This window comes from Enorma shizhengliae, assembly GCF_009676995.1.
In the GTDB taxonomy this organism is placed as follows: Bacteria; Actinomycetota; Coriobacteriia; order Coriobacteriales; family Coriobacteriaceae; genus Enorma; species Enorma massiliensis.
This window is the reverse complement of sequence record NZ_VTFZ01000002.1, coordinates 173,015-230,685: the sequence shown is the minus strand read 5'-3', so window position 1 is coordinate 230,685 and position 57,671 is coordinate 173,015. Positions and strand designations below refer to the sequence as shown.

The window sequence follows — 57,671 nt, the reverse complement described above, 5'->3', positions numbered from 1 at the left end:
TCGCAGCTCACGCCCGGGATGGAAAGGCATCCTTCCGAGAAGGGCACAAGGTGGTCAGACTGCTCGACGATGACGGGATTGATGAGGACGATCGGGTCGTAATCGTCGGCCGACTCGTAGTCCGTGTCGATGACCACCATCTGCACGAGCTCGCCAATTTGCGGGGCGGCAAGGCCGACTCCGGCATTTTCGAACATCTCGCGCTTCATACGCTCGGCGAGCGCCTCGATTTCGGGCGTTATCTCTTCGATGGGCTTGCACTCCTGCCGCAAGCGCGGGTCGGGAGAAAGCACGATTCCGTTCACTTCCATGGCAACCTTCCCTATGTCGGCGCGCCGCCTGCGCGCGGTACTCTCAAACGCTAACCACTGTACCCCCACGCGCCGCGCGCGAACCCGCCGCCCGCAGCGCTTCACGATAAAACCCGCAGGCACGGGGTAAGACAATGAACTTGTCTCTTTGTCTCACATAAGGTCGTAGGGATCGACGTCGACGGAGATGCTGATGCCGCGCTCCTCGCCCACGCGGGCAAGCGCCTCGGCGATAGCAGACGAGACATCGTAGTCGAGCGGAGCCTTGACGAGGAAATGGAAGCGATACCGGTCCTTCGCCCGCTCGATGACACAGCTCGCGGGTCCGAGCACTACGGGAAGACCGCTCACCGCCAAACCGCTGCCCCTGCCCGCAGATGCCGGCGCCCCGAGCTTGAGCACGCGCCGCACCTCCGTGGCAAAGCGATCGGCAAAGGAACGCGTGCGCTCCTCCGAGCGGCCGCGGCACACGACGTTCACCAGACGCACGTAGGGCGGGTACTGGGCATCGAGGCGCATGGCAAGGTCGTGGCTGAAGAAGACTGAGCGGTCATGCGACGCCACGGCACGGATGACGGGGTCGTGCGGCAGATAGGTCTGGATGATGACCTCGCCCGGACGCTCACCGCGCCCCGCTCGACCGGCCACCTGCTCGAGAAGGTCGTAGGCGCGCTCGCTCGCACGGAAATCGGGCATCTTGAGCGCGTAGTCGGCATTGATGACGCCCACGAGTGTGACCTCGGGGAAATCGAGGCCCTTCGCGATCATCTGCGTTCCCAGCAGCACGGCGCATTCAGCCGCGTCGAATTCCTCGAGGAGCCGGGCGTGGCCATCCTTGCCGCGCGTGGAGTCGGCATCCATGCGAATCACGGCAACATCGCTCGGGAGCAGTTGCCTGAGGGCATCTTCTACCTGCTGCGTCCCTAGCCCCATCTTAGCGAGGTACGGGCTTCCGCACTTCGGGCAGCGCGAGCCTGGCGCCGGATACGGCCGCACGCGATAGACCGACCCGCACGTATGGCATTCAAGGGTATGCGTGCGCTCATGGTAGGTGAGCGCCGTCGAGCAATGCTTGCACGTGGGAACGCATCCGCATTCCCGGCACATGAGGAACGGAGCGAAGCCGCGACGGTTATGGAGGAGCACCGCCTTCTCACGGCGCTCGACGATTCCCATGAGCGCATCGTGAAGCGGGCGGGAGAATATCGATCGGCTTCCGCCGGAGAACTCGCGCCTCAAATCTGCCACGACGATGCGCGGAAGCACCGCCCCGCCGGGACGCTCAGGCATCTCGACTCGAGTCCACGCCTGGCCGCGATGAGCCCCCCGGCGGCAACGCTCGAGCGCCTCAGACGAAGGCGTGGCGGATCCCAAGACGAGCGGGCAGCCATAGCGCCGCGCCATCTCGGCCGCAACATCGCGCGCATGGTAGCGCGGGCTCGAGCCCTGCTTATAGCTCTGCTCGTGCTCCTCATCGATGATGATGATGCCGAGCTCCCGGTACGGGCAGAACAACGCCGAGCGTGCGCCCACAACAACGCGCGCCGCCCCGCTTCGGACCATATCCCATTGGTCGAGCCGCTCCCCGTCAGAAAGGCGCGAGTGGAACACGGCCACCGCATCCCCGAAGCGCGACCTGAAACGGCCGACCGTCTGCGCGGTGAGTGAGATCTCGGGCACGAGCACGCACGCGGACTTTCCCGCCGCGAGAACGGGCTCGATGGCGGAGAGGTAGACCTCCGTCTTGCCCGAACCAGTCACCCCGTCGATGACCACCACATCGCCGGCCTCGGCCTTCCGCGCGCGCTCGATGGCGGCAAGCGCGGCGCGCTGGCCTTCCGTCAAGCTTTCCGGAACCTGCGCGCGCGCAGACGAGAGACGGTGCTGCTCAGACGGCACGCCGCGCCAGGCACGACGCTCCTCGATGGCAACGATGCCCTTCTTCTCAAGCGTTCTTATCGTCGCCGACATGCTGGAATAGAGGAAGTTGAGCTCGCGCGTGGTCACCGGCCCGCAGGACAGGGCCTCCATGAGCTGGCGCTGGCGATGCGCGTTGACGGCGGGCCTATAGCCGCGGCCTTCGTCGGTAAGGGTCACCCACCGCTCGTGCACCTCCTTCGTCTTGGGTCGCTCCACCTCGTAGCTGCCGTCCTCGAGCTTGCGCACGCGCGGCGTTGCCTTGGGAGGCAAGAAAAGACGGAGGCATTCAGCGACCGAGGCAACGTATTCGCGCGACATCCAGAAGGCGAGCTGAGCAGATACCGGCCCGAAGGCGCGCTCGGCGAGCACGGAGCGCACAGGCAGCACGCGCTCGGGCGCAAGGCCGGCCGCTCCCGGCAGCTCAGCCAGCTCGGAGGCGCGCATAACGACGTAGCCGGCAACCATGCGGCGATGGAACGAGACGAGCACGATGGCGCCCGGCACCGCTTCCTCATCAAACGATGCGGGAACCGCATAGGCGAAGGGATCAGACAGCGCACGCGAGGGAACGTCGACCACCACGGAGACGTAGCCGCACACGGGCTCCGAACCCTGTGCAAGCCGGCGCTCGCCCGAAGCCGTCACGGTATCGGGAACGAGGCCGGCCGCGGCGCGCGTTCGGTCTGCGCCCCGGGAGGACCCGGTGCCATCCGGCGCTACAGCCCCCTTCGAAGAGGCATCCGGGGTAGCGTCAGCCGGGCGAAGCGGCTCCATGCCATCAGAAGAGCACGCTCCCCCGTCGCCCTCTTCCCCTACCAAATCCCACAGCGAAAGCTGCTCAGCCATGCACATCAAATCCCGCGAATGGATGATCGTTGTCTAGAGGCCGCACGCGGCGCGCAGCTCGTCCACGCGGTCCGTATGTTCCCACGTAAAGTCCTCGTCGTCACGACCGAAGTGCCCATAGGCCGCCGTCTTCTCGTAAATGGGACGGCGCAGATCGAGGTCGCGGATGATGGCGCCGGGGCGAAGGTCGAACACCTCTCCCACGGCGCGCTCGATCGCATCCTCGGCGACGACAGACGTCCCGAACGTGTCGACCATGATGGAGAGCGGGCGCGCCACGCCGATGGCGTAGGCAAGCTGAACCTCGCAACGGCGGGCAAGGCCGGCGGCGACCACGTTCTTGGCCACCCAGCGCGCGGCGTAGGCGGCGGAACGGTCGACCTTCGTGCAGTCCTTGCCCGAGAAGGCGCCACCGCCGTGGCGACCCGTGCCGCCATAGGTGTCGACGATGATCTTGCGGCCGGTAAGGCCGGTGTCGCCCATGGGACCGCCCACCACGAAGCGGCCGGTGGGGTTCACATAGACGCGGGCGCCGTCCCAAGGGATGCCCGCCCCATCGAGCACAGGCGCGATGACGTGCTTCAGCATATCCTCTTTGATGACGCCCATGTCCTCGATCTCGGGGGCATGCTGCGTAGAGATCACGACCGTCTCCACCGAGACGGGACGGTCGTCCTCATAGCGCACGGTCACCTGGGTCTTGCCGTCAGGGCGCAGGTACGGAAGCGTGCCGTCGTGGCGAACCGCCGCCAGGCGCTCTGCCAAGCGGCTCGCCAGATAATGCGGCATGGGCATGAAGGCAGAGGTCTCGTCGGTGGCGTACCCGAACATCATGCCCTGGTCGCCGGCGCCGATAAGGTCGAGCGGGTCAGTTGTGGTACCGGCCTGCACATCAAAGCTCTCGTCCACACCCTGCGCGATGTCCGAGCTTTGGCCGTGGATCATGTTGATGACGCCGCATGCATGGCCGTCGAAGCCGTACTCCGCCCGGTCGTAACCGATGCGGCAGATGACGTCACGCGCGATCTGCTGCACGTCGACGTAGGCCTGGGTGCGAATCTCGCCCGAGATGACGACCATGCCGGTGGTGAGAAGCGTCTCGGCGGCGCATCGCACGTTTTCGAGCTTGGCGGGAACGCCGTCCGTATCCACGTAGCCCATGGCTTCGAGGCGCGCCTCCTTGTCGAGGATGGCGTCGAGCACCGCATCCGAGATTTGGTCGGCAATCTTATCGGGATGGCCCTCCGTCACGGACTCAGAGGTAAAGAGGTAGCTGCGCGGCGTGGATTCGCACGCCGAGGCGCAGGTGGGTGAGGTGGAACGAATCTGATCTGGCATATGAGCCCCTTTCGTATGACGTCCGGGGACCGTTACCATTCCCCCGGGCTATTCGGCTACGTGATTGTACCGCGCCGCGCGGACACGCATGCGCCCGCGCACAAGCGCCACATCTATTATTGCCGCCATCGCCGCTGCGGGCTTCAATGAGACAACGGTGCCGGGTTAATCTGTCTCACATGAGACAATCGTGCCGGGTGAAACTGTCTCATCCCTTGTCTCATCGACCGTGCCTCAGCCAGCGAACACACGCTCGGGACGAATATGCGTGCGCGCCCGCGCAGCAGCGACAGTTGCCGCAAGGCCGATGACGAGCCAAACCGTAAGCACCACGCAGGCACCGCCCGCGCCGGTCGCAGGGCTCGCCATGGCTCCGCGCAGGCCCTCGGCAAACTGCGGCACGGGCAGCACCGTCCCGAGAGCCTCAAAGGCCCCGCCCGCGAGGGACGCGGGCAGCACGCTCCCCGCGCACACAAGCTGAAGCGCCAGCAGGAGCACGAGCACGGGGGCCGCCGCGCGTCCGCAGAGAGCCCGCGCGCCCTGACCAATCGCCGCGAACGACAGCGCCGCCAGAACCACGATGGCGCAGAACGCGGGCATATTCGCAGGGGCGCTCCCCGTGGCGAAGATAACGGCAAGCGCCACGGCAATCGCCTGAACGAGCGCCACGCCCGCCGAAACGACAAAGCCCGAGAGCACCGCCGGCAGCGCGCGGCCCGCCAAGACGACGCGCCCATCGAGCGGAGGCATCACGACAGCCGCCAGCAGCGCGCCGAGCCAGAGGGCCACCGCGAGCGCGATCGGCGCGACCTGCATGGGCTCCGAGACGCGGTTGCGCGCTTCCGTGGTAAAGGAAACGGGCGCCGCTGCGGCCTCAGCCCGCTCCTCCGCCTGGGACGAGGCAGCGCCCAGGCTCTCTCCGGCAGACGACAGCGTATCGTTGATCGTTTCCTGCCCCTCGCGAAGCTGACCGACGCCCGACGCAAGCTGCCCTTCTGCCGAGGCCATCACCGAGATGCCCTCGCCCAGGCCAGATATGCCCGCGCCCACGGCATCAAGCGCCTGCCCGAGCGCGACGTTGCCCTGCCCGAGCGCCGCGGTTGCCGTAGAGAACGTATCGAGCACCTGCGGCAAAGCGGCGGTACCCGCAGCCACGCCCTGCACCCCCAGCCCAAGCATGCCATCGGGCGCAAGCGATGCGCCGGTCTGGGTGATGAGGCCGCCGGTCTCGATCAACGCCGGTGCAGAGGCGTCGAGGGTCGCCTTCGCAACCTGCGCGTTCACCGCAACCCTCAAAGCTGGCTCCACGAATTGACCGGCAAGAGAGGCAATGTCGTTCGCGGCGCCCGTAGCCGTCTGCTCAGCTTGGCTGTATTCTTCCGCAGCACTCGCGAGCGCCTGGCGCTGTCCCTCCAAGCCGTCGAGAGAGGTGGCAGCCGAATCAACCTTGCCCGCAAGGGACTGCGCGTTTGCAGCAGCCTGCTCGAGCTCGCTACGAAGACTCTCGCGCTCTAGCTCGAGCTCTTCGATGCGTGCCGACACCTCTTCGAGCGTGTCAAGACCATCGGTTACCCCCGAGGGATCGAAGGTGCCATTCGCTATCGCAGTAAGGCGATGGACGAGCTCCTCGTATTCAGCATCGAGCGCTTCCATGCGTTGTACGATACCCTCCTGGCCCTCATCGCCTTGCTCCGAAGACAAGGTGTGCGCGAGCGCCTGCGCGTCCGTCTGCGCCTCCCCCACAGCAGCCTGCGCATCGCCGACCGCCCCTACAAGCGCCTCGGCGCCCGCTTGGACCGAGGACGAGGCATCGGACATGCTCCCCAGCGCATCGGACAGCGTCTGCGCATGCTCGGAGAATTGCGGCGCGAGCGATCTCAGCTCGGCGAGGTCGGAAATGCTCTGATCGAGCTCGGACGAAGCCTTGAGAAGGCCCTCGCCCGTACGTGTGACCGCGGAGCCGAGCGTTTCAATGCCCTCCCCTGCCGCGGCAACGCCAGCCACCGTGGCTTCGGCACCGGCGGCAAGCGGAGCAATGACCTGGTCGTTCGTTGCATCCATGCCGGCTGCGAGCGACTCCGCTCCCGCGCCCGCCGCCGTCACGCCGCTCGCGATCGCACCAACGCCCTCTGCAAGCGCGCCGGTGCCGGACGCCGTCTGCTCAAGGCCCTCCGCCATGGCACTCGTCCCCTGCTCAAGGGCATCGTAGGCGCTATCCAGCATGACCGCCCCATCTGCGGTGAGCGTCAGCGTGGATGCTTGGCTGCGCACATTATTAAGCACGTTCAGAAGATAATTCTCACCAAGATCGGAACGAAGGCGGGCCTGGACCTGCCTGAGTACCGCAGAGCCCTCTTTTGTGGCAAGCACATTCTGCGCGCCATCGGAAATGATGCGAAGCTGCGCCTGCTCGGGATTCGAACCCGTGAGGCTCGACACCTTCTCCGAATAATCTGCCGGAACCTCGAGGATGAGCGCGTATGTACCGTTGGCAAGACCTTGCTCGGCCTCGGATGCGCCCACCTCGCTCCATGCGAGCTCATCCGAATCGAGGAGCGAATCGACGAGGTCCGAGCCGGCTTGCACGTTCCTGCCATCTGCATCGACTGCGCCCTCGTCGAGATTCACCACCGCCACGGGAATCCGGCTTGAGGCATCGAGAGCGGGAACGAGCGCCGGCACGAGAACCGCTGCCGTAAGCGCCGGCACGAGCACGGCAGCCACGAGGATGGAAGTACGGCCGCGACCAAGGCGGGCGGCCAGAGAGCGAACGATATCCATGAAGGCGCTCATTACGCCATCACCTCCAGCTTGGGCGCAAGGGAATCAGGGGCGGCACCGCCTCCGCGCGCGAAGTCTCTGGGGGAGTCAGGCGCGACACCAGCTCCGGGCATCGAGGCCGCGGGGACGGGCTCACTGGGACGGCCGCTTGCACGCATCGCATCGAGAGCCTCTGCCGCGGGAATATCGAGCGCGCACGCGGAACAGCCGAAAGCCTCGGCCGCGCAGGCGCACGCCGGCTCGCTCGTTGCAACGAGAACCGCCGTGCCCATTCGCGCGGCAACGGAGCGCGCATCTTCGACAAGCATCGAGGCATCGGCGGCAGAAAGACCCGTAACGAATGGGTCGGTCAAATCGATCACGGCGACGCGCGGCGCGCCCGCCAGCGCGAGCGCGGCAGAGAAGCGCGCACGCTGCGCGGGATTAAGCCGGTCTATCTCCTGCTCAGATGCCGTAGCAAGGCCAAGCGCGGCAAGAAACGGGAGGACATCGGACGCGCGAGACCCCGCGCCAAAGGGGCTCTGCTTGGCGTCGTGCTTTCCCGCCGCGTCGGCAGCGGGCTCGCATTCTGGGCTGAACGCGGCAGCATGCTCCGCAGCGCCCTCGGCAACGCCCGCCGCGAGATCCGCGGCATCGCACGCACGTGATGAGCCGTTCGCGTCCGCTGCACCGCGCATGCTCGCCGAGTCACCGCGGTGCGCTCGCAACCGGGCTTCACGAGCGACCGCTTCCTCGACCGTCCACGCGCCCGATACCTCGGCCACTCGCTCAAACACACCAAGGCCCACCTGCGCCCGAGGCAGCCGCTCGCGCGAAGCAAAAGCTCGCCGCAGAGCAGCAAGACCGCTGGCTGGCGCGCCGCCGGCCAACTCCACCCCGCACACTACAAGCGAGCCCGATGTAGGTTTAACGAGCCCTGTCACGGCAAGCAGCACGTCGCGCGCCGGCGCATGATCGGTCGAGAGCAGCATGCACACCTCACCTGGAGAAACTTCAAACGAGGAGAATTCGAACGAACGATACGCTCCGCTGCGGTAAGAAACGTCGTGAGCTACGATTGCCGGTGCTTCCACCATGGACACCCTTTCCGACGCGATACGGCATACATGCCTTGGTTCATACCCATTTGCAAGCACGACAGCCATTCGTTGCCATTTCAGATCGACCGACGATTTAGAACCCGTGCATTCTACATGCTCAAGTCTGCAACTTTGTTAACATATTTGTATATAATCTTGCTATGGGCAAACGTGGAAACATATCAGTACTGTACGATCTCGCTGCGTCGCAGTGGGGACTCGTCACCTCGGCCCAAGCGGTCGCGCTCGGCATTAGTCGAACCCAGCTTGCCCGCATGGCAAATGACGGTAGGCTTGAATCAATTTGCTACGGCGTATACCGAACGACCTCGGGAGCAGAGACTGCACATATGGCGATAAAGGCTGCCTGGCTATCGCTTTATCCACAAGAAACCGCATATGAACGACTCGGGAAAAGACCTCCTGACTCCGTTGCAACCGGACGAACAGCCGCCTCTCTATACGCCTTCGGTAACCTTCATGCGACACCCTACTGCTTTGCGGTGTCCGTCTCAAAGCGAACAGCGCGCCCCGATCTCGAGCTTGTGAACGCCGATGTTGACGAACAGGACGTCACGCACTCGTTCGATATCCCCGTTGCCACGCTAGAGCGGGCTATCACGGACATGATTCGCACTCATGATGACCCAAGCCTGATTGACGACGTTATTGCAGACGCAGCAAAGAAAGGCCATATCTTTGACATGGATAGGATGTCCGATCTGCTCTCTCCCCTTTCAAAAACCCATGGGTTCGCATCTGGCACCGAATTCGCACATGACCTCATCAAGAGGAACGCGGTGCACGCGATTACCAAGCGTGCCGCCAAAGAACTCTACCAAGCTTTGAGCTCTTCCGAGCTGCTCCCTATCCTCCAAGAATCAAGGGCCACTATCGATGCCGAGGGACTCAAATCAGCCCTTGCATCATTAACTCGCGCACTCGGACAAACGGACTGGGGAAACGAATAAGAACGACAGGGAAACACCTTGGTTGATGGATAGAAGGTAAAGCATGCCAACGCGTTACTCAACCCCAAGAGCTCTTGAACAGGCCGTACGGGAAGCTGCGCGAAAATCACCACGCAACACGAATAAGGCCATCGAGAGCTTCTATCTCGATCGATTCTTGTGCCGCATATTCTCAGAACAGCAGCCGGCATTCGTTCTCAAGGGAGGTCAGAGCCAACTTGCCCGACGAGTCGATGCTCGAGAAAGCCGCGACATCGACCTCGTGGGCACCACGGCAAGCATTGAGGAAGCGCTGAACCGACTGAAAAAACTCGCCTCAATTGATCTTGATGATTACCTCGAGTTTACATTCTTTGATGCCCAGCCGATTCCAGTTTCTCAGGAGTATCGCACGGGCTACCAAGTAGAATTTATCCCTATATTAGGAAGGACCAAGAGACTTAACCCGATACACATTGACCTTGTCGTTGACCAGACGCCACCGGAAGATTGGACCATCACCACTCCTGTCAGCAGGCTTACGGTGCCAGGGCTTCCTACCAGCAATTACGCAATTCAAACGATTGAGGAAAGAATCGCAGACAAGGCGTGCGCCATCATGCAACGATATAACGGCAGGCCGTCATCACGCGTTAAGGATCTTGTTGATCTAGCTGTGGTAATGTGCACGTGCGCGGTGGATGCCGACATCCTCGCAAGAAAGCTCAGGCGGGAATCAGCCCTGCGCGGTATGGAACCCATAGAGCATTTTGAAGTACCAAACAGCTGGTTTGGACCCTATGAAAAGGCTTATACAAAAGAAGCTAGAACTTGCTCCGATCATAGAATGCCATTAAGCATAGAGCAAGCCTCTCAAAAGGTTGACGAATGGCTTGCTCCAGCGCTCAGCGGAGAAGCTCGAGGAAAGACTTGGGATCCTGAAGAACAGGAATGGTTGTAATCCGATGATACGTTCGCGCAAATCTAGACAGGAAACCTCGAGAATCGCGCATACCCTCACAGCAGCAGGTCAGTCTCAAGCATCGCGCGATTCAAAAGGACGAACGAGGGTGTAAAGGCAAATGATCGATTTAAGAAAGTACTATCTCGACAACATTACAGAAGATGACTATTACTATCGTTTCTTCTCGCTAATCGAAGGTGTGAACAGGACTTACAACATCTTCTATGGAGAGGAGGAGACGCAGGAGTTCGAGTTCCTGGTTCACGACGAAATGGAGGCGATAGAGAAGTTCCGGCTGCTATGTCAGCCCGGCAACGAGCCGGAACGCAATGAGGACAGGTGCTGGTTCTATGTCGTCGCCTACTATCTAAACGCGTGCAACTATGTTATTGAGCAATTCCCCGATGTGCTACGCAGACCTCCGAAAGAACCCTCCAGTTTTACCTACAGGGCAATCAGAGACATGGCCTTATCGCTTGGCCTTGACGACAACGGCACGGTGCGCTGGGCAACCCGCCGCGCGATTGTTGCCGACATGCATTTCGTGCGTAAGGCGTCTTCGGTGGCGATCGGCGAGACCCTAGATCAACGAATCCGGCTTATCTCCGCAGGCAATTCACGATTCGACGAGATGGAGAATAACGAGAAGCTCAGAGAGATCGCAAACCTGATTGAGAACCTGTTAAAAGTAAACGGGAAGTTCACCCAGCCTGACTACTCGAAGGTGACATTTGGACTCATAGATGACAATACTGTGAGAAGGCTGAGAAGACAGCTTCAGTGCTTCAGACACTCGAATAAGGAATCATTGGATGAACGGGCAGAGTATAGCAGTGAGCAGAAACAGTTCCTGATCGATTTCGGAGTGACTGCTTGCAAAGCAATTTACAATCTCGTCGAATAGCGCCCATTAGCCTCGGCCCAAGCTCCGCTCAATGAAGTCAGCGAACCTGCTGAGCATATTGACGCGAAGCCCCTCGAGTTCTTCCTCCATGGTACGCGAAGGTCGCTTCTTTACTGCGACGAGCGACCTCACCGCTGCCACAGCCCCTTCGGGGTTGGTAGTAGCAACTTCCATGAGGAAGTCGTCGGGACGCAGGACGCGCAGACCCAACAGCGCTAGATCCATCTCGGGAAAATCTCTTATGTTGTACGTTTTGAGCCATCCCACTCATGAGCAAATAGCTCATCAAGCATCTCGATCTCGGTCGCATCGAAATAGAAATCCCACTCCATCGCGTAACGAGCTCATCCTAGAAATCGTGTACACGAGCGTCACAAATCGTCGATTTTGCGATTGTTTTTGACGCTCGTGTACATGTTTTGACGGAGCCTGGCCATATTCCGACCGCCTAAAAGCCCTATTCCGGCAGAGCCCGCACACCGCACCCGAGCTCGCTGCCCCGAGCATTCCTGCATACCGCCTCCCCTGCCCCAACCCCTGCGCTCGCGCTGCTATAATCAGGGGCGCAAAACCGCAAGCTCACGGCCCGCGAGCCGCACGACCATCAGAGGAGCACACTCATGTCCAACGTCCGCGTCCGCTTCGCACCCTCGCCTACCGGCAAGCTGCATATCGGCGGCGCCCGCACGGCGATCTACAACTGGGCGTTCGCGCGCGCTAATGGCGGCACGTTCATCCTGCGCATCGACGACACCGACCCCACCCGCTCCACCGAGGAGAATACGCAGATCATCCTGCGTGCCATGCGCTGGCTTGGGCTCGATTGGGACGAGGGCCCCGAGGTAGGCGGCGCGTACGGCCCTTACTCCCAAACCGAGCGCCTGGATATCTACCGCGAGGCGGCCGAGCGCCTGCTCGCCGAGGGCAAGGCTTATCCCTGCTTCTGCACGCCCGAGCAGCTCGCCCAAGACCGTGCCGAGGCGCAGGCGCGCAAGGACCCCTTCCAGGGCTACAACCGCCGCTGCCGCAACATCCCGGCCGACGAAGCCCGTACCCGCATGGAAGCCGGCGAGCCCTATACCCTGCGCATCAAGGTGCCCGAGGACCGCGGCGACGTGGTCATTGACGACGCCGTCCACGGCAAGGTGACGTTCGCCGCCAAGGAGCTCGACGATTTCGTGATCTTCCGCTCCGACGGCACGCCCACCTATAACTTTGCCACCGTGGTGGACGACGCCGCGATGGGCATCACCCACGTGATTCGCGGCGACGACCACCTCTCCAACACGCCGCGCCAGGTCATGGTCTACGAGGCCCTTGGCGCACCCGTTCCCACCTTCGCGCACATCTCGATGATTCTCGGCGCAGACGGCAAGAAGCTCTCCAAGCGCCATGGCGCCACGAGCGTCGAAGAGTACCGCGACGCGGGCTACCTTTCGGATGCCTTTGTGAACTACCTGGCGCTTCTTGGCTGGTCGCTCGACGGCGAGACCACGATCATCCCCCGCGATGTGCTTACGAGCAAGTTCTCGCTCGAGCGCATCTCCAAGAACCCGGCCACCTTCGACCCCAAGAAGCTCGACTGGGTGAACGCGGAGTATATCAATGCCATGACCGACGCCGATTTCGCCGACCAGATCATGCTCCCCGAGCTTCACGAGGCCGGTCTTCTTGCCGGCGGCACCGAACTCGACGAGGCATGGGTCGACAAGCTCGCCGCTATCGTGAAGCCGCGCACCAAGATGCCTTCCGACGCCGCAACCGTTGCCGCGCCCGTCTTCGCCACCGCCGAAACCTTGGAATACGACGAGAAGTCCGTAAACAAGGGCCTTGCCAAGGAGGGCATGGGCTCTGTGCTCGACGCCGCGCGCGCCGCACTCGAAGCGCTGCCCGAAGACGGCTGGACAGCCGAGGCCATCGATGGCGCCTTGGAGCCCCTGCCCGACGCGCTTGACCTCAAGAAGCGCGTGGTGTTCCAGGCAGTGCGCGTTGCCGTGTGCGGCAACATGGTGAGCCCTCCGCTCGGCGAGACGATGGAGCTCATCGGGCGCGCCGACTGCATCGCGCGCATCGACCGTGCTCGCACGATGGCGCTCTAGCTGCACCATGGGGCCTAGCGGCTCCGAGGTTCCGATAGCTCCATGAGGCGCAGAATCTCGCCTCGCATTCTATGCGTGTGGGGCGCCAGAATCGCGCCAAAACGCCCTGCGGCACTAGGCGAAATCAAAACTTGCCTCAAAGGATCGAATTTTGAGGGCCCGTCCAAGTAGCGGGCCCTCTCTTTGTAATAAACATGCAGGTAGACAAAGCGAGCGATGTGGCGCTACTCAGAGGGCCGCAGAAAAAACGATCCTTTGAGGAGAGTTTTGCGCGCGAGCCGCCTTCTCGCAAGAACTGCCTCACGATGACGTCGCACCGGCAGCTTTAAAAGTGATGCTACTGCGCTCCGCCAAACGCAACGAGCGCGTCGGCTGGAATCTTCGCCGTATCAAAGCGATAGTGCGCCGTGGGGCGCATGGCCCATGGATAGGCCAGATAGTCCTCTTCGCGGAACGGCTGCCCCATGTTATGGATGATAAACGGAACGCCGCGTGCATCGCGCTGGTCCGAGACGACCCCAATGTGCTCGTCCTCGCCGAAGATAACGATGTCGCCCGCTTGCCAGAGGGAGGCATCGGAGGTGTCGCAGCTTAACCCTGTGGCATAGCGCGAGAAGAACGCCGAGAGCACGCCTACGCGACGAAAGTCGATGTTGGGGTCGGGGCTGGGGGCAACCTGGGCATAGGCGGCGGGGTCGTGTGCGATGTCGGCATCGACCATGGCTTTCAGATCGTAGCCCGCTGCAGCGAAGGCGCGCCAAACGGTATCGGTGCAGGCACCGCGGTCTTCGGGCGGGTAGCCGCCTTCGTAGTACCCGGAATCGTATGCAGGGGCCGCCTCAGCCTCCGCACGAGCACCGTCCAGCAGGTCCGTATAGTCGTCGACCCCGTCACCATCGAAATCAACCTCACTCGGTATCAGGGGGTATTGCGCCGCAACGCCTGCGTCCGGAGCAAACCACCACGACCCCAGCGCAACGAGCAGGGTAGCCACGCACAAGACCACCAGAAACATGGCTCCGGCAATGGTAGCCACTCTACGAAGCCCTCTAGCCATGAGCGCCCTCCCTTGCCTGACTTTTATACCAGAATCCTCGCAGTTCGACACGGGCGAATGCCCAGCCCGGAGCCCGTTTCAAAAAGCGCGGTAAACTCCCTCGGCGCCCATTTCACAGCGAGCGATGAGCGCCCGCGGACCGAACACCCGGTGAGGTCCCGCGGCGCCCGCCCGACCGTGCGCGCACGCGCGGCGAACTCCCTCGGCGCCCGCCCGACCACGCGAGGCGGCTGCACCTAGTCCACACTCAACCGCACGAGACAGCCTCGCCTAGTACTCGCTTCCACCGCCCACGCCAGCGATGTCGCCCTCAGGATGTTCCACGACTGCCTCGAGCGCCGTCGCGATGGCAGCGACCATGATGACCAAGATCGAATCGAGCTTGCACGCGAAGCCGACCACGATGATCACGATACCGATGAGCTTTAGATACTCCACGACATCGCCTCCTTATCCGCTGTTTTTTGTGGAACAACCGCGCAACATGCGGCAGTATCTCACGGAATCGAGCCCAGCGACTGGGTTTAGCGCTGATTATCTGCGCGGCACCGGCCTTCCCCGCGACGCGGCACGCAACCTCTATGAGCAACCGCTATCATGGAGTGGCGACAGCTCAAAGCTGGGAGCCCGACAGTACCGCAAGCTCGATTGATCAACCGCCGCAAGGGAGCAGCCATGCCGCAGCCGCACCTCACCACCTCCACCTTCGAGATCCTGGGCCCCATCATGGTGGGGCCCTCCTCCTCGCACACCGCTGGTGCCCTGCGCTGTGCGCAGGTGGCGGCATCGCTTATGGAAGCGCCCGTCGTTCGCGTGCGCTTCGTGCTGCACAACAGCTTCGCGCACACGTACCGCGGGCACGGCACCGACCGCGCGCTCGTAGCGGGCATCCTAGGACTTGCCACAGACGACGAGCGCATCCGCGATGCCTTCGAGCTCGCACGCGAGCGCGGCCTCTCCTTCGAGTTCATTCCCGGCGACGATGACGAGCACCTGCATCCCAACACCGTGGATATCGAGATGGAGGATGCCTGCGGAAGCGTCTGCTCGGTACGAGGAGAAAGCCTTGGCGGCGGCCGTGTGCGCCTTTCGCGCGTGAGCGGGGTCGAAGTCGATATCACGGGCGAGTACGACACCATCTTCGTCGCCCATCGTGACACACCCGGCGTGCTTGCAGCGCTCACGGTTCGCCTGTCCGAGCACAACGTGAACATCGCCTTCATGCGCACCTACCGCACCGAAAGGGGCGGAGCGGCCTACACCGTCTTCGAACTCGACGAGCTGCCGCAGGGCGAGCGGCTGGAAGGCCTGCTCGGCGAGCTTCGCGCAAATGAGAACGTACGCGTGGCCACCCTCATCCGCGTGCCCGGAACGGTTCGTGCGCCCGAAACGGGAAACCCGGGCTGCACATTCGCCAACGCAGCCGAGCTGCTTGCCTGCTGCGAAGGCAACGGTGGCGACACCCAGCAGACCATCGGCGGCATCATGCGCCACCGCGAGGAAGCGCTCATCGGAATCGACGAGGCCCACACCGCTATGAGCCGCGTCATCGAGGTCATGCACGCCGAGACCGCAGAGCCCCTTGAGCGCCCACGGCGCTCGCTCGGAGGGCTCATCGGTGGAGAGGCCAAGCGAGTGCAAGACGCTGCTGGCACCTTCGCCCCCACCCTCATGGGAGCCGTCCAAACCGAAGCCGTCGCCCGCGCGATGGCGGTGCTCGAGCGCAGCGCTTCCATGGGCGTGATCGTGGCCGCCCCCACGGCTGGCTCGGCGGGCGTCGTGCCCGGATGCGTGCTCGCCACGGCAAAGGCCCTTGGGCTTGACACGGACGCGATCCAGGACGCGCTCTATGCGGCCGCTGCCGTAGGGCTCATCCTCACGCTGAATGCAAGCGTTGCAGGCGCGGAGGGCGGCTGCCAGGCCGAGGTGGGCAGCGCGGCCGCCATGGCGGCGTGTGCGCTCGTGCAGATGCAGGGCGGCACGCCGCGCCAAGCACTGGACGCGGCATCGCTCGCCCTCGGCAACCTGCTCGGACTCGTATGCGACCCCGTGGGCGGCCTTGTGGAGGTGCCCTGCCAGAACCGCAACGCTATCGGCGTGGCCGCAGCGTTCTCCTCGGCGCAGCTCGCGCTCTCGGGCATAGAGGCGCTTGTTCCCCTCGACGAGATGGCAACGGTCATGCGCGATGTGGGGCGCGCGCTGCCCGCGTCGCTGCGCGAGACGGCGCGGGGAGGCATTGCCCAAGCTCCCTCAGCGCGCGCGGCATGCGCCTCGTGCGGCGGGTGCGCGGCACACCGTTAGCCCCTCTCGGGCGCTCGGCGACTCGCCGAGATGGCTCGCTGCGCGATCTCAACGCCATGCCGGCCCACCCGCAGCCAAGGACGGGCGCACCCCACGGCTCGCCGTGCTCCACGGGGCCACCGCCGCGCCCCGGCCCGCCGCGCTCCAACGGACTGCCTCCGCGGCCCCGCCCCGCCGTGCCCCAAGACCCGCCGCTGCGGCCCCGCGCCCTCCCCTGCAACGCATCGTGAAAGCTCCAGACGCATATTCCATTGTCCGCACACGCAGGTATAATCGCTTATGGAATATTACCGTCACAATCCGTTGGAGGTACGCTCCACGATGCGTCCATCTGATTTCAGCTCATCTTCAGATAGCGATAAGACCATCGTCTCCCCGCTCCCCGCTGCCCCGTCCGCCGATGCGCGGGCCGGGCGCACAGAGGTTCGGCGCACCCAGCCGGGAAGCCACTTTGCTGCGCCGCAGAAGCCGAAGGCCAGCTCCCGCAAGGGCAAGCGCGACGAGCGCACGCCGCGAAACCGGCGCCGCGTTCCCCTCATCGTGCTGGGTGTCATCGTCGCGCTGCTCGTCATCACCTATGCCGGCGGCGCCATCATCTTCTCGAACGTCTTCTACCCCGGCACCACGATCGCCGGCGCCGACGTCTCGCTCATCGGCCCCGGCAGCGCCGCCACCCGCATCCGTTCATCCATGAACCGCTACTCCCTCACGATCGAGGGTTCGGGCTTCAGCTGGACCTATGAGCCCGAAAGTGCAGACGCGCTCTTCGACGCCGACGCCGCCGCGCAGGAAGTCCTCGACCAAAACGATGCCCTCCGCTGGCCCGTACACCTCTTCGCCGCGCTGACGGGCGCCACCAAAGCGCAGGCGGAAAACGAGACGATCGACCTCACGGCCGAAGCCGATTTCTCGCTCTTCTCCGATTCTTTCGACGTCGCCTCCTTCGAGGAGAGCCTGGGGGCTGCCGTCGACTCCTTTAACGAGGGGCGCTCGGGCACCTTCGACGCTGCAAGCGCATACGATGCCGAAGCCGGGGCTTTCACCGTCGACAAGGCGCGATCGAACGAGAAGCTCAACCGCGACAACATCATCGCCTATGCCAAGCTAGCCCTCGCCGACCTAGATGAGAGCGCCTCGCTCGATAAGCTCGGCGACGATGCGTTCCTCCCCTTGGTGGAGGGCATGGGCGACAGCGACATCCAGGCTGCATGCGATGCCGCCAACGAGCTCTTGGGAGTGAACATCTCGATCAAGATGAACGGCAACGAGGTCGCAACGATCGGCTCCGCCGAGGTGGCGCAGTGGATCACATTCGACGAGAACCTCACGCCCACCATCAACCAGGAGGCTGTCTCGAGCTGGGCGAGCTCCCTTGCCGATGGCCTCGATACCGTGGGAACGAAGCGAACCTACACACGGGAGGACGGCAAACAGATCACCGTCTCGGGCGGAACCTATGGCTGGTCTATCGACAACGATACCCTTGTGCAATCGGTTGTTGACGCCGTGAACGCCAAACAGTCCACCGAGATCGAGGTGCCCACGTCGCAGACCGGCGATGTATACAACGGGCAGGGCCAGCGCGACTGGGGCGCATACATCGATATCGACATCTCCGAGCAGCACGCGCGCTACTACGACGCCAGCGGCAACCTGCTGTGGGAGTCTGGCGTGATCACCGGCAATCCCAACAAGAATTGCGATACCCCCACGGGCATCTACATGCTCAACCGCAAGGCCCGCGGCATCACGCTCCGCGGCCCCAAGGACCCGGAGACGGGCGAGTACAAGTGGGAAAGCGACGTCGACTACTGGATGGCCTTCGTGGGAAACTCCATCGGCCTCCACGATGCCACCTGGCAGGCGTCCTCATCGTTCAGCAACCCGAACGCCTATAAGAGCGTAGGCAGCCATGGCTGCGTGAACCTTCCGTACGACAAAGCGGCGGCGCTCTACGACATGATCTCGCCCGGCCTCTGCGTCATCGTGCACAACTAACCCGGAACGATTGGTGGGAGCAGCCGAATGGCAACGCGCATACTGCTGGTCGAAGACGACCCCATCATCGTCGAGGCGCTCACCGAGCTTCTCGTGGGCGAGGGATACGCGGTCGACCACGCCGCGCGGCAAGACGAGGCTATCGAGCTTGCCCTGGGCAGCGCGAACGCCCCTGAGGGGCATGCCTCCCCTGCAAGCCGTGCCGTCGCCGCGATCGGTGCGGCTGCTTCCCCCTATTCGCTCGTGCTTCTCGACGTGACCTTGGCCCAAGGCAACGGATTCGCCGTCTGCACGGCGCTCAAGCAGGCACTGCCGCAGCTCCCGGTCATCTTCCTCACCGCTTCGAGCGACGAGTTCACCACCGTTGCCGGCATCCAGATGGGTGCAGACGACTACATCTCCAAGCCCTTCCGCCCGCGCGAGCTCCTCGCGCGCGTCGCAGCGACCATCCGCCGCTCACAGCCTGCAAAGCGCGTCATTACCTTCGGACCCCTCGCCATCGACACCGACCGCGCGCACGTCGAGCGAAACGGGTGCGAGGTGATCCTCTCTGCATTGGAATACCGTCTGCTCCTCCTTTTCGCCACGCACCAGGGCTCGGTGATTACGCGCGATCAGATCCGCGATGCCCTTTGGGACGATGCGGGAACCTACATCGAGGAGAACACGCTCTCGGTCTACATCAAGCGCCTGCGCGACAAGATCGAAGACGACCCCGCTCACCCTCGCCTCATCGCCACCGTGCGTGGGCTCGGCTACAAGGCCTTGGGGTAGGAGGAACCGATGCTCCGCAATCGCGAGGTCGCCCGCACCCTCATCGTTTCGCTCGCACTTGTTGCCGTTTGCGCCCTCGCTGCAGCCACATGCTGCGGGCCCGAGGCCCTTCCCTGGGTCCTTCTCGCCGGTGCGGCCGCAACGGTGCCGTGGCTCGCCCTTACCCGCCAGCGCTATCGCGCGCTCGCGCGCCTGAGCCAGAATATCGACGCTGTGCTGCATGGGGATCGCGCACTTGACCTTGGCTCCATGAACGAAGGGGAGCTCGCCATCCTCCAAAGCGAACTCGGCAAGATGGTCTCGCGCCTCAACCTGACCGCCGAGGAGCTCGCGCGCGAGAAGCAGATGCTCGCCGATGCCCTAGCCGACATCTCCCATCAGATCAAGACGCCCTTAACGTCGCTTTCCATCACCACCGAGCTCGTCCGCAAAAGCCTCGCCGCTCGCGGGAACTGCGCCGACGAGGTGGAGAGGCTTCGCCGCATCGAGGAGCTCCAGCTGCGTGTGGAGAACCTCGTCTCCGCACTCTTGCGACTCGCCCGACTCGACGCCGGCGCGCTCTCCCTTGCCCACGATCCCGTCGACGTTGCCGGCATGGTTCACGATGCGGCCCAGCCCCTCGCCATCGCCTTCGACATTGCCGACATCTCCCTTGTCATCGATGTTGACGAGGGATGCAGCTTCATCGGTGACCGCGCATGGACGGCCGAAGCGCTCGAGAACATCCTCAAGAACTGCATGGAGCATACGCCTGCCGGGGGAACGGTGACGGTCGAGGCACATGAGGACGCGCTCGCCTGCCGCATCCGCGTGACGGACACCGGACCAGGCATCGCCGACGCGGACCTTCCCCACGTGTTCGAGCGCTTCTACCGGGGAGGACGCGGCGCAGACGAGGAGCAGGGCTCGAAGGTGAACCCATCGGGCGTCGGCATCGGGCTGTCGCTCGCCCGAGGGCTCATCACGGCCCAAGACGGCACTATCGCCGCTTCGAACGCACGCGACGCATCGGGCGCCATCATCGGCGCACGCTTCGACATCGCCTTCTTCAAAGCCATCGTGTAAGAGAGACAGTTGTGCCGGGTCAAACTGTCTCACGCCGCACCGTCTCGCGCGGCCTAACCCGCCACGCCGCTGCGTTTTCGGGCAGATAAATTCTGCGATTATCTGCCCGTAAAGCCCGAAGCGGCATCCATCAGAGGCAAAGACCCCGTACTTTTACCTCGCAAGAAAACACGCACCGCCGCAAGCATTCCCTAGGAAGCGATGACCAAGCTCTCGATGCCGTGGATGATGAGCTGGTTGATGACGTCGGTGATCTCCTCAAGCGATGCCTCCTGGTTCGAAAGCAGCCAGGAGCGATACACGGAGAGCATGCCACCGAATAGAAACGACACGCACCACGAAACGTACTGCCCGGGCAGATGCTTCGATAGGATTCCGCGCTCGATAATCCTCCGCTCAAAAGGCTGCCTTAGGCGCTCGATGAGCCTGTCGGCGGGGATGCCCTCAAAAAAGCGCCGGTTGAGCACGATGTCGCGGCACATGACCTCGTTCACGCTCTTAAGAAATGCGTGAAGGTCCTGCTCGGTATCGGCCGAACCGCGCTCGTCGCGCGCACGCTCGACATCGTCCAGCACCCGTTCGACCTCTTCGGCGACGACATAGTCTATAAGACCGTCAATCGAGCCGAAGTGCTGGTAGAACGTCTTCCGGTCAATATCCGCCTCGCGCGCGATGGCGCTCACGGTAATGTCTTCGAGGGATTCTTTCAGCAAAAGGCGCTCGAAAGCGTCAATGATGAGGCGCCGGCTTCGAACGACCCTTCGATCTAGCTTCTTCGCACCCTGAACGGCGTCGCCCATAGCCTCATCCCCCATCTTCGCGCTCGGCTCTTACTGTGGATTATCCCACGCCGACAACGCCTTTGTTGAATAGACAAATATCAATTCTACAGCTGTTGCTTTTTCTATACTTGGGTACAACTGGGGCCAGAGGGGCAGGGCGCGCCCGGCCACTACCGGACCGTTACCCCGAGCGAACCCGTTGCATGCGAGCACGCGCCCCCACGCACTCCCAACCATCGCATGCAGCCCCTCTCCTGTATCCGTCTCGCGGCCTCTCGCAGAAAGGACGACCATGGCACTCACCCAGAAGGCAGAGCGCGCCGCGCTCAACAAGCTTATCGATTATCTTGACGAAAATCCGGAAGAGCACATACCTCAAATAATGGAGCTCATCGACAAGCTCGTGCCCGCGTCCGTGTTTCCCGCTCAGCGCACGGCCATCTCGAGCGCCATTCGCGATCGCAGCAACTGGTATGAGCTCATCATGCGCATCTTTCATCTCAATCCGAGCATGCGCTCTCGCCTTCTCAAAACGCTTATCGTCGATGCCAACTTGCTCGCTTGGCCCGTTCAGCAGAAATCACGCGAGCGCGAGCAGTGCAACATTCCGTGGGCGATCCTGCTCGACCCTACGAGCGCCTGCAACCTGCACTGCACGGGCTGTTGGGCTGCTGAGTACGGGCATGCGCTCAACCTGAGCTATGACGACATCTGCTCGATCATCGACCAGGGACGTGAGCTTGGCACCCATATCTACATCTACACCGGCGGCGAGCCGATGGTGCGCAAACGCGACCTGATTCGCATTTGCGAGAAGTACCCGGACTGCGCGTTCCTCTGCTTTACCAACGCCACGCTCATCGATGAGGAATTCTGCGAGGACATGATCCGCGTGGCGAACTTCATACCCGCCATCAGCGCCGAGGGCACCGAAGCGACCACCGACGCACGGCGCGGGAAGGGCACCTACGCCAAGATCATGCGCGCCATGGAGCTCCTGCGCGGTCACGGGCTGCCGTTCGGCATCTCGGCATGCTGGACGAGCGCCAACGCCGACGCCATCGCGAGCGAGCGCTATTTCGACTGGATGATCGATCAAGGAGCGCTCTTCTGCTGGTTCTTCCACTACATGCCCGTGGGCAAGGGGTCGCCCGCCGAGCTCATGCCCACGGTGGAGCAGCGCGAGCGCATGTACCGCTTTGTGCGCGAGATGCGAAACGAGAAACCGCTCTTTACGCTCGACTTCCAAAACGATGGCGAGTATGTGGGCGGGTGCATCGCCGGTGGCCGTCGCTACCTGCACATCAATGCAGCGGGCGACGTGGAACCGTGCGTCTTCATTCACTACGCCAACGCGAACATTCACGACGTGAGCCTTCTCGAGGCGCTTAAGAGCCCGCTCTTCATGAAGTACTACGAGGGCCAGCCGTTCAACCAGAACCACCTGCGCCCGTGCCCCATGCTCGAGAACCCCGAGCGTCTGGGCAAGATGGTGCAGGAATCCGGTGCCCACGGCACCGACCTCGTGGAACCGGAAAGCCCCTCGGAGCTACGCGCCAAGACCGAGCAGCGCGCCCGCGAGTGGGAGCCCGTGGCCAATCGCCTGTGGGGCGACGAAGGCGATGGGATGTTTGCAAAGCGCCACGACCCCTACCAAGGCATGGATGATATCGAACGCAAGAAGTTCCAGCGCTTGGGCCGCGACGTCGAAGCCGAGCGCGCCGCCACCTTCTCCTGAGACAGTTGTGCCAGGTTAAACTGTCTCAGGCTAAACCGCCTCACGCCGCATGAGACAGTTGTGCCGGGTCAAACTGTCTCATGCCGTCACGCGGGCGACGGTGTTTCTCCCGATTCCCGTCAGCTGCTCGATCTGTCTGATGGAGATGCCCGCATTCCGCAAGGCACGCAGCACCTCGTCTCGCTTCGCTCGATCAAGGCTCTGTACCTCCCCGAGCGAAGCGAGACGATAGGTTTGCATGATGGGCTTTGCGCGCTCTTTCGCCCTATCGAGGGGAGCAAGTCCGGGAACGCGCGCCTCATAGGTAGAGAACCCTCCGTCCCCCTGCAGGCCCCTCGAGAACCGCACGAAGCCGGCAGGACCGCCCAACATGTTCAGGACAAGATCGGAATCTACGACCTCGAACTCTGATGCCCCTGGATGAGCGTATTCGTCGTAGCTGCTCCATCGGTATTGATCCATCGGTCCCGCGCCCGCTTTCGCGGGATTGGCGTGAACATATGCCACCGCCCTCAGGAGGTAGGCATCGTCCTCGATGGGTGCCGCCGAAAACCGGTCCTGAAACACGTGCCCCACGTGGTTCGAGCGCTTATTAAAGTATCGAGCATAGGGCGAGAGCAGCGCATGCATCGCGTCGCTGAGCCTACACGCCTCATCATGCACGATGAGATGCACGTGATTATCCATAAAGCACCAAGCGATGATATGGATATCGCCGGCGCGCATCGCATGCCTCATAAGATTGAGGAACCGATATCGGTCCTCATCGTCCTCGAATATCACCTGCTTGCCGTTCCCCCGAACGACTACATGGTAGTATCCCGACGCCGCAACAGCCCGAGGTCCCCGCGTCATATCTATCCCCCTCCCCATGATTTCCCTGTGAGCACGTTATTCCCCGTCGAGCCACGGCTAGTCTTGAGATCGAAACACCCGCGCCATGAGACAGTTGTGCCGGGTTAAACTGTCTCAGTCTGTATCCAGCTGTCTAAGAGACAGATTGACCCGGCACAACTGTCTCCCTTTAAGGTGACAGATGTGTCACGCGGTGGTCACATAGGCGCAAGCAGCAAAGTCCAGTATCGTAGGTGACGTATCCCTTCGACCCAAAGGGGCCACCTATGAACATCCTCTCTGTCGAACACCTCACCAAGGTCTACGGCACCGGCGCCACCGCCGTGCGAGCCCTCGACGACGTCTCGTTCACCGTCGAGGCGGGCGAGTTCATCGCCATCATCGGCAGCTCGGGTTCGGGCAAATCGACCCTTCTGCACCTCATGGGCGGGGTGGACCGCCCCACTTCGGGTACCGTGCGCCTGCAGGGGCAGGATATCTTCGCCCGTAGCGACGAGGAGCTCGCCGTCTTCCGCCGCCGCGAGGTTGGCCTTGTTTACCAGTTCTACAATCTCATCCCCATCTTGGATGTCGTTGAGAACATGACGTTGCCCGTGCGCATGGACGGACGCGATGTCAACGAGAAGCGCCTCAAGATGCTCCTTCGTTCGCTCGGCCTCACCGGCCGAGAACACTATCTGCCCAACCAGCTCTCAGGCGGCCAGCAGCAGCGTGTGGCAATCGGCCGCGCGCTCATGAACGCCCCGGCCGTCGTGCTCGCCGACGAGCCCACGGGCAACCTCGACTCCAAGAACTCGGCCGAGATCATGCAGCTCCTGCGCGATTCCAACCGCCAGCTCAAGCAAACGCTCATCGTAATCACCCACGACGAGGACATCGCCCTCATGGCCGACCGCGTGCTCGCTATCGAAGACGGGCGCCTCGTGCGCGACGAGCGCCGCCGCGAGACTCGCACGGTTTCGGTGCGGAGCGAGGCGGGACGTGGCGGGGCGGCCCACAACGCCGCGCATGAGACAGTTGTACCTGGCACAAGTGTCTCGGGGGTGCGGTAAGATGAGCATCTTTTCCCGCTTCGCGCTGCGTTCGCTCAAGCGCAACCGCACGCGCACCATCGTATCGATCATCGGCGTGGCGCTTTCGGTCTCACTCATCACCGCTGTGCTCACCAGCGTCGTATCGCTCACCAACATGCTCATCGAGCGCACCGCGTCCGATGAGGGCTGGTGGTACGCGGAAGCCGCCGGTATCACAGCGGAAGACCTTGAGCGTTTGCAGAACGATCAAGAAGTCACCGACCTCACTGTTATCGCCGACTTGGGCACCGTCTCGCTCGGCGAGGATAACTCGGACATCTTCGGAAAATACCTGTACGCAAAGACGTGGCCGCATGATCTAGATGCGAGCGAGCCCCTCATCTCAACGCCAGAGATCGTTGCCGGCCGCGCGCCCGAAGCCCCGGGGGAGATCTTGCTCCCCCACCCGCTTCAGAACGCCGAGCTCGCCCCGTGCGGCCTGACCGCAGCAGATGGCGGCCCGATTGAGGTCGGAAGCCGCATCACGCTCGATTTGGGCACGCGCACGGTCACCAACCGGGAAGACGGAGCAAGCGTCACGGCGACCGCGATACGCGGCGATTACATCGACGAGACCGCCCAGACCGAGACATACGAGGCGGACCTCGGACGCATCGAAGGAACCGTCGTGGGCTTCTACCGCGCCTACGGTTACTCATCCATCTATTCGCTCCAAGGAAACATCGCCTACGTCTATGACGATGGAAGCGCCGTAGACCGCGCGATCACCGACGATTCCGCAGCCACCTGGGTGGGAGCGATCTTCCGCACCGCTAACCTCGCGGACGCAGAGCCCCTCGCCGACGAGATCGTCAACGTGCACGAACGGACCACCGATGGCGCGTCAACAGTCCATTCCTCCCTCATCCGCTGGATGGGCGTGACACCGGATACCGCCATCTGGAACACGCTCTACCAGATCGCAGGCATCCTCGCCGCGGTCGTGATGGTGGCAGGCATCTCGCTCGTCTACAACTCCTTCGCGATCTCCGTGGCCGAGCGCACGCGCCAGTTCGGCCTGCTCTCGAGCTTGGGCGCGAGCCGCCGTCAGCTCCGCCGCACGGTACTCACCGAAGCACTCGTCATCGGTGTCGCCGGCATCCCCGCAGGCCTCGCACTTGGTCTTGCCGGCTGCTACGCGGTCTTCGGCATCTTGGGCGAAGGCATCGCACTGATGGCCGGCGGCGCGGAGGCGCATGTGGCGGTGAGCCCTGTCGTGCTCGGCATCGCCGCGCTCCTCGGCCTCGTCACGCTCCTTGTGAGCGCCTGGATCCCTGCCATCCGCGCGAGCCGCGTCTCGGCCGTCGACGCCATCCGCCAGGTGCGGGATGTGCGTCTCTCCCGTCGCGCTCAGCGCGCTCAGCGCCGTGCTGCCCACCGTGGCGAACGCGGTTCGCTCGCGCGCCCGCTCGGCCTCGCGGGTAAGGTCTTCGGCATCCCCGGGTTCATCGCCCATAAGAACCTCACGCGCGCAAGCTCCAAAGGCCGCGTTACGGTCGCTGCGCTCGCCGTCTCGGTCGCGCTCCTCATCACCTCCGGCTCCATCGCCGACGTCATGAGCTACGCGAGCGACACCGCCGTGGACACTATGGAAGGTCAAGACCTGCTGCTCTACATCGATGCCACGGGTGCCGGTGCGGACCAGACGCTCGCGCTCGCGGACGGCAAGGTCGACGGCCCCGGCATGCAGGACGCCCTCGCGCGATTCTACGCCGATGTGCAGACCGTTGACGGCGCTACGCCCAACGGGTATATGACGAGCTATGTCGCCGACGCGCTCATCCCCGCGGGCATGCTGAACGACGGCATCATGGGCCTCGATGGAAGCGCGCCGCTCCTTGCAAACGGCTCGTGGTACGGATCCGTTTACGTGAACTTCGTCGATGATGCCACGTGGAACGCCTATGTGGAGGAGCTTGGGCTCGATTCCGCAGAGTTCTGCGACCCTGCCCACCCGCGCGCCATCGCCGTGAATTCCTACGATGTCAACAACGGGGAGACGTATGGCAACTACCGACCGTTCAAGGATACCGGATCGATCGCATCACTTGAGTTCGCCGACCTTAACGGGCACTTCGTCTCCAGCATAGAGGACGATCCCGCGGGCGGGCTACGCGCGATGTACTACGACAATGAGGGAAATCCGAGCTATCTTCCCTATGATGAAGCGGTCGCGAACACGCAGGAGATCGAGGTCGGCGCGATTGCGGAAACCCGCCCCGTCTGTGTGGACTCATCGGGTACGCTCCAGCTCATCCTGCCCTCCTCTGCCATCGGCCTCTCCGCGAATTCGGGGTACCTGCGGGCGAGCATGTCCTTCGACACGGGCGGTGATGCCGCACGCGCCACAGATGTCCAGGAGGCCGTCGAGGACATCGCTGAAAACTACCCGGAACTTGATATCACCTACATGAACGTCGCCCAGGGCAATCTCCAGGCGCGCCTCATGGCCACCACGGTCAACACCTTCATCTACTGCTTCGCCGTCATCACGGGGCTCATCGCGGTGGCGAACGTCTTCAATACGCTCGCAAACGCCCTCATCCTTCGCCAGCGCGAGTTCGCGATGCTCAAATCTGTTGGCATGGGCAACCGAGCCTTCCGTCGCATGATCGCCTACGAATGCGCAAGCTACGCAGTGCGCGGCTTCCTGATCGGTTCCGCCCTCGCCTTGTTTGTTTCCTGGGGGCTCTACCAATCCATGATGCTCTCGTACTCGACCTATGAATTCCACCTGCCCTGGGTACAGATCGGCATCGCCGTTGTCGTGGTCATTGCGGTCATCGTCGCGAGCGTGATGTATGCGCTCCGCCGCACCCGCACCGCAAGCGTTGTCGAAGCCCTGCGCGAAGACACCGTCTAGCAGCCATCTAGCGTGCAGGCGCATGGCAAGTCGCGCAGCGCCAAGATCGCCTCCGAAGCGGGCGCACACTCAACGATAATCCGTGCCCGGCCCCGGATAGAATGTCGGAGCCGGGCACGTGCATTAGAAGAGATAGCGCTGAAGAAAGGAGCCGACGGTGCCCCAATAGCGGTCAGGATCCACGGTCGAAGAAAGGCCATGCGCCGCACCCTCGATGACCAGCTTCTCCTTTACCGGACTCGCGCACGCATCATAGAGGCGGTCGAGCATCCAAAACGGCACAAACCGATCTTCCGACCCATGGATAAAGAGCATGGGCACCGCAGCACGGCGCAGGCGGCGCTCCGCCGAGGCCTCCTTGAACCCGTATCCCGCACGCGCGCGGCACACGGCGCTCGCAGCGTTGAGCAAGGGCACCGCAGGCAACTTGAGCTGCATCCCAATCTGAACCGAGAACTCGTCCCACACGCTCGTGTAGCCGCAATCTTCGACAATGCAGCGAACATTAGGGGGCAAGGCAAGACCGGAAGCCATCATCACCTCGGCGCCGCCCATCGAGACCCCATAGAGCGCGATACGCGCCGCAGGATCGAACGCCCGAATAAGGTCTATCCATCCAAGCAGGTCGTTCGCATCGCACCACCCCATCGTGACATAGCGGTCGTCGTTGCGCTCATGGCCGCGTGCCGCAGGCGCGAGCACCGTGATGCCAAACGAGTGCGCAATCTGCGCCTCGATGCACAGGTCGGATGGGCGGCCGCTGTATCCATGGCACAGGATGCCGAACACCCTGCCTCGGGGCTCCCCCGTAGCCCCGTCGAGCGACTCAAGGGCACGACCATCATCCGATGCCCGGATGCCCTCGGCGGGCAGCAGCCACCCCCGAAGAGAACCGCCGTCGGAGGCTTCGATCTGCACACCCTGCTTAGATTCCTCGAACCACCGCCGTGCCTCAAAACGCCGCGGATCCGACGCAGCCGCCTCGGAATCGAAGCCCTCTGCCTCCCCTGCCCGCAGCCGCGCCATCACGGAACGCTCGGAGCGCGGGTTCAGGGCGAAATCGAAAAGGGCGCTACCGGTAACGCCCGCAGCGCCCACACCAGCTGCGGCAAGCGCCCCGAAAACCGGAATCAGCACGTATGCCCCAACGCCTTCCAATCGTGTGCCTACAGAGCATGACATGAGAAATCGTCATGCTACGTGGTACCCCGTCCACCGGGAACATTGCACGGAGGTCAGCCGGATATCAAATGGAAACCTTTGGCAGCGCAGCAATCAGCGCTTCGGCTTCCTGCGCTTGAGCGCACTCGGCGAAACCGTGATGCCACCGGAGGTCTGGCGGATGCGCTGGCCGCGATGACGGCGGGAAGGACCGGCCTGCCGCGACGGTGCCTCGGACGGGGCGGCAGTGCTGGCTTGCGGGGCATCAGGCGCGCCCGCAGCCCTCGCGGGCCTCGACGCGCGGCGAGAACTCTTCCCGCCGTGAACAAGGCGATTCCAGCGAGCGTGAATGCTCGCGTGATGAGACGAGCGCAGGCCAAGGAGCGGCGCGCATGCGATCGTAGGACCGAAGAACGTGACGAGGCGCCAGACCAGATAGCCCGCCGTGGCGGAAGCGCCGAAGAAGTGCCCCAGGAAGAGCGCGAAGCCACCCTCGGCACCGCCCGTACCGCCCGGCAGCGGAACGGCTGAGGAGAGCAGCTGGATGAAGGCTCCCGCTGCAAGGCAGGAGATGAAGTCAACGTCATGGTTGCCGAATGCGCGCAACACGAAATACGGCACCATGTACAGGCAAGCGAGCTGCGCCATGGTGACCACCAAGGTGACGCCCATGGACGAAAGATGCACCGCGGCATGTTTGAAGTGCTCGGAGAACGAGTAGATCTCGGTATCCACATAGGTGCGCCAACCGCGCGTGCGATCGTTCGCGCCGCCCACGCGCTCGGTAAGACCGATGGCCCAATGCGCGACACGGATCACGAAGCGCGGGCAAAGCGAGATCACGAAGAGCCCTGCGAGCAGCACCACATGGCCGCCGAAGCTGAAGAGGCACAGAAGCGTCATGTCGCCGTAGAGCGAGGTGAAGAACGGCAAGCGCACCGCGAGCAGAATCGCAGCCCAGAGCACCAGACTCACTTGGAATACGATGTAGCGTGTGAACTGCGTCGCGCCGGCCTCGCCCACCGGTTGCCCCGCCTTGGTGAGACGGTAGATCTGGGCAGGGGTTCCGCCAACCATCATGGGAGTCAGGTTGCCGAAAAACGTGCCGGCAGCCTCGACCGAGATAAGGTCGCGAATACCCACCGGCGACTCGGGATCGAGCCACACGGCGATCGCGTAGGCGACGACACCGAAGATGATGTAGAACACCATGCAGATGCTCGCGACCACGATCCATGAACCCTGGACGGTCGACATGGCTTCGACGAACTCGGCGAATTGCCCCGTCACCACGAGGTAGACGAGGTAGGCAATGAGAACGAACCCGATGAAGATCGCACCACGGCGGGCGCCCTTGCGGTCGTCCCCGCCCGCGGAAGCAGCGTCAACGCGCGGCTTAGGGGCGGTATGTGGGGACTCGGACATGGTCCTCCTTACGTCGGGGCAGCGGACTTCCATTCGTCGGCGGTGCACAAAGCGGCGCACCTCCCTATTCCTTCTATTGTACGGCAACGGCGTCCTCCCTCCTTTGAGCTAGACGTCTTCTGCTGAACTCCATTCCTCAACTTCGCCCATATTATTCGCGTCGTATAGGAGCCTTTGGCGGAGCAATCTTCGAGGGTGCGCGCAAACGCGGTGATTCCCCGCGAGGCAATGGGGGTACGATACACGCGAGCAACGCGACTGAGGAGTACCGCATGTCCCATGAACCCTGCAGCCATATCCCGTCTTTCACCGGGTCCTTTCGCGAGAACCTCGAGGCTCTGATCGCCGTGCTCGAACATGGCGACAAAGACCCCGCCGGCAAACGCATCGGCTTCGAGCTGGAGCGCATTCTCATCGACGATCAGGGGCGAACAGTCCCCTTTGCCGGCGAGCATGGTGTTGGCGCGCTCCTTGCAGAGCTCGCCCGCAGCCGAAGCGAAAGCGAGCTCGTCTATATCGACGGGCACCTTCTGGGGCTCGACTACACATTCAACGGCGAGCTTGAGACCGTGGGCGTGACCGTATCGCTTGAGCCCGCGGCCCAGCTCGAGGTGTCGGCCGGCCCCGCGCATTCGGTAAAGGCCCTCTATGATGCGATCTGCGCCTTCGACGCCGAGGTGGAGCGCGCCTGCGCCGCCATCGGGCTCGATGCCTCCCTCGTTCCCGTAGGCTACAACCCCGTTGTCTCGAGCCCGCTCGATCTGGAGCTCATCCCCAAGGAGCGCTACCGCGATATGGACGCGTACCTCTCGCGCCGCGGACGCTACGCGCGCGACATGATGCGCTGCACGGCATCTACCCAGGTTTCGCTCGATTATGAGGACGAGCGGGATGCGGCACGCATCTATCGCATGGCGACGCTTCTGGGTCCGCTCTTCGCCTTCCTGTTCGACAATGCGCCCATCTTCCGCGGCGAGCCCTCCCCCGGCATGGCTCGCTCACGCATCTGGCACCATGTGGACGTGGACCGCTGCGGCATCGTGCCCGGCGCGCTCGAGGGGCTTTCATTCGAAGATTACATTCTCTGGGTCTCGGGCGTGAAGCCGATCCTCTTCACCGATGCCGAGCACGTGACCACCTCGACCGGCGACTGCTACACGCGAGACATCATGTCGAATCGCCCGCTCGAGCCAGCGGAGCTCATGCATCTGCTTTCAATGGTCTTCCCCAACGTGCGCCTCAAAGGGTTCGTGGAGCTACGCGAGATGGATTCGCTGCCGCCGCGCCTCGCCGCCGCCTGCACCAGCTTTACCGGGGCCCTCTTCTACGATAAGTGCCTTGAGGCCAAACTTGCCGAGCACCTGCGCGACTATCTTCCCCACGGGTTTGCCGGCATAGACGAGAACGACGCCGTGGTGGCGCGCCTGCACCTCGAGGAGCAGGGATGGGATGCCCAGGTGTACGGCATGCCCGTAGAAGCGCTCATTGATGCCATGGTTGCCGTCGCGTGCGAGAACGTCGCGCTCGGGTGCGGATGCACGGGCATCGGCAAAGATGAACCCGCCAGCGTCACCGTACCCGTGGTGCGCGAGACCGGCCCTGCAAGCGCCTTCGACCTCGAGGGCATCCAGATGCTCGCGCAGCTCTGGGGAAACCGCCTGCTGCCCCGCGACGAAACGGCGCGCGAACTCGGCAACGAATTGGGTTGCATCCGTTAGAATCGGGAGCTCCTGGCCTATGGGACATAAAGCGCGCCCGATTGGTCCCGGCCCGCCGCCAACGTGCGGCACCGGTAACAAAAAGCCCCAACCGAAGTTGGGGCTTTGCAATCGTTGGTAGCCCGTACCAGATTCGAACTGGTGATCTCCGCCTTGAGAGGGTTATCCCACAACGTCGACTGAGGACAACAGACCTATACAAAAGAGTGTCTGAGCAGGTCTTTTGCAGCGACGAACAGCAACAGACGGAACCTAACAAAAACGGAGTTCCGGTCGCTGTTGTGTCCTGATTGTGTCCCGTCTACGACCAGGCCACAGACAAGGTCATATCGAAGGAGACCGCCATGAACCACAGTGCAGCAGACATCGGCGCCATGTGCGAGCTCGAGGACTACTCCCACTTCCGTGCAGAGCTCGTTGAGATCTCACCGCAGAGCTTTACGCTCGAAGAGCTCAAGGAGATTCTCGGAGACATGATCAGGAGCAAGGTTGCCCTGGAAGACAGCATGCGGGAGCACTTCGCAACGCTCGGAGAAGCTGAGCAGACCGAACTGCTCGACATGCTGGGAAGCAGCGGCTGCAAGGACCGCGACTGGTGGTACTGGATGCTCATGGATGGCCCGGTACACAGAGAGTTCCCCACAATCTAACGGTAGAATACGCGCACGGAACCACGAGCGCCCTGAAGTCTCGATGGGGGCAATGGGGCGCTTCCGCATAAGAAGCCCCAGCAATGACTGATGAAAAGACCGTCGAGTTCCCAAACCATTACAACCGCCTCGAATTGATTCTTTATGGAGAAGCGCCATGGACTCCATAAGCAGATGGAGTCGGTCGGCAAACTTTCTGGACGGGTACAATGCTCATCAAGCGGTTCGAAAGGAAGCTGCATGGACGTCAATCAAAATGAACTAGAAGGCAAACCGCACCCAGCCATTGAAGCTCTGGGGAATTGCATTTATGCCGGAGATGGCTTCGGAGCTGCAAAAGCCGCTGGCGTCCTTGATTATCTCGGATTTCCTGACACTGCCCTGTACGATGGATTGGCCCTCCAGGTTGCTGGCGACTTTCGTGCAGCCATCAAAACACTTATGAAAGTCGACGAGAAATCAGAATCTCGACAAATGGCAATAAAGAGCATCATTACTATGTGCTCGATAACCGGTGACTACAGTAACCTCGACTGGGCGCTAGCGATAGCAGAAGATATCTCCCCCATATCTGAACTCGAGTTGAGACTGAATTGCGCAGAGCACTCATTCAAAGAGGAGTGCGAGCACGATTATCCAAAGAAAATCATCTCAACCCCTATTCAGGTAATTGGGAAAAATAAATCAGAGGTTGAGGCGTACTACAACGTATGCAGGATGCTTGGAGACATGCTTGCCTGCGCGTACGCTTACATTAGACAGGGGATCGAATACCAAGAGAGGGCGAGCAAGGATGATCCGCCGTTCGATGAGGCCCCAGAAGCTCAACGCTGTCTCCAAAGCTATAAGAAAGCCCTTGTTATCCTCGATTCCTCCAGGCTTATCGGGTTTATAAAATTCCGTGGAGATGTCGGGTCTCTAGCAGAGTGTGCGCTCTCCAACTACAAGTGGCTTGAAAAGATCCACATTGCGAAAGAATCCAACGCATGTGCCAAGGCATCCCGAATTATTGCCAATCTATGCGCGCCCGAGACGCATGCTGCAGTAAACCCCATTAGCGATAGCGTGCTTGCAATCGTCAATCGCTTTCTTATCATGAGGTCGCCCATGATCTGTTTGGTCGTGGACAAGTATTTCGAGCAGCTTGCCCATGATGCAAAAATGGGTGACTCTAAATCAATTGACTGCCTTAATATCGCTTATGTGAGAGCTGGGCTCGGCGATCCATGCCCAGAAGGGTTTTTAGATAAGGTCAAAAGACTGTTTGAAGGAAGCCCCAACATATTTAACGGCACAGCAATAGAAGACATAGAAATCTTCTCGGCGATGACGAAAAAAGGACGCCTTGCTCTCTCCAACGCTGAACGGCTATTCTCTCTAAGTCAAGATGACGGAGTAGTTGATGCGAGCCATATTGCCCTTGCCTTCTTCCGTGTGCTTGAATTCGAATACAACGGCAGACTTATTAAGCCATTGATGGACAAACTCGACTTTGACAAGATTCGCCATATTACGGGCTATCAATTTTTACGCAGGGAAAAACGATCGGTAATCGACCGAGACTTCGAGTCCTGGAAAAGGGAAATTGACGAAATTAGCCTCATCAAATCTCATGTACGTGAAACGATGACGCTTGGAAGCATCCGCGAACTATTGAGAAAGATTCGATTTAGCAACACTCATCTCGATGCTTGCGCACAGGAGCTGAATCGCGTCATCAAACTAGTCCTCACTCCTGAGGGGCTAACGGCGTTTCAGCTCGAATATCTTGAGGATGCTCTTAGTCAAACTGACCTCTCGGCATATCGCAATCCGGGTGCCCATACCGGTTTCCTTTCGTTCTCAAAAGCTTGTGAAGCGCGCGAAATCGTTAGGTACTGGCTGAAAGAGATGGGTACATGGTTTATGGCCTGATTGGATATTCAACTCCCGTTAGGCCAATCATGTTAGTGCTCAATCTGCCTGCTTCCTCTTGCAGCAATCAGGGCCAAAAGAACCTTGCCAAGCATGTCAATCGCTGCAATCACAACCTCATCGCTGACCTTGAACCTATTCATATGGTTGTTGTCGCTCATATTGTTTGCCTCCCGCATTGTCGGTGTCTTCTGACTACCTAAATGATAACTGGGTGATTTGGCCAATAATAGCTGCAGTTAATTTGTATTTCCGACCCCACTGTCTATGTTTTATAATGCTGTTTTGTCATATACTCATACGATTTACGACCCCATTTTGGAGTTCTCATGCCAACTAGTAAATACAAGATCTACCTCCCAGAGAGTGTAAAGCGGAGCCTTTTTCGAGACGCGGAGCTTTTCGAGTTTTGCAAACATAAAGGTGAGGTCAACCTTAATTCATTCATTAAAACTTTGATTAGCAACTACCTAGAGAAACACTCAGAAAGAGTGGAGAGGAAACGAGAAAGCATCGTTGCAATCATCGAAGAATCTACAGGGGCATCTCGCCTTGCAGCAGAAACAACATCTGTAAAGATTATGGCTCAGATAACGGGGTTCGAATCTCGCAGAAAGGAAGGAAACTGCGTCATAACGCTTACGGTAAGCGGAAGGACGAACGATGACATACAGTATGTCATCGACACCCAGCTGAAGGGTGCCACACTTTCCCAGTACCTCCGAAACATGTTCGAGTCATATCTTTCTCTTCCCCGTCCTCAGCGCGAAAAAATAATGTTTAAGGAAACGATAGAAACCCTTGAGAGAGCTAGCAAGAAGGGTAGGCTTGTCTCCTTTAGAACGCAAAACGCTCCAGCCGCAGTTACTGTCATGCCCTATAAGGTTGTTGCTTCACACGAGGAGTCTTTCAACTACCTTCTTTGCTTTGATGTGGAAGGACGTACAGCGCGCTCATATCGAATCTCTCGAATATGTGCACCGCACATATTGGAAGGCACTCACGTTATGGATGAAAGTACCCTTCGAGAACTGCAGAGAGCAGAGGACCAGGCCCCGCAGTTCTCTTTTCGTGATGCGCAAGAAGCCTGCGTGCGCTTAACCGAAGAAGGGAAACGAAAGTACAGGATGATTTATACGAATCGTCCGAAGGCAACCTTCATGGATGGAGATGTTTACCATTTTGAATGGCCTCTTGTTCAACTTGAAGAGTATTTCAAGCGGTTTGGGGAAGAGGCGGTAATCTTATCACCGGCGACATCCAGGGAAGTGATGAGGGAATTCTATCTTCGTGGCACCAGAGCATACGAAGTTTGCGGCGACCAGGAAAAACTCTCTCCTAACGAGCCGTGAGGTACCCGGCTCCGCCCACGCCGTCGACCCTCATGTACTGGTAGCCGGCGCGCGAGCTCGAGTAGGTCGTGCCGGCACCGCCCACGAGCGATGTGCACTGGTAGAACGTCTGGAAGCCCGAGACCCCGGACGTCGGCAGCACCCAGTCGGCGTCAGCCCAGATCGTCACGAGCGAGCCGCACCCGCCGAAGGTGTAGGCCAGGTCCTCTAGCGAGGACGGGTCGAGCCCGGAGAGGTCGATCTCGGTGATCCCGTCGCAGCTGTTGAACGTGTGCTGCATCTCGCGCACGCCGTTGAGGTTCCCCATGCCCGTGACCTCGGTGACCTCCCCGTGCCCGTAGAGCCAGTAGTTCGTGTTCACGTGGTCGTAGATGGCCATGTCCGCCGCGATCGTCACCGCCTCCACGTCGTGCCGGTGGTCGTACCAGGGCTGGTAGCCCACGGAGTTGTACCGCGCGTTCGCGCACAGGCGCCCAGATGACACAAGCGTCCGTCCCGCCTCGGGCTCGGTGGCCGCCGTCAGCATGAGCTCGCCGTCGTCGTAGAGGAAGCAGCGGAACCACTCGCGCTCGTCCTCGGACCCGTCCGTGTGGGTCAGCACGCCGGTCGTCTCGAAGTGCAGGTTCAGGTGGTCGTCCGTCTGCTCTGGGACGTAGCCCCTCTCCCCGACGAGGCGCCGGCATCCGCTGAACATGAGGACCCCGCTTTCGACGTGCGCGTAGAAGTTGTCGGCACGTATCGTCTCCAGCGACCCGCAGCTCACGAACATCTGGTTCATGTTGGTCACCGTGACGAGGCGGCCGAAGCCCGTGACCTCCACGAGGTTCTCGCACCCATGGAAAAGGTAGGCGGCGCTCTCGAGGCCGCTCTCCTCCATGTCCTCGTCGATGACGGCGCGCGTGACGGAGAGCTTGTCGTCGTCCCACGGCCTCGAGCCCGCGGACGAGTAGCCTGCAGGGTCCACCTCCCACGCCTCGAGGATGACGGCCCCCGGCACGTCGGAGGAGCGCCCGTCGCGGTAGTTGAACTCGAGCGTGCCGTCCGCGAGCAGCAGGGCCCTGATCTTCACGCCCGTGTCCCACGAGAGCGCCAGAATCGCCGGCGCCATCTCTGAGGGTCTGTACGTCTCGGAGAGCCCGTTCTGCGCGCGGATCGCGTCGGCGATGCCGTCGAACACGGCGTCGGAGATCACGCCCGTGCCGGACGTCGCGGGCGCCTGGTAGGGCGTCCCCGCCTTGGCTCCGTCGAGCGCCAGAACGGCAGCGGCCATCTCGGAGGGTAGGTAGGTGTCCGTCCCGCCGCTCTGCGTGCGGATCGCGTTGGCGATGTCGGTGAGCACCTGCTTGGCTATCGTCCCCACGGCCATCAGAACTCCACCCCGCTCAGGTCGTCGAGCGCGGCGATCGCCTGGTCGACGTAGAGCTTCGTCGCGTAGGACGAGAGGTCCGGCGTTGCGCCCGGCGACCCGTCCTCGCCGTCCTGCCCGGGCGCGCCCTGCGGCCCCTGCTCGCCGGTCTCTCCCTTGAGGCCGGAGAAGGCGAAGGCGAACGTGCGCGAGCCCGGCGTGCCGCCGAGCGTCACGGTCACCGACGGCGTTCCCGTGGAGGCGTCCACCGTGGCGGTCGCGCCCACGATCTCGGCGTCCGCCCCGTCTTGGCCGTCTGCGCCCGGCGCGCCGTCCTGCCCATCGGCCCCGGGGGCTCCGTCCTGCCCGTCGGCCCCGTCCGCGCCCCGCAGCCCCTCGAGCTGCTCGGCCGTGAAGTCCTCGAACGTGAACGCGTCGCCCTTGGGGCCGCGCAGGTCGGCGGAGCTCGTGCCGCTCGCGCTCGTCACGGTGAGCACCGACCCCGCCCACGAGTGCGTGCACCCCACGCCGTCTGCGCCGTCAGCCCCCGGCGCGCCGTCCTGCCCGTCGGCGCCGGGAGGTCCCTGCACGCCCTGCGGGCCGCGGAGCGCCTCCAGCTGCTCGGGGGTGAAGTCGGAGTAGAGGAACGGGTCACCCTTTTCGCCCTTCTCGCCGCGCAGCGCCTCGATCTCCTCCTCGGTGAGGTCATCGAGCGTCATCTTGTCACCCTTCGGCCCCTTGAGCGCCGCCAGCTGCTCGGAGGTGAAGTCGGCGTACGTAAAGGCATCACCCTTCTCGCCGCGCTCTCCGTCATCGCCCTTGTCTCCCTTTGCGCCATGGAGGAGCGTGGCCGTGGTCGTGCCGCTGGCGTCAGTCACGGTCACCACCGCGCCCTCAGCGGTCTGCGCCACCGTGGCTGTCGGGCTCACACCGTCGACACCGTCCTTCCCGTCAGCACCAGGGGCGCCATCGTCACCGTCCTTGCCGTCGACGCCCGGAGCCCCGTCCTTCCCGTCGGCACCCGCAGGGCCAGGCATTCCATCAGCCCCATCAAAGTCACCCCGCTGGGCAGCCGCCAGCAGCTCCTCCCTTGCCTGGGTGGCGGCAGCCGCAGCAACATTCGCAGCGGCAACGGCACCAGAGGCACCAGCAGCAGCCTCGACCGCCTGCTCCGCCGTTGCCACCGCGCCCTCGGCCGTCGCAACCGCCTCCTGCGCCTTGGTGACGGCCTCGGCAATGAGCGCATCGGCGTTCTCGTATTTCTGTATCGCATCAAGAAAGAGCGAGAACCCGTCCTCGGACTCAGTACCGCCCACGAGCACCTGCTCCACGCGCACCTCGAACGCCCGCGTCGAGATCGCTCCTCCATCGGGAAGCGATACCATCACCTGGCAGTCGACAGAGCCCTCGGCGCACGCCATGGCTGCCGGATAGAACACTGAGAACGCGCCCGCCTCAGCGTCAACCTCATCGAACGGCTCGCACCCTCGCTCGCGCGTCGCGCGGTGACGCCACAGCAGATACACGCTCGCACCCGAAAGGTCGACCGCCTCACCGTCCCGCCTCACCAAAAGAGCGATGCCACGCCCCTCCGCATCGGCGGGAGAGGCAACCAAGGCGCCCGCAAACACGTCATCGCAGGACTCCCAGACCAGCTCATGCAGGCCGTAGCCATCAAGACCAGCCATCAGAACTCCACCCCCGAGAGGTCATCAAGCGCGGCTATCTGCTGCGCAACGTACTCCTTTGTTGCCAGCGCGGGCACCTCGCCGCCGGCAACCACGCCCGCTGCCTGCTCGATGGCGACCACGCTCGCGCCCACGGCAGCAACGGTGTCGCCCGCAGCACCCGCCACGTCCTCAACAGCCGCCACACGCGCTTCGACGGTGCTGCGCTCTGCAAATGCTGTGCGCGGGGCAACGCCTACCGAGTAGCGTGCTTCCACAGCATCGCCAAAGAGCCGCACGCGCCGTACCACCCGCGCCCGGAGGCGCCATGCGGGATCGCGCGACGAGTCCACCACCGCGACCTCGTCTCCGAGTCCAACAAAGACAGCACCCGAAAGCGCCACGGCGTCCACCTCGTAGCTCACCAGCGGAGCGCACGTCTCCGCAAGAGCCTCCTGCGTGCGGGCGAGAAGAACCTCGGGGTCCTCAACATCCGCGAACGTCACCTCTCCAAAGCGGTGCACGCGGCCGCCCGAGCCGTCTGGCAGGCCCCACAGCAGCCTCGCTTCATCGTCGCCGACCCAGTCGACACCACCGTTCACCTCACCGAACGTGAGCTTGCGCCGATACCCGCCCGTGAAGGCGCCCGTCTCGTCCACCACGGGCAACCCGGCCCCATAGCCGTAGAGCGCCGTGAAGACCTCGTCCTCAGCAACCGTGCGCGTGCATCCCGCCATGTTCCGCCCGTACTCGAGCCGCGCGCCGCGCCACGAGCCCAAAGCAGCCACCGCTCGCACGGTGCGCGATGACACGCAGCCGCCCGAAACCGCGATCGCGGGCTCAATCTCGCACCCCCACACCTCGCACACGCGCCTGAGAGCCGCGAGCCGGTTCACGTGGTAGATGTAGCAGCCGTGATCGCCAAACCAACCAAGCGTGGATGCCTGCCAACGCGTCCCCTCGAGCACGACGCCCAACGCACCGTAGAGCCCCGAGCCTGACACCCGCTCCTCCTCGACATAACTACCGAGAAGGTCGCACAGGCTCGACTCCGCGTATACCTCGCACGCGGCACCCAGCGCCTCGTCCGTGCGCACCACCACGTGCTCGCGCCATCGCCCGTCCTGGGGGTCTCGCCACAGGATGCGATCGTATTTCTCAGGCGTCTCCAGGCAGGGGAACGAGAGTACGTCCTCTCCTCCCAGCTCCTCGCGATGCTCCACCGCGCCAGCCGGGTGCAGAATCCCGATACGCTCATCAGCGCGGTCGAACCAGAAGAGCGTCGGAGCCGTGCCGCCCATCAGAGCCATCTTTCTGTGAAATTTGCTGTGAAGTCCGCGCAGCCCGTGAAGGACAGCTCGTGCGGACCCGGTTCCAGCCAGAAGAAGTCGCTGTCGAGCGTCACGTCGGAATCTGCAGCCTCGCCGTCAACCCATGCGCGCCCGGCACCGCAGTCGATGATGACCTCCTCGCCGCCCAGGAACGCTCGCTCCACCTCGACATGAGCACCCGTGTTATCGTCCTCGACGGTCACTCCATCACCAGCCGCCGCTTCCATCACGAACGTCGGCAACGTCCTATACGTGCCGCCAACGACAAACGACAGTCCTGCGCCGCCGCCAGCGGGCACGACCTCCTGCCCCTGCCCCCATGCAACGGGATCGAACGCCGTGAACGCCAGCTCGCAGGAACCGTCCTCGAAGAGGGCGTCCCAGGCATCCGCGCCTGTGCACACGGCGTTGCGATAGACGAGCCCCGGTTCGCCGGGGAGCTCCAAGTCGCATCCGGCATCCGAGGCGAGCCACGCCGCCGCCTCGTGGCGCACCGCCGTGAGCCCCTCCGCGTCCTCGTCTTCGGCAAGGTCGAGGAAGAGCCGCACGCGCAGAGTCTTGGGCGGGATACGTGCAGAGAGCAGGACCGCACCGGCACGGCCTGGCACCTCAGCGGCGTCCATGGAGAGGCCGTGTGCCGCGGGCAGTACCACCTCGGCGGTCGAGAAGGACGAGAAGTCGTGCCCATCGAACTTGATGGAGCGCGCCATCAGAGCCGTCCTCTCGCGCGACCATAGGACACCGCTCGGCGCTGCTCTCGCTCCGAGAGCTCCTCGTCTCGGAAGCGGTCACCGGAACGGCGCAGGCGAACGTCGGTGTGAGAACCGCGCTCGTCGTGCCAAGTGCCCTGACTGCCACCCGCCCCGCTCTTCGTGCCCTTCCTATCGGTCATATCTCCCTCGCAACCGTCAGCCTCACCGTGAATGCCCACACGAAGCGCCCGCTCGAGTCGCGCTCCCTGAAAGCCGGCGCGTCCGTATCGATGCCCAGGATGCGCACCCCGGAACCCGCCACGTTCCACTCGGCGCGACCGGACGAGCGCACCGCCGCCTCGCACAGAAACGCGGCGTCCCGCGCGGCAGCATCCGTTTCGCGGACGGCAAACACCTCCACCGAGGCGACTCCGCGTTCCTCGCCGTCTTGGCGGCTCTCACGCGAGAAGCCCGCCCAGCGAACCACGACGGGCTGTTCGCTCAACAGTGCGCTTGGCGCGATACAGAACACGTCACCGACTCCCGCCGCGCGCAGCATCCCCGCCACGGCATCCACGACCGCCCTCATCGCAGCTCCACTTCCCAGTGGTGCACGCGTCCGTTGAACCCCTCGAAGCGCGAAACCTTAGCAGCCACGTACGACCTCCCATGCACCTCGACGCGCGAGCCCGCGGGAATCTCGAAAGCACCTGCGCTCATGACGGCATCCACGAAGAGCGTGCCCGCCCCGGCGTCCGCGCTGCGGTGCGCATCGGCGACCACCGACTGTGCCCGCTCGAACCTCACGTGCGAGATGGCGCGCGGCTCGCCAAAGCCGCCATCGACCGCCGGCTCGCGCACTAGGCACGAGTCCGGCAGCAGCCTCGCGGGTATCGGACGCAGCCACGCCATCAGCGCACCCCGCAGAACAGGAGCCCCGTCCCAGCAAGTTCTTTCTCGCAGGCGTAGGTCGCCTGCTCCTCACCGGTGGTTCCCCGGTTGTCGTAGTGCGTCACCGAGAAGGACCCGAGCTGGAATCCGCCCACCTGACCCTCACCAAACTCCGCGAACGCCTCGGCGGCAGCGCACACCGCACGCCGGTACGCAAGCTCGTCCGCCTCGCACGCGGGAACGCGACCGCCGCAGATCCATCGCACGTGACGCTCGGCGGCGGGAAGTGCGCCCGTGAACGCCTCCACGCCCATCCCACCGCCGTACGTGTCGCGATAGAAGCCAAAGTCAACCGACGTCGCACCCGCGCAGCCCACGACGGCCCCTTACGCAAGCGGGGCCAAGGACGCGTACACGCCGTCGAGCTTGTTGTCGAGCAGCTCCACGATGCCGTACTTGCGATACTTCATCATGTAGGAGTCAAGCGTCTCCAGCTCGTCGGGACTGAACACGCGGCTCGCAACGTGCTTGTCGAACTTGATTACGGCGCTCTTCTCCACCACCAGGAAGTTGATTGGCGCGCCCGCTCCCACAAGCTCGTAGTACGTGGAAAGGCCGCTCTTCTGCGGGCTCGCCACCTTTGTGTAGGTGCCAGAGCTCTCGGTGTAGTAGGTCTTTCCGCTCACGACCTCGGTGTCGGATGTGAGCTCGTAGGCGCCCTCGGCAGGCGCATAGCCAAACTGGTCCTCGTCACCGGAGAGCAGGTCGATGTGCGAGTAGAAGCGCACCTGCGGTACCTCGACGATGCGGGAGAATCGCTCAAGCACGCGGTTCGAGCGCGTCGGGTTCGCCAAGCTGAAGTCATCCAGCACGCCCCTGAGCGTCGGCGTGATGAAGAGGTAACGAGAGCCCGTGGTCACCTGCGCCTCGTCCATGGCGTTCGTCACGGCGCGCAGGGCGGCGAGCACGTCCTCCGCCTCGGCGTCGGAATAGTCGGTCGTGGCGGTGGAAACGCCCTCGTACCCTGCGATCTCGGCAAAGGTGAAGGCGTCGGCCTCCGGCGCCACCTGCGTTCGCTGGAGCTCGGAGCCGGCCTCGACGAAGCAGTCGAGCACGCCGGCCTCCTCCACGTCCATGACGTCGGCCAGAAGGCGGATGCCCCGGTCGTAGTTGAACGTCTTGGTCTCGAACTCGTAGGTGATGCTGCCGGTCTTGTAGCCAACGTTACGCGTGTAGTCTCCGAGGCCCGAGACCTGGATCTTCGGGACCATGATCTCCTTGGCGTTACGGCCGGCGCGCACCATGCGGCGCGGGCTGTTCAGGCACGCGGAGGCCGCCGCGCGCTGATAGACCTCGTCAAGGATGGTCGTATAGTTCTTGGTGGATGCGATGCTGTTGGCCATCTGCTACTCCTCTTCCGCGATGTCCGCGATCTCGCGCCATCGCTTCATAGTCTTACCCTCGTCTGATGCGGCCCCCGCATTGGGGAGGCCGGTCTTGCCACCCTGTTGCTTTGCGGGGGTGTCGGCGAACAGCCACGGCTCGGCCTCCTTGAGCGCGTCGACGTCACCGGCGTGGTCGCCCAGGACAGCACGCGCGGCCTTCACGTTTCGCACGCCTGCCAGCTGCAGCTTGAAGTCGATCCGGTCGGACTCGCCCTGGGCCTTGAGCTCCGCGATCTGGTTGCGCAGTTGTTCGGCCGTCTCTGCGTTCCTGGCGGCCTCTGCCACTTGGGCTTCCAGCGCCGCGATCTTCTCGTCACGCTCCGCGACGGCCTTCTCCCAATCGGTGCCGCTCACCTGCGGCTGGTCTTGCGCCGCCTGCTGCTGCCCGAGGTCTTCCTGGGCTTGCGGCTCCTCCTGCGTCTTGTCGCCATGGTTATCACCGGCCATGTCAGCCACCTTTCGTGTCGTGGCCGACAAAGAATTCGGCCCCTTAACCTGTATGTAGGCTAAGGGGCTGTCACAAGCTCATCTAGATTCGTAGCTGAGCCAACTACTCTGTCACAATCTCATTCCTGAAGACCAGGGAGCTTTTGAAGCGAGATTCCGATTAACTTTTCGTAGCTCCGACCACCTGGACGACGGCTGACCCGCCGCTCTGCCTCGATGTCAACCTGATCGCCAGGATGCAGGGTCACTACATCGGCAGCTGAAATCGTTCCTATAGAGAGCGTTATCTCTTGCTCGCTGTCCGTGAGGACACGGAGCTTATCTTTCTGCGACATGGTTACAGTCAGAATTTTGCCAACGATGTGAATCGTCTCGCTATCGATATTTGCGTTCTGAATGACGACGGAAGCGTGTTTAGCTGTCTCATGCGTCAATCTAGACGTCTCGGGCGGCCTACCAGGTTCCTCCCATTCGAAGTCAACGTCAAGCGCGCCTTTGTCGACAGAATCACAGAAGGCTTTCATGGTAGAGGCCACGCGTGGGCCATGGTCCGTAAGTCGGTCGAGAAAATCCGTCTTGTCTGGCCCATCGACGTTGAGATCCTTAATCAGAGACGTGAACTCGTCAAACGCCAGGTCGGCAAGAGGCCGCGCGCCGATTTCGTCCTCGAGATCGAAGAGCGACTGGTCCTTCCCCTCGGGATAGAGGTCCGACATCCTGTCAAGCGTTGGAGCGACCTGTATGACCACAGAGCCGGGCATTGGCGATGCCACCATGGAAAGCTGTGTTCTACCGGTAACGCTGAATGGCAATGCGCCTGCAGAAGTCATAATTCCCTGAATGGAAGCCCCAATTGCATCAACACCGTCTTGCAGGGCCGAGAGGAACGTGCCGACGGCTTTGAGCGGTGCGGTGTGACCCTTTACGGAAGGTCCGGTGATGTGAATCACACCAATAGACGCGGGGTCGTCCTCTGGAGAGTGTTCGCGGACAAAGGCGTTCACACCCATCAGGGCCGCATCAGCAGGGTTCTCTGGCACCGTATAGGTGACATCGGGGTCAAAGCCCAGGGAGGACAAATAGTCATCGAGGTTAGGCGTCGTAGCCATCGATAATCACCTCCAAGTACCCTGCAGCCGGATAATGCCAGCGATCGTTTCCTTCAGCAAAACGTGCCTTCGACCAGAACTGGTCCCAATAACCACGTGTCACCATGTAGTTGTAGTCGTACCCGTACTCGGTTGGCGGCACTGGCAGCAAGTAGGAGTCAACACGGTCGTTCAGGCGCTTGACGAGCGGGTTCTTGTGCAGAAGGACCTGTGTAACGAACTGGCCCCTCGGGTCACTGGCAGCTTTGTTATACGCATCGCCATCAACCAGATAGACGACGTCGATATCGTGCGGCACTTCCTCTGAGGTGATAAAGCTGCCGCCAATCCATACAGCCGAGAGCCTTCCATAAGCTTGCTGCACGACGGCGGTTACTTCTTGGAATGCATCCCATATCTCACGGCGATTTGCATTGTCTTCGGGTACGTATTTATTGCGTAGCTCATCCATGGTCGTCTGATATCGGCCAAGCGGAAGAACCCTGCGAACTGCACCGATTTCTTGCAATTCAGGAATCAAGGCTCCTCCTTTCGCTTGGTTTCAAACTGCCGAAGTTTGAATTAGAAAGTATATACCCCCTGACGTCACCGAAGGCTTCACGTTACTGGACTTTTGGGTAACTGTAAGCATCTGCCCGGCAGTTAGCACTCTCAACTCGCATAGTAGGTAAAGGTCACATATTAGCTGCGCAGTCTGTAGAAACCCGCTTCGTCCACGACCTTCCTACTTCCTATACAGCGCATCCAGCGTCTGCTTGTCGCCATCTTTCCACTCAATCCATCCGTTGTTGGACCCACCCAACACGAAGTCGGCTGCGCCGCTGGGCGTCGAGAAGGAAACCGTCTTCACCAGCCGTCCGCCATCGCCATCCTGGACTAGGTCACCGGACGCCAGCAACTCCTGCCGCAGCTTCTCGTAGCGGTCGAGCTTCGGCTTCACTTTAAGGTCAACAGGAGAGCCCTCAAGCACATCGAACATGTCGCCCGTGTACACACCACGCGCACGCACGCCGCGCCGCGAAGTGTAGAACAGTTTCACGTCCGCCAACGCGTCGTCGCTATCCTCGATCTGGTAGCCGAACGTACCCATCACGAAAGCGATCTCCTCGTAGATCTGCTCGACGGTGGGCTTCTGGTACTGGTCGATCACGTAGCGCGGGTCCACCTTGTTCTCTACGGTGTACCGCTTCGATGCGGTCGCTTGTTCGATGGCATACTTCTCAAGCGCGCTTACGTTATCGAGCGAGAACGACTGGATGTCATCTGAGAGGAACAGTATCGCCTTGTTCCAGAAATCCTTCTTGGCGTTGTGGTCGTCGAGCCGGGCGATGCCCTGCTTGGTCTGCCCAACGTACAAACGAGAGATGGCCCCGTCCTCGTCGTTGATGAGGTAGTAGATGCCGCGCATAGGCAAATCGGCTATCTGCTTGGCGCGCGAGAGCAACGGCCTTGGCACGAAGACCGTGGTCATGGTGGAAAGCGTGCAGCGGCAGATGCGTACCCCGTTGGGTTCGCCGTCAATAAACTGAGTCGTCATCGTCTTCAGTCGTGCCATCTTGCACACCTTTCCATCGGTCCGCATAGGAGCATTATACGGCTGAAGTCCATACGTACGGAACTCCCATGCCGTCAGGTACGCCAAGCTGTTTCTTGTCCTCCTCGGCGCGTATAATGACACCTACGTCAAAAGACGACCGCGAGGATGAACTGGCGCATGTAGCAACGGCACATATCCACAACGTCCTGCCTGCGGATTGGTATCGGTTGAGCAGGAGGCGACGGGTATGCAACACGATCTCGAAACAAGACGTAGCGACCTCGTCGCCCTTGTGGAACGGTATGCTGCAAACCGCACAGAGTACATCAAGTCGACTTATGGCGAAACTTCTCTCAGGGTTGAGTTCCTCGACCCACTCTTCTGCATTCTGGGTTGGGACGTCAACAACGAGGCGGGCCATTCCATCTATACTCGCGAGGTCATCCATGAGGCCAACGTCACAGTTGATGACGAGGACTCCGCTCACGCCAACAAGAAGCCTGACTATGCCTTCCGGCTCGGAGGAGAGACGAAGTTCTTCCTTGAGGCTAAGAAGCCCAGCGTCAATATTGTGGAGCGGCGTGAACCCGCCTTCCAGGCACGGCGATACGGATGGAACGGCAACCATGCCATAGCTGTGCTGTCTAATTTCGAAGACCTCTCAATCTACGACTGCGGTTATCGTCCAACCGATGACCAGGGTGCATCGTTTGCTCGTATCGCGTGCTATCACTTCGACGAGCTCGTTGAGCACTTCGACGAGATTTACAGCCTCCTTTCGAAAGAAGCCGTGGCCAACGGCTCGTTGGATAACGTGGACGCGCGGGAGCAAGCCGTCAAGGTCCCGTTCGACGACCTCTTCCTGGGCCAGATATCAAGCTGGCGCGGCGATATTGCCCTAGACGTCTACAACCACTACAAGGTTTCCGAACAGGATCGTCTAAACCAGTTCACCCAGACCCTGCTCAACCGTATCATCTTCCTACGCGTGTGCGAGGACAGAAGTTTCGAGGACGAGGAAGAGCTCCTACGAATCGCGAGCTTCGAAGAGTTGCGCGAAGTCTTTGCTGCTGCGGACGCCAAATACGACTCTGGTCTATTCAACTATTTGGACGACGCGCCATGGAAGGTTTCCGATTATCTGTTGATCAGCATCTTCCAGGACCTTTACTACCCCGAGAGCTCGTACGACTTCAATGTGGTCCAGCCGCACGTTATCGGGCATATTTACGAGGAGTTTCTGAGCGAACGGGTCTATATCGAAGACGGCCGTGTAAGGTTTGAGTCCACGCCCGAAGCCGTCGAGTCGAATGGCGTCGTGCCCACGCCTAAGGACATCACCGACGCCATCGTTGCAAATACGCTACGGGAGGTTTCTTACCCCTGCAAGGTCGCGGACGTTTGCTGCGGCTCGGGCAACTTCCTGCTCTCGTCATACGAATACCTGGTCTCAAAGGAGCTTACGCGGGTCATCTCGGAGGGCGATGCGAGCGTAGAGCTCATCGAGCGACCGTCGGGACTCGACCTACCCTTCTGGCGAAAGCGGCAAATCCTCACCGAGGCCATCTACGGCGTGGACATCAATCCGCTTGCAGTGGAAGTCGCACAACTGAGCCTAGTTCTGAGACTGCTTGAGGGATGCTCGGGGGAGGAGCTCGATGCTTTTCGCTCCAATACGGGCTGCAAGCTCCTGCCAAACCTTTCGGACAACATCAAATGTGGCAACAGCCTCGTAGGCTACTCTTATTTCGATTTCGATCCATCGGCGACCAATAACATCGACTCGCTGCGCGCCGTGCGGCCGTTCGATTGGGCAAGCGAGTTTCCGTTTGGAGGCTTTGACGCCATCGTGGGCAATCCGCCGTACATCCGCGTTCAGAATCTCGCCCGCTATATCCCGCAGGAGTATGAGTTCTACAAGAGCCGCCACTGCGATCTCAAAATAGCGTCAGCCCAGCTGCTCGACAAATACATGCTCTTCGTGGAGCGTGGACTGAGTCTTTTGTCAGCTAGCGGCAGGCTCGGCACGATCATCCCGAACAAGTTCATGACAATTGCAACAGGTAAGCAGTTGCGGGGTCTCTTAACCAGTCGCTATCACGTGTCGCGTATCGTGGATTTCGGAACTCTGCAGGTATTCCCGGGCCGCAGTACATACACGTGCATCCTCATCGCTACGCCCGAAGACGTGTCCGACTTCACCCGCTTGCAAGTCGCATCCATATCTGATTTTGTCGGTTCTCCCACTGAGGGCGGCGCTACATACCCTTCGACTGACCTGACAAGAGAGGCTTGGTCGTTTCCACCTGAAGCGTTGAGTGAGCATTTGGCAAAGATAGCCGATAAGTGCACGAAACTGTCTGACATGGCAAACGTTTTCGTTGGCCTACAGACGAGCAATGATGCCGCGTACATCATAGAGCCGACTGCAGAGACGGATGGCGTCTATTCGTTCGAAGACATGAATGGCCATCACTCGAAGGTCGAAAAGGCTCTCTGCCGGCCATGCCTGCTAGACGTGTCGTTCGAGCCCTATGGCACACCCACGCCGAACAAGCAGATTATATTCCCGTATTATTTCTCTTGCGGGAGAGCGAAGCTAATACCGTTTGACAGGCTTCAGGTGGAATACCCAAATGCCTGCGAATACCTCCTCTCCATCAAAGAGAAATTGGAGAGCCGCGCCTTCTCGAACAGGAGCAGGGGTGACGACTGGTATCGGTTCGGTCGTTCACAGAGCCTCGGAAAGTTCTCGGGCAACCCGCACCTTATCTGGCCCGTGCTCTCACTCGGCCCGAAATATGTAAACGACCAGAGCGGCAAAGTCATGTTCACTGGCGGCGGGAACGGACCGTACTATGGCATGGAACTCAAGGAAGAGACTCCCGAGGCCATCGAGTATGTCCAGGCAGCACTCAGCTACTGGTTGACCGAGGCTCTCGTTCGCAGCAAAACGAGCGTCTTCCGGGGCGATTACTACGCCCACGGCAAGCAATTCGTTACCGAGCTGCCCATTCGGCGTATCGACTTCTCCAATAACGCAGATGTCGCACTCCATGCACGAATTGTTGCAACCGTTCGAACACTGAACGATCTCGTTTCGAAACGAGCCTCCTCGAGCAGCAAATCGGATGCCGAACTCTACACAAGATCAATCGCCGCAGCAGAGAGGAATCTCAAGTCTGACATGGACATGCTGTATGGCGTCCCGACCGGACTTGAAGGGGCGGTCATGTCATGACGGACCTCGTCAACAAACTACGCGGAGGCTACTACACCCCAGGTGAGGTCGCGCGCTTCATTTGCGATTGGGCCATAAGATCAGGAGACGCCACGGTTCTCGAGCCGAGCTGTGGTGATGGCTCCTTTGTCGAGGCGGCGGTAAATCGCCTTGAGGAATTGGGGGCCCACGACGCGTCATGCTTGGTCACTGGTGTCGAACTCTATGAAGAGGAGGCACGGAAGGCGGCCGAGAAGGGCGGGCACATCGTGTGCGGCGACTTCTTCACTCAGTGTCGAGACGACATTGGGTCGAAGCGATACGACGCCATCATAGGTAACCCGCCCTTCATCAGGTACCAAGACTTCGAAGAGGAGTATCGCAGCGTCGCTTTCGATCTGATGCGAGGATACGGATTCGCGCCCAACAGGCTCACCAACATCTGGCTGCCGTTCCTTGTCGTTTGCTGCCATCTGCTTTCCGATGGGGGCAGGCTCGGGATGGTCATTCCAGCAGAGTTGTTCCAGGTCAAATACGCGGCGGAGACGCGACGGTTTCTCATGAAGCAATTCGACAGCGTGACTGTCGTGACATTCTCCGAGCTGCTTTTCGATGATGCTCAGCAGGAAGTCGTACTGTTGTTGATCGAGCGGCGTGCGTCAGACAGCGGTGCTGGCGTGCGAATAATCGAGGAGGTCAACGCTAGGTCACTTGCGCAGCTTGACCGTAAGGCAATCGAATCAACCAGGTCTAAGCGTAAGCTACCCGAATCTATGAAATGGCAAGCGTACTACCTTGATAATGCGGTACTTGACTTGCTTGCCGATTTGGACGGCCATAGGGGCGTGAAAACCTCCGCGGAGCTCTTCGAAGTCAACGTCGGTGTAGTGAGCGGCCAAAACTCGTTCTTTGTCATCGATCGCGAGACTGCAACTAGAAATCACATCGAAGAGGCCTGTACGCCGATTATTAGCAGGTCATTCCAGTTAAGCGGGCTCGCCTTGACTGACGAGGATTTCAAGCAGCAACTCGTGATGCAACGAAAAGTGCTCCTGTTTCTACCTGATGGTGAGTTGACGAAGGATGAGGCCAATTACGTGAAGCTTGGTGAGGCGGAGGGCTTCGACGGCAACTTCAAGTGCCGCATCCGTAACCCGTGGTATAGGGTGCCCACATCATGGAAGCCCGATGCGTTCTTCTATCGCCAGGTCGGAGCATACCCGAGAATTGTGATCAACGAAAAGCGGGCGCATACGACGGATACGCTCCACAAGCTGCGCTTCGTTGATGGCGTTGATGGCAAAAGTGTGGCTGTTGCGTTCAACAACTCACTCACGTTCCTCATGAGCGAGCTAACTGGCAGAAGCTATGGCGGAGGAGTCTTGACGTTCGAGCCGAGTGAGGCGCGAAGCCTGCCGATACCGTTCGGAAGTGGAATCACATTTGATTTCGAAAGAGCTGACGAGCTTGTTAGAGCTGGCAAAACCGACGAGCTAATCTCATACGTCGATTCTGTTGTCCTGGGAGAATATCTCGGCCTAGCGAGCCATGACATCACCCTACTTCACAATGGATGGCTCATGCTGCGCGATCGCCGCCTTGCAAGAAAGAAGCGTTGACAGGAGATGAATTCCTTCCGTACGCCACTTTAGCTAGCTCGATTACTCCACCGCATGTCTCACGTCGCAGAATTTGTTTTGCCGCCATCCCTGGCTGCTGGCCTGGCCGTGCGCTACCAACCTCGAGTTGTCCGCAGCCCGGCCGCCCACGCTCCGGGTGTGCGCTCGGGCCGTTCGTGCCACATGCAGCCCACGCGCCCATGGGAGTCTCCCGTACGGCCAGCCGTCGGCTTCGGACGGTCTTCGCATACGCGCCTACAGCAGCCCGCTTCGCGGTCTGCTTCCGGCCGCGTGCTCAGCCCGCCCTACGCCGCCGCCCGGCCTAATGCAAGGTCAACGGGGGCGCGTGGTCAGCGTGCGTCACGCCCGGCCAGCGGCGCACACCCTACGCGCGGTCGTCCGGTCTGCTGCCGTCACGCGCTCGTCCGCGCCCGTCCAGTCCATCAGCCAGCGCGGGCGGCAAAGGCTTGCTGCAGCGGCAACCCAACAGCCACCTCACGCCGCCGGCATCCGTCTCCCAGCCGCTCCACCAGCAGCCGACGCCCAGCAGCGCCCGCCAGAAGCCGCTCCAGGGCCGTGACAGCCCCTCTTGCGACCCGAACCCGCCAGCTCCACAGAGAGCGCCTGCGGGCTCCTGGCGGCCCACCTGACGCCGCGTGCCGCCCCGGACGCCGCCGCACCTGAAGGCCGCATCCCCCGACGGAAGACGCCGCCCCAGCCGTTACAATTGCTCCTGCAATCGTCCACCGAAAGCGAGGCGAGCCCCATGGCCATGCCCACCACCATAGGCGGCCGTGCGGCCATCCAGTCGTCCCTCGTGCGGGCGTGGGGGCTCGAGGGCTACGCCCGCATACAGCGCACCGTGCGCGAGACCGACGTCAGCTCCGACGCCGACTTCCAGCGGTTCTACAACCGCTTCTACCGCGTGCGCAGGAACGCGGAGTGGCAGTCGAGCTACTACGCGATCATGGAGAGGGAGAAGGCCACCCCCTCCATGGCGTTCGAGGACGTGCTGCGCGAGATGAACGAGCTCACGGGCAATGTGGAGGCGTCCTTCACCAGCAAGATGATCGCCACGCTCCACCCCGACAGGCCGATATGGGACAGCCTGGTGCTCGCAAGGCTCGGCCTGAGGCTCAAGGGAACGACGGCGCAGGCCAAGCTCGAGAACGCCGTCGAGGTGTACGGGAAGATCGTCTCCTGGTACGAGACCTACCTGGCTACGGAGGATGCCGAGAAGAACATACGGCTCTTCGACGAGCTCCTTCCCGACTACGCTTGGCTCACCCCCGTAAAGAAGGTCGACTTCCTCCTCTGGAGCGAACGCTAGGTATCCTCACCATTGGAAGCCTTGCCCCTCGCGAGCCCACGGGCACGCGCCTTGGCCGTCTTCTCGTCCTCGCCGTACCACTTCTGCCGATACTCCCAGGCGTTCATGGTGACGCCCACCTCGGCCATGTCCTGGCGCTTCTCGGCGCTCGTGTCCGTGATGATGCTGTCGTCGAACGTGACGCGCACCTCACCCTCGTCCGGGAGCTCGACCCCGAGCGAGCGCGAAGCCGCCATGACGGCCCTGCATATCCCAGCGATAGCGCCCTCCAGCGCATGCTCGTGCCTGCGGATGTTGCGCATCAGCGCCGAGTTGTCCGCCGAGACCTCCGTCGCGGTCTTCACGTACCCCGCGCCGTCGAAGTCGAAGTACCCCAGGCCGAAGCCCGTCAGGTCGCCGAGCATCTGCAGCGCGCACCTGAACGCCCTCACCTGAGCGTCAGTCCTCAGCGCCGGCGCAAACTCCTGAATCGTGTCCTCGGTGCTCATCACCTTCCTGAACACGGTACAGTCCTGCCGCCCGAACGGTATCGAGACCTTGCGCCCCCTGCCGTCCGTCTCCTGGTCGAACATCACGTCACTGAGGAACACCCGCATCTTGCCGTTGTCGATCTCCGAGATCATCGCGTCAAAGGCAAGGTCCACCGCCTGGATAGCGTCCACCGCGTCGGCGAACACGCTCTGCCCGTACGGGCTCATGTCCACGCGCGTGTTGTCCACGGCGGGCTTGACGATGGCGAAGGTGGGATAGGGCGAGCCCGTCTCGTACACGGGACACACACCCGCAGGCGCGACCTCGTTGCCGTGCTCGTCAAAGCACACCGTGACGATCCGATAACCGCCCCTCCCCACGCTCTCATTAGGCGAGAAGGACAAAGCGGCCGAGAAGTCCGTCCCAGCACCCTTGAGGTGAATCTGCAGCTGGTCGACCGCGCGCCCCCGCCAGAACGCCCGCGTGACGAACGCGCACTCCGTCACGCCCTCCTCGTCCCACGTGAGCGGTATCACCATGCGCGCGTCGTAGTGCCTAATGCGCACGCTCCCCGCATCCGCGTCCACCCAGAGCGCCCACGCGCCCGTCCCCATGCCAAACGCCCTCACCACGGTTGCCTGCGCCGCAGCCATGAAGCCGCTTTGGGCGAGAAACCCCTCGAGCCAGTCCGTGCACTCCTGCGTCCCGCACACCACCTGCGTCTTGTCGTTCAGCAGCAGCGACCCCCACTCCCGGCACACCCGCATCGCCGGATGAATCGAGCGCCTATGCACCTCGTACAGGCGTCCCACACCATCAGTGTCCTTGTAGTCGTAGAACGACCCGCACGCCTGCATCCACTCGTGCCACGAGCGAATATGCGGCTCCATCGCCTCCAAGGGCAGCACAAACCCGAGCGCCCGCAGGTACTCTCGCACGTGCCCCGGCACCCAGTACTCCTCCTCGTACGCCTGCCCCATCTACATCGCCCTCCATCGCTTACGCCCAACCGGCTCCCTGGCAACTCTTCCAGCCTTCGCCCCTTTTCATTCGCTTGGCGAGAAGAACGCGGCGCCTCCGCCACGCGTTGCCGCACACCTCTCCCATACGTCACAGGCTTTAGCTTTGGATGCCGAGAAACCCGCCCGCATATCCTCAGCTCCCCGCATCCGCCGCGCTCCTCACGGTTCAAGTGCAAAACGCACCGAGAAGAACGTCCGTCACCTTGCGTTTTCAGTTGGTAGCTGAATATGCCGAGAAACACGCCCGTCACCCCCTCAGCACGTCGTCCATCATTGCGTAGCGCACCGCGTCGATGGAATGGTCATCACCGTCGGGGATCTCGTCGATCCAGCGCCCGTCGCGGTCGCGCAGGAACTCCTTGCAGGTGAACTCCTCGAACGTCCGCGGACACCGCGCAGGGTCGATGACAATCTCTCGCAGGCCCGCCAGCCAGTCGTAGGAGAGCCTGCGCATCCGCGCCTTCCGCGCCGGGTGCACGCGTATGCCGAGCTCGCGCCGCCAGACCGCCATCTGCACCTTGGAGTCGGGCGTGTCATCGCACCACACCAGCTGGTCGTGGAAGTAGGGCTCCGCGCCCGGCTCGTCGGCGTAGGTGAGCGCGTCCACCACGATGCGGCCCGTGTCGGCGGGCATCGTCTTGTTGGCCGAGTGCTCCTCAAAGACGGTGAGCCTGCGCGCGCCCGGCTCCCAGCCGCAGCGCACGAAGCGCCACGGGTCGGGGAACCATCCCCAGTCGACGCCGTTTCGCACCCGCTCGAAGCCCCGCACACGCTCGTCGGTGAGCCTGGCCTCCACGATGTTGTCGAAGACCGCGCCGCCCGTCCCGGTCACCTCGCCGAGGTATTCCCAGCGCCATGCGCGCTCGTTCTCCTCGCGCAGGTACTCCGCCTCCTCGATGAAGGGCGCGCCGAGCCACCCTGGCCGCGTCTCCACCACGTCGAGGTACGAAGAGCGCCTAACGAGCGTGTCCGCCCGCCGCCTGCGCTCGATGCACTCCACGTTCACCCAGCTCCACATCGTCTTGGGCGGGTTGTAGCTGTAGAAGATCCAGAAGTCCTCGCCGCCGCGGCGGAGCGAGTTGAGAATGGAGCGAACCGCCTCGATGCCGTCGAACTGGTCGAGCTCCTCGAACCACGTCACGGCGCAGTAGCCGCGCGTGAACTTCACGCCCTTGAGCTTGAGCGGATCGTCGGCGCCCCGGAAGACGACGCGCTGCCCCGTGGGCAGGTAGACGATCTCCGTCGGCGAGAGCTTCGCTTTGAAGTACGCCGAGAGCCCCAGCGCCTCAACCGCCCAGAGCACCTGCTGGTACACAGAGTCGCGCAGCGTGTTGGAGAAGCGCCGCACCACGCACGCGTTCGCGTAGGGAAAAGCCACGACGAGAAGAACGATGCACAGGCTGATGAAGCTCGACTTTGTGGAGCCGCGCCCACCGTGCAGCCAGTAGTGCGTGTGCCCGTGTGCCATCACGTCACCGAGCACGTCGTGAAAGCGCGGGATGCAGAGGTCGGCGGCGCTAACCATCGGCTCCGCCGTCCTTGCCCTCCGGCTCGCCCTCGTCGACATCGGGCTTCGCCGCGCCCACGGCCACGCCGAGCACGATCTGCGGGGCCGCCTCGGCGCGCTCGCCCTTGTCGCGGGTTGCCTGTGCATACTCGTCGGGGTACTTGCGCTCCAGGAGCCACGCGGCCGCCGTCCACTGGCCGTTTTTCTTGGTAGCCGCCTCGCGGATGGTGGTGAGCAGCGTCCGCTTGTAGTCAGCTTCTGCCTTTTTTAGCGACTCGCCTAACGCGCGATGCAGCCTCCCGCTCGGCTTGGAGAGCCAGCGGTACAGTGTCGCCTCGTGGATGCCCACCGCCCGGCAGATGTCCTTGTTGGAGAGGCCATCGCCCTTGAGCGAGGCCATCTGCTGGATCAGTTCCTCGGTGAGCTTTGCCCTCATGCCGGGCGCCTCCCTCCATGACAGGTCCGCATTCTTACAGGCTCATTGTCCGGAGGTGTCACAAAACGCTGGTATTATGTGAGCATCAACCTTCAATCCAGCCATCGGAGGAGGTTGCATGGGCTCACGGGCAAATGCAGTGGTCATCGAGAGTGACAAGCGCCACGTCTACTACTCCCATGGGGCAGCGCAGTTCATGGACGCGCTAATGTTTTGGGGACCCAAGCACGCCCTACTCGAAGTCCGCGACTGGCGGGGAGGCTACGAGGATGACGGCGATCCCCAAAACGGATGGTGGCTCGATAACGCGTGGGCGGAGGGCGGCTGCTGCATCGACCTAGACAACCGGCATCTGGCCCTGTATGGCGGGGAGGACATCGAGTGCGATATCCTCTGGCTCGAGACGTACCTCAGGCTGCTCAAGTACACCTGGAAAGGGTGGACAATCGAGTGGTCATGGGGAGAACTCGGTCAGATTGCCTGTTGTGCCGGGGTTACGGGGGACAAGCTCGAGGAGATCGATTGCAAAATCACGAGTCGCCCGTCCGATATTGACTGGTACATCGACAAGTATCTCTTCGACATTCCAGACAAACGGTACTCGGGGTCGTCAACCCTTTCCGTTCTGTCAAAAGGCGAGATACGAGCCGCGTTCACGTGCGAGAGCGAACCGGAAGCAATGCTCACCGTCGAGGGCCGCATAGGAAGGCTTCTCGACCACCTGCAGCCTTCGCCCCTCGTCCGCGATGATGACGAGTTCCTCATGGGGTCTCTCCACCTCGACTTCGACAAGCGGGAGATATGGGTCTGGCGGACGTGGGACAACCACATCGATATCGACCTGCCGGCGTATTGGTCCGGTTGGAAGCTCTTCGACTGCAAGTATCACTACCGCAAGTTCTACTCCTCCGTGCCACGATTTATCGAGTTCGTCCCGCGCTCCGAAGACCTCTACATCCAGAAGATCAGGGACTGGGTCTGCAAAGATAAGGACTACTTCGCTCCCCACAGGCTTGCGCTGGAGGAGCGCGAGCGCCTCTTCGAAGAAGTCCGCGCTCAGTATCGCTCAGACAATCCAACTCCAAGAATCCTTCCGGAGCTATAGGTGCCTCACTCACGCTCACGCTTGCCCTTGAGCCCGTGCTTGCGCATGAGCCGCGAGTTCTGCTGCCGCAGTCGCGCATACTCCCGGCGCGCCGCCTCAATCTCCGGGCCTTCCTCGCACCCTTCCGCCTCGCGGCGCAGGATCTCGTTGAACGCCCTCTCCTCGGCAACGTGCGCTTCCTCCGTGCAGCGTGGACACATCCCGCTCTGGCGGTTCAGTCGCACCCCAACGGCACCGCACTGCGGGCACACCTCTAGTACCCTCAGACTCGCGTGGATTCGCGACGCCTGCATTTCGATGGCTCGGACGGTCCTCTCCACGCCGTAGCGCCTACGAATTTCCTCGCGCACCACCGCAGCGCCCCGGTGCCCCAGCTCACGGATCACGTCGTTCTGTCCGGTCGTCCACGCGCTCATTGGGCCGACCCCGCAAAGCCCATCAGAACCTGTGAAAGCGAGGCGCGGGAATCAACGCCATAGAAAAGGTTGTCAAGCAACCTTTCTATAGGTGTTGATTGCCTAGCTTTCCCGCACCGACTGCCTGTCAATTGACGAGCTTGACAATCTCTGAGCTTTCCCT

The 57,671-nt window shown here is 61.9% G+C and carries 48 protein-coding genes and 1 pseudogene (1 of these 49 cut by a window edge); 19 read left to right on the top strand and 30 right to left on the bottom strand.

The window, feature by feature from the left end; all coding sequences use genetic code 11:
• The 5 genes from def to GJE22_RS03355 all read right to left on the bottom strand — a co-directional run.
• Window positions 1-311, bottom strand: partial view of a peptide deformylase gene (gene def, locus GJE22_RS03375; protein ID WP_019128499.1) — the 5' portion only. It extends 226 nt beyond the left edge of the window; 311 of the gene's 537 nt are visible here — the first part of the coding sequence; it begins with the start codon at window positions 309-311; the stop codon falls past the left edge of the window.
• A 153-nt stretch (window positions 312-464) separates the two neighbouring features.
• Complete coding sequence (priA, locus tag GJE22_RS03370; protein WP_235895765.1) at window positions 465-3,077, bottom strand: replication restart helicase PriA; 2,613 nt, start codon at window positions 3,075-3,077, stop codon at window positions 465-467.
• Window positions 3,078-3,110: 33 nt separating this feature from the next.
• A complete protein-coding gene (metK, locus tag GJE22_RS03365) occupies window positions 3,111-4,415 on the bottom strand; it encodes a methionine adenosyltransferase (RefSeq protein ID WP_144687814.1) in 1,305 nt (434 codons plus the stop codon).
• 234 nt (window positions 4,416-4,649) lie between these two features.
• Window positions 4,650-7,208 carry a YhgE/Pip family protein gene (locus GJE22_RS03360; RefSeq protein ID WP_144687813.1) on the bottom strand — a complete coding sequence of 853 codons (2,559 nt, stop codon included), beginning with the start codon at window positions 7,206-7,208 and terminating at the stop codon, window positions 4,650-4,652.
• Window positions 7,208-8,272: a P-loop NTPase family protein gene (locus GJE22_RS03355; RefSeq protein WP_144687812.1), complete on the bottom strand. Its 1,065-nt coding sequence runs from the start codon at window positions 8,270-8,272 to the stop codon at window positions 7,208-7,210. The genes GJE22_RS03360 and GJE22_RS03355 overlap by 1 nt, the downstream gene beginning before the upstream one ends.
• 164 nt (window positions 8,273-8,436) lie before the next feature.
• Between GJE22_RS03355 and GJE22_RS03350 the strand changes: the two genes are divergently transcribed.
• From GJE22_RS03350 to GJE22_RS03340, 3 genes are all read left to right on the top strand, one after another.
• Window positions 8,437-9,246, top strand: coding sequence for a type IV toxin-antitoxin system AbiEi family antitoxin domain-containing protein (locus GJE22_RS03350; protein ID WP_144687811.1), 810 nt, complete (start codon window positions 8,437-8,439; stop codon window positions 9,244-9,246).
• A gap of 43 nt (window positions 9,247-9,289) precedes the next feature.
• Window positions 9,290-10,186 (top strand): nucleotidyl transferase AbiEii/AbiGii toxin family protein, encoded by an 897-nt coding sequence (locus GJE22_RS03345; protein WP_144687810.1) that lies wholly within the window; start codon window positions 9,290-9,292, stop codon window positions 10,184-10,186.
• Window positions 10,187-10,307: 121 nt separating this feature from the next.
• Entirely contained in the window at window positions 10,308-11,093 is a 786-nt protein-coding gene (locus tag GJE22_RS03340; RefSeq protein WP_144687809.1) for a hypothetical protein, read from the top strand.
• A gap of 6 nt (window positions 11,094-11,099) precedes the next feature.
• Here GJE22_RS03340 and GJE22_RS03335 read toward each other — a convergent pair whose 3' ends face one another.
• Complete coding sequence (locus tag GJE22_RS03335; protein WP_144687808.1) at window positions 11,100-11,318, bottom strand: hypothetical protein; 219 nt, start codon at window positions 11,316-11,318, stop codon at window positions 11,100-11,102.
• Window positions 11,319-11,713: 395 nt separating this feature from the next.
• Between GJE22_RS03335 and gltX the strand changes: the two genes are divergently transcribed.
• Window positions 11,714-13,192: a glutamate--tRNA ligase gene (gene gltX / locus GJE22_RS03330; protein WP_144687807.1), complete on the top strand. Its 1,479-nt coding sequence runs from the start codon at window positions 11,714-11,716 to the stop codon at window positions 13,190-13,192.
• Window positions 13,193-13,529: 337 nt separating this feature from the next.
• Here gltX and GJE22_RS03325 read toward each other — a convergent pair whose 3' ends face one another.
• Both GJE22_RS03325 and GJE22_RS10030 read right to left on the bottom strand, forming a co-directional pair.
• On the bottom strand, window positions 13,530-14,249 hold the full coding sequence (locus tag GJE22_RS03325; protein WP_144687806.1) for a DUF1287 domain-containing protein: 720 nt from the start codon (window positions 14,247-14,249) through the stop codon (window positions 13,530-13,532).
• Between the two features lie 270 nt (window positions 14,250-14,519).
• Entirely contained in the window at window positions 14,520-14,687 is a 168-nt protein-coding gene (locus tag GJE22_RS10030) for a 5-oxoproline transporter, DUF969 family subunit (protein ID WP_235895763.1), read from the bottom strand.
• A gap of 237 nt (window positions 14,688-14,924) precedes the next feature.
• On the opposite strand from GJE22_RS10030, the gene sdaAA reads away from it, so the two are divergent.
• From sdaAA to GJE22_RS03300, 4 genes are all read left to right on the top strand, one after another.
• Complete coding sequence (sdaAA, locus tag GJE22_RS03315) at window positions 14,925-16,550, top strand: L-serine ammonia-lyase, iron-sulfur-dependent, subunit alpha (protein ID WP_144687805.1); 1,626 nt, start codon at window positions 14,925-14,927, stop codon at window positions 16,548-16,550.
• A gap of 321 nt (window positions 16,551-16,871) precedes the next feature.
• Entirely contained in the window at window positions 16,872-18,548 is a 1,677-nt protein-coding gene (locus GJE22_RS03310) for a L,D-transpeptidase family protein (RefSeq protein WP_186297384.1), read from the top strand.
• A gap of 27 nt (window positions 18,549-18,575) precedes the next feature.
• A complete protein-coding gene (locus GJE22_RS03305; protein ID WP_144687803.1) occupies window positions 18,576-19,322 on the top strand; it encodes a response regulator transcription factor in 747 nt (248 codons plus the stop codon).
• 9 nt (window positions 19,323-19,331) lie between these two features.
• Window positions 19,332-20,387 (top strand): sensor histidine kinase, encoded by a 1,056-nt coding sequence (locus tag GJE22_RS03300; protein WP_144687802.1) that lies wholly within the window; start codon window positions 19,332-19,334, stop codon window positions 20,385-20,387.
• Between the two features lie 191 nt (window positions 20,388-20,578).
• Here the strand turns inward: GJE22_RS03300 and GJE22_RS03295 are convergent, their stop codons facing one another.
• On the bottom strand, window positions 20,579-21,187 hold the full coding sequence (locus GJE22_RS03295; RefSeq protein WP_186297383.1) for a TetR/AcrR family transcriptional regulator: 609 nt from the start codon (window positions 21,185-21,187) through the stop codon (window positions 20,579-20,581).
• 274 nt (window positions 21,188-21,461) lie between these two features.
• Here GJE22_RS03295 and GJE22_RS03290 point away from each other — a divergent pair, with 274 nt between their 5' ends.
• A complete protein-coding gene (locus GJE22_RS03290; RefSeq protein ID WP_144687800.1) occupies window positions 21,462-22,907 on the top strand; it encodes a radical SAM protein in 1,446 nt (481 codons plus the stop codon).
• Between the two features lie 78 nt (window positions 22,908-22,985).
• On the opposite strand, the gene GJE22_RS03285 is transcribed toward GJE22_RS03290, so the two are convergent.
• Window positions 22,986-23,762 (bottom strand): transposase, encoded by a 777-nt coding sequence (locus GJE22_RS03285; RefSeq protein WP_144687799.1) that lies wholly within the window; start codon window positions 23,760-23,762, stop codon window positions 22,986-22,988.
• A gap of 266 nt (window positions 23,763-24,028) precedes the next feature.
• Between GJE22_RS03285 and GJE22_RS03280 the strand changes: the two genes are divergently transcribed.
• Together GJE22_RS03280 and GJE22_RS03275 are read left to right on the top strand one after the other, a co-directional pair.
• On the top strand, window positions 24,029-24,814 hold the full coding sequence (locus GJE22_RS03280; protein WP_235895762.1) for an ABC transporter ATP-binding protein: 786 nt from the start codon (window positions 24,029-24,031) through the stop codon (window positions 24,812-24,814).
• 1 nt (window position 24,815) lies between these two features.
• On the top strand, window positions 24,816-27,698 hold the full coding sequence (locus tag GJE22_RS03275; protein ID WP_144687798.1) for an ABC transporter permease: 2,883 nt from the start codon (window positions 24,816-24,818) through the stop codon (window positions 27,696-27,698).
• A 123-nt stretch (window positions 27,699-27,821) separates the two neighbouring features.
• Here the strand turns inward: GJE22_RS03275 and GJE22_RS03270 are convergent, their stop codons facing one another.
• A complete protein-coding gene (locus GJE22_RS03270) occupies window positions 27,822-28,835 on the bottom strand; it encodes an alpha/beta hydrolase (protein WP_186297382.1) in 1,014 nt (337 codons plus the stop codon).
• Window positions 28,836-28,973: 138 nt separating this feature from the next.
• Window positions 28,974-30,284, bottom strand: a complete 1,311-nt coding sequence (locus tag GJE22_RS03265; protein WP_144687796.1) for a lysylphosphatidylglycerol synthase transmembrane domain-containing protein — start codon at window positions 30,282-30,284, stop codon at window positions 28,974-28,976.
• A gap of 272 nt (window positions 30,285-30,556) precedes the next feature.
• Between GJE22_RS03265 and GJE22_RS03260 the strand changes: the two genes are divergently transcribed.
• The 3 genes from GJE22_RS03260 to GJE22_RS03250 all read left to right on the top strand — a co-directional run bounded on the left by GJE22_RS03260 (window position 30,557) and on the right by GJE22_RS03250 (window position 34,566).
• On the top strand, window positions 30,557-32,002 hold the full coding sequence (locus tag GJE22_RS03260) for a glutamate-cysteine ligase family protein (protein WP_144687795.1): 1,446 nt from the start codon (window positions 30,557-30,559) through the stop codon (window positions 32,000-32,002).
• 344 nt (window positions 32,003-32,346) lie between these two features.
• Window positions 32,347-32,652, top strand: a complete 306-nt coding sequence (locus GJE22_RS03255) for a hypothetical protein (protein ID WP_144687794.1) — start codon at window positions 32,347-32,349, stop codon at window positions 32,650-32,652.
• 240 nt (window positions 32,653-32,892) lie between these two features.
• Window positions 32,893-34,566, top strand: a complete 1,674-nt coding sequence (locus GJE22_RS03250; protein ID WP_144687793.1) for a hypothetical protein — start codon at window positions 32,893-32,895, stop codon at window positions 34,564-34,566.
• Between the two features lie 32 nt (window positions 34,567-34,598).
• On the opposite strand, the gene GJE22_RS10150 is transcribed toward GJE22_RS03250, so the two are convergent.
• Window positions 34,599-34,727: a hypothetical protein gene (locus GJE22_RS10150; protein ID WP_268878510.1), complete on the bottom strand. Its 129-nt coding sequence runs from the start codon at window positions 34,725-34,727 to the stop codon at window positions 34,599-34,601.
• Window positions 34,728-34,895: 168 nt separating this feature from the next.
• On the opposite strand from GJE22_RS10150, the gene GJE22_RS03245 reads away from it, so the two are divergent.
• Window positions 34,896-35,918 carry a WYL domain-containing protein gene (locus GJE22_RS03245; RefSeq protein ID WP_144687792.1) on the top strand — a complete coding sequence of 341 codons (1,023 nt, stop codon included), beginning with the start codon at window positions 34,896-34,898 and terminating at the stop codon, window positions 35,916-35,918.
• Here GJE22_RS03245 and GJE22_RS03240 read toward each other — a convergent pair.
• The 13 genes from GJE22_RS03240 to GJE22_RS03180 form a co-directional block, all read right to left on the bottom strand.
• Window positions 35,905-37,284 (bottom strand): hypothetical protein, encoded by a 1,380-nt coding sequence (locus GJE22_RS03240; RefSeq protein WP_144687791.1) that lies wholly within the window; start codon window positions 37,282-37,284, stop codon window positions 35,905-35,907. The two genes, GJE22_RS03245 and GJE22_RS03240, sit on opposite strands and share 14 nt — an antisense overlap.
• Window positions 37,284-38,951 (bottom strand): BppU family phage baseplate upper protein, encoded by a 1,668-nt coding sequence (locus tag GJE22_RS03235; protein ID WP_144687790.1) that lies wholly within the window; start codon window positions 38,949-38,951, stop codon window positions 37,284-37,286. Before GJE22_RS03235 ends, GJE22_RS03240 begins: the two co-directional genes overlap by 1 nt.
• Window positions 38,951-40,231: a phage tail spike protein gene (locus GJE22_RS03230; RefSeq protein ID WP_144687789.1), complete on the bottom strand. Its 1,281-nt coding sequence runs from the start codon at window positions 40,229-40,231 to the stop codon at window positions 38,951-38,953. The genes GJE22_RS03235 and GJE22_RS03230 overlap by 1 nt, the downstream gene beginning before the upstream one ends.
• On the bottom strand, window positions 40,231-40,971 hold the full coding sequence (locus GJE22_RS03225; protein ID WP_154324077.1) for a phage distal tail protein: 741 nt from the start codon (window positions 40,969-40,971) through the stop codon (window positions 40,231-40,233). Before GJE22_RS03225 ends, GJE22_RS03230 begins: the two co-directional genes overlap by 1 nt.
• Window positions 40,971-41,153, bottom strand: a complete 183-nt coding sequence (locus GJE22_RS03220; RefSeq protein ID WP_144687788.1) for a hypothetical protein — start codon at window positions 41,151-41,153, stop codon at window positions 40,971-40,973. Before GJE22_RS03220 ends, GJE22_RS03225 begins: the two co-directional genes overlap by 1 nt.
• The gene (locus GJE22_RS03215) at window positions 41,150-41,542 is read right to left on the bottom strand and encodes a hypothetical protein (protein ID WP_144687787.1); all 393 of its coding nucleotides are present in this window, start codon (window positions 41,540-41,542) and stop codon (window positions 41,150-41,152) included. Before GJE22_RS03215 ends, GJE22_RS03220 begins: the two co-directional genes overlap by 4 nt.
• Complete coding sequence (locus tag GJE22_RS03210; RefSeq protein ID WP_144687786.1) at window positions 41,539-41,865, bottom strand: putative minor capsid protein; 327 nt, start codon at window positions 41,863-41,865, stop codon at window positions 41,539-41,541. Before GJE22_RS03210 ends, GJE22_RS03215 begins: the two co-directional genes overlap by 4 nt.
• Window positions 41,865-42,221 carry a hypothetical protein gene (locus tag GJE22_RS03205; RefSeq protein WP_087314170.1) on the bottom strand — a complete coding sequence of 119 codons (357 nt, stop codon included), beginning with the start codon at window positions 42,219-42,221 and terminating at the stop codon, window positions 41,865-41,867. The genes GJE22_RS03210 and GJE22_RS03205 overlap by 1 nt, the downstream gene beginning before the upstream one ends.
• A gap of 9 nt (window positions 42,222-42,230) precedes the next feature.
• Window positions 42,231-43,247, bottom strand: a complete 1,017-nt coding sequence (locus GJE22_RS03200) for a hypothetical protein (RefSeq protein ID WP_144687785.1) — start codon at window positions 43,245-43,247, stop codon at window positions 42,231-42,233.
• A 3-nt stretch (window positions 43,248-43,250) separates the two neighbouring features.
• A complete protein-coding gene (locus GJE22_RS03195) occupies window positions 43,251-43,736 on the bottom strand; it encodes a hypothetical protein (protein WP_144687784.1) in 486 nt (161 codons plus the stop codon).
• Window positions 43,737-43,855: 119 nt separating this feature from the next.
• Window positions 43,856-44,845 carry a hypothetical protein gene (locus tag GJE22_RS03190; protein WP_144687783.1) on the bottom strand — a complete coding sequence of 330 codons (990 nt, stop codon included), beginning with the start codon at window positions 44,843-44,845 and terminating at the stop codon, window positions 43,856-43,858.
• Entirely contained in the window at window positions 44,829-45,365 is a 537-nt protein-coding gene (locus tag GJE22_RS03185) for a DUF6932 family protein (RefSeq protein WP_144687782.1), read from the bottom strand. The genes GJE22_RS03190 and GJE22_RS03185 overlap by 17 nt, the downstream gene beginning before the upstream one ends.
• A gap of 204 nt (window positions 45,366-45,569) precedes the next feature.
• Window positions 45,570-46,400, bottom strand: coding sequence for a GIY-YIG nuclease family protein (locus tag GJE22_RS03180; RefSeq protein WP_144687781.1), 831 nt, complete (start codon window positions 46,398-46,400; stop codon window positions 45,570-45,572).
• Window positions 46,401-46,629: 229 nt separating this feature from the next.
• Here GJE22_RS03180 and GJE22_RS10270 point away from each other — a divergent pair.
• The 3 genes and pseudogenes from GJE22_RS10270 to GJE22_RS03165 all read left to right on the top strand — a co-directional run.
• A pseudogene (locus GJE22_RS10270) lies at window positions 46,630-48,510 on the top strand (Eco57I restriction-modification methylase domain-containing protein); the annotation flags it as partial.
• Between the two features lie 1,109 nt (window positions 48,511-49,619).
• Entirely contained in the window at window positions 49,620-51,221 is a 1,602-nt protein-coding gene (locus GJE22_RS03170; protein ID WP_144687779.1) for an HsdM family class I SAM-dependent methyltransferase, read from the top strand.
• 766 nt (window positions 51,222-51,987) lie between these two features.
• Window positions 51,988-52,551 carry a hypothetical protein gene (locus GJE22_RS03165; protein WP_144687778.1) on the top strand — a complete coding sequence of 188 codons (564 nt, stop codon included), beginning with the start codon at window positions 51,988-51,990 and terminating at the stop codon, window positions 52,549-52,551.
• On the opposite strand, the gene GJE22_RS03160 is transcribed toward GJE22_RS03165, so the two are convergent.
• From GJE22_RS03160 to GJE22_RS03150, 3 genes are all read right to left on the bottom strand, one after another.
• Window positions 52,548-54,002, bottom strand: a complete 1,455-nt coding sequence (locus tag GJE22_RS03160; protein ID WP_144687777.1) for a hypothetical protein — start codon at window positions 54,000-54,002, stop codon at window positions 52,548-52,550. The genes GJE22_RS03165 and GJE22_RS03160 overlap by 4 nt on opposite strands.
• Before the next feature lie 289 nt (window positions 54,003-54,291).
• Window positions 54,292-55,569, bottom strand: coding sequence for a PBSX family phage terminase large subunit (locus GJE22_RS03155; protein WP_144687776.1), 1,278 nt, complete (start codon window positions 55,567-55,569; stop codon window positions 54,292-54,294).
• Window positions 55,562-55,987, bottom strand: coding sequence for a transposase (locus GJE22_RS03150; protein ID WP_144687775.1), 426 nt, complete (start codon window positions 55,985-55,987; stop codon window positions 55,562-55,564). The genes GJE22_RS03155 and GJE22_RS03150 overlap by 8 nt, the downstream gene beginning before the upstream one ends.
• Window positions 55,988-56,195: 208 nt before the next feature.
• Here GJE22_RS03150 and GJE22_RS03145 point away from each other — a divergent pair, with 208 nt between their 5' ends.
• Window positions 56,196-57,092, top strand: coding sequence for a hypothetical protein (locus GJE22_RS03145; RefSeq protein WP_144687774.1), 897 nt, complete (start codon window positions 56,196-56,198; stop codon window positions 57,090-57,092).
• 5 nt (window positions 57,093-57,097) lie between these two features.
• Here GJE22_RS03145 and GJE22_RS03140 read toward each other — a convergent pair whose 3' ends face one another.
• Window positions 57,098-57,508 (bottom strand): hypothetical protein, encoded by a 411-nt coding sequence (locus GJE22_RS03140; RefSeq protein WP_144687773.1) that lies wholly within the window; start codon window positions 57,506-57,508, stop codon window positions 57,098-57,100.
• Window positions 57,509-57,671: the final 163 nt, after the last annotated feature.

Bases quoted from the DNA above. Each gene is read 5' to 3' on its own strand.
- sdaAA (WP_144687805.1), top strand. From the start codon at position 14,925: ATGCCGCAGCCGCACCTCACCACCTCCACCTTCGAGATCCTGGGCCCC.
- GJE22_RS03165 (WP_144687778.1), top strand. From the start codon at position 51,988: ATGGCCATGCCCACCACCATAGGCGGCCGTGCGGCCATCCAGTCGTCC.
- GJE22_RS03215 (WP_144687787.1), bottom strand. From the start codon at position 41,542: ATGAGGGCGGTCGTGGATGCCGTGGCGGGGATGCTGCGCGCGGCGGGA.
- GJE22_RS03150 (WP_144687775.1), bottom strand. From the start codon at position 55,987: ATGAGGGCAAAGCTCACCGAGGAACTGATCCAGCAGATGGCCTCGCTC.
- GJE22_RS03325 (WP_144687806.1), bottom strand. From the start codon at position 14,249: ATGGCTAGAGGGCTTCGTAGAGTGGCTACCATTGCCGGAGCCATGTTT.
- GJE22_RS03145 (WP_144687774.1), top strand. From the start codon at position 56,196: ATGTTTTGGGGACCCAAGCACGCCCTACTCGAAGTCCGCGACTGGCGG.
- GJE22_RS03195 (WP_144687784.1), bottom strand. From the start codon at position 43,736: ATGGCCGGTGATAACCATGGCGACAAGACGCAGGAGGAGCCGCAAGCC.
- GJE22_RS03355 (WP_144687812.1), bottom strand. From the start codon at position 8,272: ATGGTGGAAGCACCGGCAATCGTAGCTCACGACGTTTCTTACCGCAGC.
- metK (WP_144687814.1), bottom strand. From the start codon at position 4,415: ATGCCAGATCAGATTCGTTCCACCTCACCCACCTGCGCCTCGGCGTGC.
- GJE22_RS03350 (WP_144687811.1), top strand. From the start codon at position 8,437: ATGGGCAAACGTGGAAACATATCAGTACTGTACGATCTCGCTGCGTCG.
- GJE22_RS03295 (WP_186297383.1), bottom strand. From the start codon at position 21,187: ATGGGCGACGCCGTTCAGGGTGCGAAGAAGCTAGATCGAAGGGTCGTT.
- GJE22_RS03140 (WP_144687773.1), bottom strand. From the start codon at position 57,508: ATGAGCGCGTGGACGACCGGACAGAACGACGTGATCCGTGAGCTGGGG.
- GJE22_RS03235 (WP_144687790.1), bottom strand. From the start codon at position 38,951: ATGGCTGGTCTTGATGGCTACGGCCTGCATGAGCTGGTCTGGGAGTCC.
- GJE22_RS03335 (WP_144687808.1), bottom strand. From the start codon at position 11,318: ATGGATCTAGCGCTGTTGGGTCTGCGCGTCCTGCGTCCCGACGACTTC.
- GJE22_RS03260 (WP_144687795.1), top strand. From the start codon at position 30,557: ATGTCCCATGAACCCTGCAGCCATATCCCGTCTTTCACCGGGTCCTTT.
- GJE22_RS03275 (WP_144687798.1), top strand. From the start codon at position 24,816: ATGAGCATCTTTTCCCGCTTCGCGCTGCGTTCGCTCAAGCGCAACCGC.
- GJE22_RS03340 (WP_144687809.1), top strand. From the start codon at position 10,308: ATGATCGATTTAAGAAAGTACTATCTCGACAACATTACAGAAGATGAC.
- GJE22_RS03200 (WP_144687785.1), bottom strand. From the start codon at position 43,247: ATGGCCAACAGCATCGCATCCACCAAGAACTATACGACCATCCTTGAC.
- GJE22_RS03360 (WP_144687813.1), bottom strand. From the start codon at position 7,208: ATGAGCGCCTTCATGGATATCGTTCGCTCTCTGGCCGCCCGCCTTGGT.
- GJE22_RS03180 (WP_144687781.1), bottom strand. From the start codon at position 46,400: ATGGCACGACTGAAGACGATGACGACTCAGTTTATTGACGGCGAACCC.
- GJE22_RS03305 (WP_144687803.1), top strand. From the start codon at position 18,576: ATGGCAACGCGCATACTGCTGGTCGAAGACGACCCCATCATCGTCGAG.
- GJE22_RS03245 (WP_144687792.1), top strand. From the start codon at position 34,896: ATGCCAACTAGTAAATACAAGATCTACCTCCCAGAGAGTGTAAAGCGG.
- GJE22_RS03265 (WP_144687796.1), bottom strand. From the start codon at position 30,284: ATGTCCGAGTCCCCACATACCGCCCCTAAGCCGCGCGTTGACGCTGCT.
- GJE22_RS03345 (WP_144687810.1), top strand. From the start codon at position 9,290: ATGCCAACGCGTTACTCAACCCCAAGAGCTCTTGAACAGGCCGTACGG.
- GJE22_RS03230 (WP_144687789.1), bottom strand. From the start codon at position 40,231: ATGGGCGGCACGGCTCCGACGCTCTTCTGGTTCGACCGCGCTGATGAG.
- GJE22_RS03300 (WP_144687802.1), top strand. From the start codon at position 19,332: ATGCTCCGCAATCGCGAGGTCGCCCGCACCCTCATCGTTTCGCTCGCA.
- GJE22_RS03155 (WP_144687776.1), bottom strand. From the start codon at position 55,569: ATGGTTAGCGCCGCCGACCTCTGCATCCCGCGCTTTCACGACGTGCTC.
- GJE22_RS03210 (WP_144687786.1), bottom strand. From the start codon at position 41,865: ATGGCGTGGCTGCGTCCGATACCCGCGAGGCTGCTGCCGGACTCGTGC.
- GJE22_RS03255 (WP_144687794.1), top strand. From the start codon at position 32,347: ATGAACCACAGTGCAGCAGACATCGGCGCCATGTGCGAGCTCGAGGAC.
- GJE22_RS03225 (WP_154324077.1), bottom strand. From the start codon at position 40,971: ATGGCGCGCTCCATCAAGTTCGATGGGCACGACTTCTCGTCCTTCTCG.
- priA (WP_235895765.1), bottom strand. From the start codon at position 3,077: ATGGCTGAGCAGCTTTCGCTGTGGGATTTGGTAGGGGAAGAGGGCGAC.
- GJE22_RS03250 (WP_144687793.1), top strand. From the start codon at position 32,893: ATGGACGTCAATCAAAATGAACTAGAAGGCAAACCGCACCCAGCCATT.
- GJE22_RS03220 (WP_144687788.1), bottom strand. From the start codon at position 41,153: ATGACCGATAGGAAGGGCACGAAGAGCGGGGCGGGTGGCAGTCAGGGC.
- GJE22_RS03285 (WP_144687799.1), bottom strand. From the start codon at position 23,762: ATGACGCGGGGACCTCGGGCTGTTGCGGCGTCGGGATACTACCATGTA.
- GJE22_RS03160 (WP_144687777.1), bottom strand. From the start codon at position 54,002: ATGGGGCAGGCGTACGAGGAGGAGTACTGGGTGCCGGGGCACGTGCGA.
- GJE22_RS03290 (WP_144687800.1), top strand. From the start codon at position 21,462: ATGGCACTCACCCAGAAGGCAGAGCGCGCCGCGCTCAACAAGCTTATC.
- gltX (WP_144687807.1), top strand. From the start codon at position 11,714: ATGTCCAACGTCCGCGTCCGCTTCGCACCCTCGCCTACCGGCAAGCTG.
- GJE22_RS03240 (WP_144687791.1), bottom strand. From the start codon at position 37,284: ATGGCCGTGGGGACGATAGCCAAGCAGGTGCTCACCGACATCGCCAAC.
- GJE22_RS03280 (WP_235895762.1), top strand. From the start codon at position 24,029: ATGAACATCCTCTCTGTCGAACACCTCACCAAGGTCTACGGCACCGGC.
- GJE22_RS03190 (WP_144687783.1), bottom strand. From the start codon at position 44,845: ATGGCTACGACGCCTAACCTCGATGACTATTTGTCCTCCCTGGGCTTT.
- GJE22_RS03310 (WP_186297384.1), top strand. From the start codon at position 16,872: ATGCGTCCATCTGATTTCAGCTCATCTTCAGATAGCGATAAGACCATC.
- GJE22_RS03170 (WP_144687779.1), top strand. From the start codon at position 49,620: ATGACGGACCTCGTCAACAAACTACGCGGAGGCTACTACACCCCAGGT.
- GJE22_RS10150 (WP_268878510.1), bottom strand. From the start codon at position 34,727: ATGAGCGACAACAACCATATGAATAGGTTCAAGGTCAGCGATGAGGTT.